Below are 41,987 nucleotides of genomic sequence, written 5' to 3' on the forward strand. Positions count from 1 at the left end.
AAACCCGAATTTATATGGCTTCACTTTACTTGTCATCGTCATTGTCATTAATGTACGCCCGTGGAAACCTTTAGAAAATGCGATAATACCAGGTCTCTTCGTATATTTACGAGCGATTTTCACCGCGTTCTCAACTGCTTCTGCACCACTATTTAAAAACAGGACTTGCTTATCGAAACTTCCTGGTGCCAATGCCGCAAGCTTTTCTGCTAATTCAATATATGGCTCATACATCATGACGTTAAATCCAGTATGAATGTATTGATCGACTTGTTTATGGAGCGCTTCTTTAACCGTTGGATGACAATGCCCTACGTTAATTGTCCCGATTGCTCCTGCAAAATCAATGTACTGATTGCCATCAACATCTGTTACAAGAGCACCATTGGCAGATTGTACAAACGTTGGGATGCCGTTACTTACTCCTTTTGGTACTATATTTTGACGGCGTTCTAATAAAGATGCCGCTTTCGGTCCTGGAATTTGTTCATTTACTTTAGCAAATTTTTGTGTGTTCATTGCGTACCCCATCCTTTTCTTTACATTGTTTTCTCTTTTTATTGCAAAATATATGCCAACTTTCTTTTCTAGCATTTATCCTATATTCTTTGTATCCAGGCATAAAAAATAAGTCTATAAAGACTCATTAAGAGTCTTTATAGACTTATTTTCCTTACACATTAGACTTTTCTTTCTCCCAGAAAAACTCACCCGATTGAGAAATAAACTCTCCAACAGAATCTAACACTAAATCAGCAAGTGGTTCTAATGTTGGACGGTCTCCTGTACCAGATAGCACCCCAATTGCATAGCAATCGCCATTTTTAGCTAAATGTAAATCAGTTGGCGTATCTCCAACAACCGCAACCTCACATGATTCTAAATTAAATTTCTCACAAAACACTTCTATAATCTTTTTATCTGGTTTTTGCGCAGGGAATGTATCCGAGGCTATAATATAATCAAAAAAGTTCTCCAACTTATATTGTTTTAAAAATAATTCTGTTGGTGCGAAATCATCCGCCGTGACAACCCCTAATATAAATCCTTTATCTTTTAATGCCTGTAACACTTTCGGTAAGTCTGCTGTCATTTTCATATGCGAACGATGCTCATACATAAGGGAAAATAACTTCTCACTTACCCACTGATGCATCTCTTCTTCTCTAGCAGACTCAATATAATTACAAAGCCCCTTCGCTACATCAAGGCTTGTTCCAGCAGCTATTGCACTCCTTGGATTAACAAATGCTCCCTCTACACCAATCTCTTCTAATAAGGTCTGCCGCATTGTACTTGGTAAATGATATAAACTTATACATTCAGCTACAAGTTCTTCAGCTACTTTTATCCATATTGAATGAAAATCCATTAATGTCCCATCTTTATCAAATAATATTGCTTTTACCTTCTCCATAGCACCGATACGATAAACTTAACTAAATCTATACAATTCAATCAAATTCACACAAGTTAGTGCTTCATCGTGTTCTCGCAGCCCCAAAGGGACGAGGGGTATAACACTCCACACGAGGCAGTATCGTTACCTCCTATTATCAAGCTTTTATTTTACCCATCTTGATAAATTTATCGAAGCATTTAAATCTCTATCGTGATGGCTATTACATGAAGCACAACGCCACTCACGTATTTTTAAACTCCACTGTCCTTCTGGTTGAACTGAATGGTCGTATTTTACTCTGCAACATGAGCAAATCTTGCTTGAAGCGAACCATTTATCAGCTTTTACATACGCAATGCCGTACTTCTCGCACTTGTATGACAGACATTGAAAGAAGAAGTGTAATTTTTGAAATGAAAATGCTTTCGATAGTTTTTTGTTTTTTAACAGGTTTGAGATAGATAAGTCTTCCACAACAATTCTCATTGGTTTGGTTTTCACCAATTTAGCTGTTGCTTGATGGATATGGTTATTTCGGATATTCGTAATTTTCCTAGATAACCGCAGGTGCTCAGCTTTCGCTTTTTCATATCCGGCAGATTGAATTTTTACACCTTTTTTAAATCTCCTAGACATATCTCTTTGTGCTGACTTTTTCCTTTTCAAAAGTTTTTTAACCTTAGCATCTTTGTTTATATTTCGTTCTTTCGTACCATTAGAAGCTACAAACAGCTCTTTTAAACCAACATCCACACCAATCGACTCATTGGTTAGTTCTTGTGATTCAAAGTCTTCTTGGAACCCTACACTAATCCACCAGTGACGACCATCAAAGGTAACTCTTGGATTGGATGGCTTTTTGTTTCTTGGTAGTTGTTGGCTTGTTTTCACTTCTCCAATAGACTGAATATCAACTACTTCCTTTCCTATAATCAGTCTTTCATAATTGGCATAAAACCCTTGAATTAAATCTTTTTTGGATTTATAAGAAGTGTGATAACCATTTTTGTACTTTTTGAACGAATGTTTTCGCGCCTTGTCAAAATCTTTTGAAGCCTGTTTAGGAACTTGTGCGTTGATGTCATGTAACCACTCATATCTCTTTCGCTTCTTGATCTTTGTAAATCGTTTCTGTAAAGCTAACTGTGAAACAGATTTTCCAAATAGCTTATAATATCTATCACTTATTCTTTTACAATAGTTATAAGCAAATCTTGCAGCACCAGCATGGTTTCTAAGCACTTTTTCTTGTTCAGACGTTGGAATCAGTCTAACTTTCTTCGCCAATATCATCAGAATGTAACTCCTTTAATGAAAGATTTGTTCTTCTGAATCGTAGCGTGTTCCACCAGCATTCTCCTGAGACCACTCGGATGCAAACCTGTTAATTCCGATACTTGACTAACTCGTGAAAATTTCATTATTATTCTCACCTCATCGAACCAAACATAGCACGTACGTTCGATGAAATCAATAAAGTTTGATAGATTCAATAAAATTTATCTTGTTCAACTAAGGGCGCAATTCCTTAGCCAGTTCTCTTATGAACTTCTCATGTTTTCACATGAGCGCAGACTATATGTTTATCTCTTTAGAGATAGAGGATTTTTCCACCACCATAGGCTTGTGATGTACTCTCGTCAGTTATACGAGATAGTCGTTGAACGTTCATCCTATCAATTTTGACTTAGATGATTCGAGGCGGAAGACCCATTGTTCTAGTGTTTAGGATTTAACCTTGCACCATCTGATTGATTTTTTCTGCTTTCGCAACATTCACGCTCGCTATTTCTAGCCACGTTGTAGTTCAATCAGCTTTAGGGATTGCCCGCAGTTAACCCTCACTACTAGCCAATCACTTGACTAGCAGGGCTTACTGATATATTTAATTAACATTGGTTATAATCGGTTAAATAAATCGTAACAGTTAGTTACCCTACCTCTCATTTCTTATCTCTTCCAGTGTATCAATAAAGTATGGATGTAAAATAAAAGAATTGTAAAAATACCATAAAAATCAAACTAACTCCCAATTTACAATTCATTTTAACAAAGTAAAAAAGGATGCCTTTACAGGGCATCCTCTTGATGTTCAGGAACAAATAGTTCTAAACAATGATATATATTTTCGAATTCCATCGGTGCATCTCCACCATACTCACCATCTAAATTAATCATTAGTTTATCTGGTGAATGTACTTTAATTCGGTTCGCTTGTGTATATAACACTTTTGGATTATTAATATGTTCACCACGTTGTGCTTGTGTTGCTGCTTTAATTAAATCAGCGATAGAACCTTTTTTCAGTACTAATAGGTCAAATAACCCATCGTTAATAGATGCATACGGTGCTACTTTTTCAAATCCACCTACTGAACGAGTATTCGTAATTAAAAACATCGTAATTTCTTCTTGTAGTAACTTTCCATCATACTCAATTTCAACATATGTCGGATGCAATGATGGTAACATCTCGATACCTTTTAGGTAATAAGCAAGCTGCCCTAATACTGTCTTTAACTTACTCGGTACTTCGTATGTTAATTCTGTAATACGACCGCCACCAGCGATGTTAATAAAATATGTATCGTTCGCTCTACCAAGGTCTAATGGCACTGTTTTTCCTTCGCAAATAATGTCTGCTGCCTCTTCAATAGAACGAGGTACACCAATTGCACGTGCAAAGTCATTTGTCGTTCCAACTGGAATAATTCCAAATTTCGGACGGAATTCATGCCCAACTAAACCGTTTACTACTTCATTTAATGTACCGTCGCCACCAGCCGCAATAACAACATCAAACTTACGATCCGCAGCTTGCCTCGCCGCCACAGTAGCGTCTCCAGGACCCGTTGTCGCATGACAAGATGTCTCATAGCCAGCTTGTTCTAATTTTTGTAATACTTCTGGTAAGCTCTTCTTAAATAGCTCACGCCCAGAAGTAGGATTATAAATAATTCTTGCTCGCTTCATCATTTATTAGCACAGGAAATTTCTTTATGTATCGAAAAAGAACATACTGAACTTCTATTCAGTATTCCCATGCCTACCTCCTCTCATCTTGCTATCCTTCTTTTATCCCGCTCAAACAGGCAGTAAGAACCCGATTCGTGTAGTCCATCAAAAGTAAATATTCATTTCAATGGTTTTTTATTTGACCCCAAAATTTATCCCGCTATTTGCGGGCAGTAAATGCCCGATTGGTGAGGGCTAATAATCAGCTTTGGATGAACCTCCCACTGATTAAAGTTTCACTTTATGTCTATCCATTCTTCCATAAAAATTTACATATAACGAATAATAACTATCTATTATTTCATGAGATGAAAAAAAACCTCTATGTTTAGATTTATCATTATTCCCACCTTTTTGCAACTATCATACCATAGTTGCTATACAAACATTTTTCCACTTTTGACAGTTAATCAAACGTTTGTTTAAACGATTTTGTCTCATTTAAACAAACGTTTGATTAACCTAGAAAAACACCCATGTACGGGTGTTTTTCTGCTTAATCTTTAAAAGTTACTACTATTATCGCTTATTAATCTCTTCAAGTAAGATTTTGTTAACAAGCGGTGGATTTGCTTGTCCTTTTGTAGCTTTCATAATTTGACCAACTAAGAAGCCAATTGCACGGTCTTTACCGTTTTTAAAGTCTTCGATAGATTGCTCATTATTATCAAGAATTTCTGTTACAACTTTACGAAGTGTACCCTCGTCAGAAATTTGAACAAGACCTTTCGCTTTAACGATTTCTTCTGGGTCTCCACCTTTTTCAATTAATTCATTAAATACTTTCTTCGCGATTTTAGAAGAAATTGTACCTTTTTCAATTAATTGAACCATTTTAGATAAACCAGCAGGCGTTAATGCAACGTCTTTTAATTCTTTTTGTTGTTTGTTTAAGTATGCAAGTACTTCACCCATTAACCAGTTCGATGTTAATTTCGCATCAGCACCGTCTGCAACAGTTGCTTCAAAGAAATCAGACATCTCTTTCGTTAATGTTAACACGTGTGCATCATAAGCTGGTAAGCCTAGTTCTGCAACGTAGCGAGCTTTACGTGCATCTGGAAGTTCTGGAATAGAAGCTCGAACTGCTTCTTTCCACTCATCATCAATGTAAAGTTCAACTAAGTCTGGCTCCGGGAAGTAGCGGTAATCGTCAGATCCTTCTTTCACACGCATTAAGATTGTTTTCTTCGTTGCTTCATCATAACGACGTGTTTCTTGTTGGATGATACCACCAGATAACAGTTCTTTTTCTTGGCGCACTTGCTCGTGCTCAAGACCTTTTTGTACGTAAGTGAATGAGTTTAAGTTTTTCAGTTCCGCTTTTGTACCGAACTTCTCTTGTCCAACTGGACGAAGAGAAATGTTCGCATCACAACGTAAGGAACCTTCTTCCATCTTACAATCAGATACACCAGTGTATTGAATGATTGATTTTAACTTCTCTAAGTATGCATATGCTTCTTCTGGCGTACGCATATCTGGCTCAGATACGATCTCGATTAAAGGCATACCTTGACGGTTGTAGTCTACTAATGAACCATCAGCTGTATGCGTTGATTTACCAGCATCTTCTTCTAAATGAAGACGTGTAATACCGATACGTTTCTTTTTACCGTCTACTTCGATTTCAATCCAACCATTTTCACCAATTGGCTTATCAAATTGAGAGATTTGGTAAGCTTTCGGGTTATCTGGATAGAAATAGTTTTTACGGTCAAACTTCGTTTCCGTTGCGATTTCACAGTTTAATGCCATTGCAGCTTTCATTGCAAAGTTAACTGCTTCTTTATTTAAAGTAGGAAGTACCCCTGGGTATCCTAAGTCAATTACACTTGTTTGTGTATTTGGCTCCGCTCCGAATTCTGTTGGACTCGCAGAGAAAATTTTCGAATTTGTTTTTAACTCAACGTGAACCTCTAAACCAATAATTGTTTCTAAATTCATCTATGCTCGCCTCCTTACAGACTTGCTTTTTTTGTATGATAGTCTGTTGCTTGCTCAAACGCATGTGCAACGCGGTAAATTGTCGCTTCATCGAAGTGTTTACCAATGATTTGTAGACCAAGTGGCATGTTGTTAGCACCGAATCCACATGGAACTGAAATCGCTGGAACACCCGCTAAGTTTACTGGGATTGTTAAAATGTCATTTGCATACATTGTCATTGGATCGTCAACTTTTTCTCCCACTTTAAATGCCGGAGTTGGTGTTGTTGGTCCAATAATAACATCATAGTTAGCAAATACATTTTCAAAGTCGTTCTTAATTAATGTACGTACTTGTTGTGCTTTTTTGTAATATGCATCATAGTAACCAGAGCTAAGAGCAAATGTACCAAGCATAATACGACGTTTAACTTCATCACCGAAACCTTCACTACGTGTGTTTTTGTAAAGATCTAATAAGTTATTTACATTATCAGAACGAACACCGTAACGCACGCCATCAAAGCGTGAAAGGTTAGCAGATGCTTCAGAAGAAGATAGTAAGTAATACGTTGCTAGAGCGTATTTAGAGTGTGGAAGAGATACTTCCTCCCAAGTTGCGCCCATACCTTCTAATACTTTTAAAGCAGCTAGTACTGACTCACGAGCTTCTTCGCCAACACCTTCGCCTAAGTATTCTTTCGGTACAGCAATGCGTAAACCTTTAACATCGCCTGTTAAACCAGCTAAATAGTTTCCAACTTCAACGTTTGCAGAAGTTGCATCCATGCGGTCAATACCTGAAATAGCTTGTAATAAGTATGCATTGTCTTCTACTGTACGTGTAATCGGTCCGATTTGGTCAAGTGAAGATGCGAATGCTACTAATCCGTAACGAGATACGCGTCCGTAAGTTGGTTTTAAACCTACCACACCGCAATATGCAGCTGGCTGACGGATAGAACCACCCGTATCAGAACCTAGAGAGAATAGTACTTCTCCTGCTGCTACAGCTGCTGCAGAACCACCACTAGATCCGCCTGGAACGTAATCTAAGTTCCATGGGTTTTTCGTAGCGTAGAATCCTGAGTTTTCATTTGAAGAACCCATTGCGAACTCGTCCATGTTTAATTTACCGATTGTAATTGTGTCAGCAGCTTTTAGCTTTTGCACAACTGTCGCATCATAAATTGGATCGAAGTTTGCTAATATTTTGCTTGCACAAGTTGTACGAAGACCGTTAGTTACAATGTTATCTTTTACACCAATTGGCATACCGAATAATAAACCATTATCTTCAGCGCCGATTTTTGCATCTAATTCTTTCGCTTTTGCGCGTGCATTTTCTTCATCTAATGTAAGAAAAGCTTTTACGTTATCTTCAACATCCGCAATACGTTTGTAAGATTCTTCTACTAAATCCGTAACGGAAATTTCTTTGTTGTTTAACTTCTTATGTAACTCTGATACTGAATGATCAAATAATGACATCGAAATTCCCCTCCTCTATTCTAATACTGCTGGAACACGGATTTGATTATCTTTGTGATCCGGTGCATTTTTTAATACTTCTTCAACTGGTAAACCTTTTTCTGGTACATCTTCACGCATAACATTTTTCATAGTTAATACATGAGTTGTTGGTTTTACATCTGTTGTATCTAATTCATTTAACTGTTCTGCAAATGTAACAATTGCATCTAGTTGTTTTTGAAATTTTTCTGCTTCTTGATCAGTAATTGCAAGACGTGCTAAATGTGCTACGTGCTTTACATTCTCAACGGAAATTCTTGACACGGCTAGGCCACCTCCATAATATATCGTTCAATCTACAATACTATTGATGATACCAAATTTTCAGTACTTCAAGCAAGTCAACACAGAGTACTTACGCCATTTTTACATAAAAAAAGAAAGGCAAATGCCTTTCTTTACAATTTACTCTTTATCTAACGGTTTATTTTTTGGAAATCTCTCGTTATCTTCTTCATTATCACGAATTGTTTTTTGTAATACAAAACAAGACATCGTTAAAAATAATGTTCCAATTAAATAGTATCCTTTTACACTAAGCGTTTCATCTAACGTATAAATCCCAATTAGCATACCTGAAAGCGCACAAACAAATGAAGTCCATGCTAAAAATGTGAACGCTTGCGTATTACGTCTTCTCATCGTTCTCCCCCTCGTTAGCTGTATGCCCATTATAGATAAGTATATTTACCATGATGGATTTTTATGTAAATTCTAGTTTTATATTTATAAATCTATCATAAAAGAATACTATTTTAAAGAAAGTTTTCTGTCTAATCTGAAAAAATAATTAAAATCATTGACAATTTTTTCTATTCTACATAAAATAAAAATAAATATTACGAACCTCGAAATATACGGGAGTGGAATTAATTGTTGCAATATGAACATTTTTTAGACTTACTGCTAGATAACGCCAAGAAACTTTTCTACCCTGAAGAATGGGTAAGCCTAGATTTAACACTTTCTAAAACAGAAGTATTTTGTTTACTTTGGATGGAACGAAATACAGATATTACAATGACGAAAATTGCTGACCTTCTTGATATACCGATGAGTACAACGACGGGCGTTGTAAATCGCCTTGTAAAAAAGGGATATATTGAGCGCTACCGTGATGAAAACGACCGACGTATTGTATTAATTCGGTTAACAGAAAACGGCGTAATGCTCGTTCAAGAAGTAAAACAAAATGCAGCCCACTACTTTAGCTTAGTGACAGAAGCATTGTCAGAAGAAGAAAAAGCATTCTTACTACAAATCTTCCAAAAGATTATGAATCACATTGCTACGTCACAGCAAAAAACAGAAGAAAAAGTTTCTACACCTAAAATGAAAAACATTCCGATTGAATAAAACCCTATCTGGGTTTTTATTCAATCATTTACTTCGACACTCGTAATATTCGATATTCGAAACAAAGGAGATATGAATGATGAGAATTATTTTGTATACAGGTAAAGGCGGCGTAGGAAAAACTAGCATTTCAGCAGCAACAGCAATTCAAAGCGCAAAACAAGGATTAAAAACTTTAGTCATGAGTACAGATCCCGCTCATAGTTTAGGAGATTCATTTGGTATAAAGCTATCTTCTGAGCCATTAGAAATTCGTGAAAATTTGTGGGCACAAGAAATTAATACGATTTATGAGATGGAAAAAGGATGGGGAAAATTACAGAAATATATTACACTACTCTTCACTTCCAAAGCAGCCGATGATATTACAACAGAAGAATTAACGATGTTTCCTGGTATGGAAGATTTAATTAGCTTACTTCGCGTACTCGATTATTATAAACAAAACACATATGATGTTATCATTATTGATTGTGCTCCAACAGGAGAAACATTAGCAATGCTAAGCTTTCCAGACATGCTCGGCTGGTGGATGGAAAAATTGTTTCCTATTAAAAGAAAAGTTTTAAAAGTCGTTCGTCCTGTAGCTCAACCACTCCTTGGTGTCCCTCTTCCAACCGATGATATTATGGACGAATTAACAAATACACTTGAACAGCTCGGAGAAATGAGAGATATTTTATCAAATCGAGAAGTAACAAGTATCCGCATCGTTGTAAATCCTGAAAAAATGGTCATTAAAGAAGCTCAGCGTAGCTTTACTTATTTAAATTTATACGATTATAACGTAGATGCCATTATGATTAATCGCGTCATCCCTAACACTGTCACCGATCCTTATTTTCAGGCATGGAAAGATACACAGAAGAAATATAAAACATTAATTCAAGATAGTTTTCAACCCCTTCCTATTTACGAAGCTCCAATGTTTGAACAAGAAGTTGTTGGTTTGTCTATGTTAGAACGTGTAGGAGATTCTTTATTTAAAACTGATCATTCCCCTACAGAAGTGAAATTTAACGGGCGCACTCAATCTGTAAAAAAGGATGGCGATGAATATATTTTCGTTCTGTCCATTCCCTTCTCAAACAAAAGTGAACTTTCCTTAAATCAAAAAGGTGACGAACTTATTATTCGAGCGGGTTCTGTTAAACGGAACATCACGTTACCAAAAACATTAACACACCTTTCTATTCAAGGGGCAAAATTTGAAGAAGATATACTAAACATTCGGTTTGGAGGTGTAGTGCATGCATGAGGAACTACTACGAAGGGTAATTCGTACAAAAGTAAAAGTCGGGATGCATATATTAGAAGAGCTACCTAATCCAATCCAGCAATCAGCTAAGCAAATATTAAATATTTTGCAAGAGGAGCTAGCTGCTTATCCGAAAGAACGAGATCATCATGAAGTTAATTTAAAAAATATCATAATTGAATAACTATCTCTGTATAGAGGGCCTTTTTTAGGCTTTCTATACTTTATTGGAGTGATGTAAGTTGATGAAAAAGCATTCCACTACTATACTCTGGATCATTCCCTTATTATTTTTCATTCATAACCTTGAAGAAGCTTTCCAAATGCCACAATACCTTGCTAATCAATTTTCAATCCGTCTTATAACTAGCCAACAATTTTTCATTGCCATTTCCGTATTAACAATCTTTGTATTACTTATCGTCTTTCTATATCAACTTAACTTCTTGTCTTCTATATGCTGGATTATTTTTATACAAGGGGCCATCTTCTTCAACTCTGTTCAACATATTATTTTGTTTTTCATTTATCGCTCCTATAACCCCGGCGTCATATCAGCATTTTTCATTACTCTCTTTTCTATTTTCTTTTTCTTATCAAAAAAACACTTAATTCATCAAAAGCAATTCGTAATTACAATCCTTTTCAGCTTATTTTCTTATCCCATTATAATTTGGATCACCTTACTGTTCGCTAGCTATTTTCATTTATAAAAAAAGACCAGGAAAACTCCTGGTCCATTACTCTACTTAACAAACATTGGATTCTACGTTATACAAAATTGGAAGGTACAGAATTAGGGTTTGTTTGTTAAGTTTATATGTTGAACGAACTAACAGCGGAGGGGTTCCTTCTGTTAGTCCATTAAACCCAATAATTATTTTACGATTTTTTCAAGCTCCTCAAGTGAAAGATCTACTGAAATTGAACCATCATTTGTTTCTTTCTTAATTGCATCTGTTACTTCTTTTGAATGGTATAATTCAATTACTTTTTTCAGTGTTGGATCATCTTTATCTTTCGTACGAGCTGCGAAAATATTAATATAAGGCTTCGCATTTTCATTCTTTGGATCTTCTAAGAAAATAGGATCCTTCGCTGGATCTAATCCAGCTTGACCAGCAACACCGTTATTAATAACTGATGCCGCTACATCTTTTAACACACGAGGTGTTTGCTGTGCGATAACCGGTGTAATTTTTAATTTCTTCGGATTTTCAGCAATACCACTTGGATCTCCAAATAGACCAAAATCCTTTTTCAGCTTTAATAATCCAGCTGCATCAAGAAGTTTTAATGCACGTGCTTGGTTCGTTGGATCGTTTGGAATTGCAATTTCTGAACCATCTGGGATTTCATTTGATTTCTTATATTTTTCAGAGTATAAACCCATTGGTGCAATTTGTGTTGTACCAACAGCTGTAATATCTAACTTATGTTCCTTTTTAAATTGCTCTAAGAATGCAATATGCTGGAATGAGTTTAGTTCAATATCTCCATCAGCTAACGCTTTATTTGGCGTTGTGTAATCAGAGAACTCAATCAGTTTAACTTTAATCCCTTCTTTTTCAGCTTTTCCCTTTACAATTTCCCAAGCGTTTCCATCCGTTCCAGTTACACCAATGCGAACTGTTTTTTCTTTTGCTCCTGCATCCGAGCAGCCACTTAACGCCGAAATCCCTACAATCGCTGATAATGCAAATGCTAAAATTTTCTTCATTTTCTTTTCCTCTCTTCCTTTTTATGATCTGCGTAACAAGACTTTCGCAAAGTAATTTCCTAAATTTTGAGCTATCTGTACGAGAATAATAAGTAACACGACCGTTACGAACATAACTGATGTATCAAAACGTTGATAACCATATGTCATTGCTAAATCACCAAGACCGCCACCACCGACAAGCCCAGCAACTGCAGAAAATTCAATTAAACCAACTGTCATAAATGTGACACCTAAGATTAATGGTGCTAACGCTTCTGGTACAAGGATTTCAAAAACAATTCTAATTGGCGAGGCGCCCATTGCTTGCGCTGCTTCAATTACTCCTTTCGGAACGGAAACAAGGTTTGTTTCAACCATTCTAGCAATACCAATTGATGCGACTAACGTCATCGGGAAAATTGCTGCTGCTGTTCCAATCGTCGTTCCGATAACACTTCTCGTTAGTGGACTTAACGCTACTAAAAAGATAATGAATGGTACCGGACGAATTGTATTAATTATGATGTTAAGAATAGAAAAGACCCATTTATTTTCTAAAAAGTTTCCTTTTCTCGTTACATATAAAAGTAAACCTAGCGGTATACCAAGAATTGTAGCAAATATAAGGGTTACAATTACCATTAAGAGGGTATCCCCCGTCGCATCTAGTATGCGCGGCCAAAATATACTCCAATCAACTCGCATGAGCTTCTACCTCCTTCAGCTGCACTTGCAGTCTTAGATGTTGTAATGCTTTTTGAATTTCCCTCTGCTCACCTTGCAACTCTACAAGAAGATTTCCAAATAGCACATTTTGAAGTTCAATAATATTTCCGTACAGTACATTTACATCGACGTTATAGTTTTTTGCGATATATGATAGTACCGGCTGTCCTGTCTCCTCACCAGTAAATGTTAGACGATAAATTTGACCACCATTTTGAATTTTCGCTAGAACACTTTCTGGTAAATGATCATTAATAACAGAACGTACAAAGTTTTGAGTCGTCTTTGTTTTTGGTTGTGTGAAAACATCGAACAGTTTTCCTTCTTCAATAACTTTTCCCTTCTCCATTACAGCTACACGGTGACAAATTTCTTTCACAACATGCATTTCATGTGTAATAAGAAGAATTGTTAAATTGTATTCTCGATTTACTTTCTTTAATAAGTTTAGAATTTCTGTCGTCGTTTCTGGATCTAAGGCCGATGTTGCCTCATCACATATAAGAATATCTGGCGATGTCGCAAGTGCTCTAGCAATGCCCACACGCTGCTTTTGTCCACCTGATAGCTGCTCTGGGTAATAGTTTGCTTTATCTTCTAACCCTACAAACTTCAGCAGTTCATTTACTCTTTCTTTTATCTCATTCTTTGGCACTTTCGCTAACTTTAATGGATAAGCAATATTTCCAAATACTGTTCTTGAATTAAATAAATTAAAACTTTGAAAAATCATTCCAATTCTTTGTCTCAGTTTACGTAATTCTTTCGTCGATAATGATGTAATGTCTTTATCATCTATTGAAATCGTTCCTGCCGTCGGTCTCTCTAACATATTTACTAAGCGTAATAACGTACTCTTTCCAGCGCCACTAAAACCGATAATGCCAAAAATTTCGCCTTTCTCAACTGATAATGTTACATCCTTCACCGCATGAACAGATTGCCCAGCTGATTCATACACTTTACTTACATTGTTAAAAGAAATCATTTTTCCCCCTCCTATATGCTGTAAAAACTTGAAGTAGAGCTTTCGAGGTAAAATAAAAAGTGCTCTCCTTCTTATCAACCATAAAGATAAGAAGGAGAGCACTTATATGTACTCGTTCACATCTTCTCATCTTCCAAGCCTTTATATGGCTTGCTGGAGTTAGCACGGTATTAAAAAAACCCGTTGCTGAGGTATCGTAGGGCCAGTCCCTCCACCTCTCTGGATAAGAATGTATCGATTTAATTGTCGTTTAATTAATTCTCATTATAGAACTCAGAATAATAAGAGTCAATACATTTTTTAGAAAAATATTAATTATTCCTTTATTAAAATTTTCAGATGAAACTTCATGAGAAAATAGTAACTTTCAAGGTTATTTAAAATTCTTCTTCCTCATATTTTTAAACAGGAGAATCCTCTCTACGAATTGAATAAATTTATTTGAATATGAAACTCGGAGGAAGATAAATATATGAAAACAGCTCTTTTACTCGTCGATATTCAAAACGATTATTTTCCAAATGGAAAGATGGAATTGCGTAATCCAGTAGAAGCAAGCGAATATGCTAATCAGTTATTACAACACTTTAGAACAAACAGCGAACCTATTCTTCATATCCAACACGTAGCTATAAAAGATGACGCTACTTTTTTCCTACCTAATACAGAAGGTGTACATATTCACGAAAGCGTACGTCCACTTAGAGAAGAAACAGTTATAGTCAAACATTATCCAAATAGCTTCCGAGAAACTAATCTTCTAGAGCAATTAAAACGTTTAAATATTGAACATGTCGTTGTATGTGGGATGATGACTCATATGTGTATCGATGCTACAGTAAGGGCTGCATTCGATTTTGGCTTTCAATGTACCGTTATACATGATGCTTGTGCTACAAAAGACCTTTCTTTTAAGAACGCTACTATACCAGCTGTTTACATTCACAATACAATTTTAGCTAGCTTAAATGGCGTATATGCAAATGTAATAAGCACGCAAGAATTTTTAGCTACATAAAAAACACTCCTTTCAGTGAGCAAAACCGAAAGGAGTGTTCCTTGTCGAACCATAGATTTTCTTTCAAATTGTATTATACAGGAAATTCTCAAAATGAATACTAAAAAATATGACTAATAAGTCAACTTTTCTCATCATTTTATCTCTGTTCACATGTTTATCCCGCTATTAATAGGTTTTAGCTCATTCCCTTCGAACGATGGTAGTATATAGGATTTCAATTTTAAAAGGAGCTCTTCACATTCTGTGAAGAGCTCCTCTACTATTTCTTATAAAGTTTCAGAAGTAGTTTTTGCTTGCATGTGAAGTGCTAAGTAATCAGGTCCACCAGCTTTAGAGTCTGTACCAGACATGTTAAAGCCACCGAATGGTTGGTAACCTACGATTGCACCAGTACATCCACGGTTGAAGTATAAGTTACCAACGTGGAAGTCTTCGCGTGCTTTTTCAATATGGTCACGGTTGTTAGTAATAACAGCACCTGTTAAACCGTATTCCGTATTATTTGCAATTGCAAGTGCATGATCGAAGTCTTTCGCTTTACAGAATGCTACTACTGGTCCGAAGATTTCTTCTTTCATTAAGCGAGCATCTTCTGCAACGTCAGCAACGATTGTTGGTTGGATGAACCAGCCTTTAGAATCGTCTCCTTCGCCACCTGCTAAGATTCTACCTTCTTCTTTACCAATTGCAACATAGCTCATTACTTTATCGAATGCAGCTTGGTCATTAACAGGACCCATGTTTGTACCTAATACTGCTGGGTTAGCAACTGTTAATTCTTTTGTTAATTCAACAGCACGATTTAATACATGATCATATACATCTTCATGGATTACTGCACGAGAACATGCAGAACATTTTTGTCCTGAGAATCCGAATGCTGATGCAACGATAGACTTAGCTGCTAATTCAAGATCTGCTTCTTTATCAACAACGATTGTATCTTTACCGCCCATTTCAGCGATAACGCGTTTTAACCAAATTTGTCCTGGGTTTACTTTCGCTGCACGCTCATAGATGCGGATACCTACATCACGAGATCCCGTGAAGCTTACGAAACGTGTACGAGGATGATCTACTAAGTAGTCACCAACTTCAGAACCGTTACCTGGAACGAAGTTTACTACGCCAGCTGGTAAGCCAGCTTCTTCTAATACTTCCATAAATTTCGCTGCTACTACAGGAGTTGTACTAGCTGGTTTTAGTAATACTGTGTTACCAGAAACTAAAGCAGCTGTTGTCATACCTGCCATAATTGCGAATGGGAAGTTCCAAGGAGAAATGATAACACCTACTCCTAATGGAATGTAAGAGAAACGATTATATTCAATTGGACGGCTTTCTACTGGAATACCGTCTTTTAATTTTAACATTTGACGACCATAATATTCCATAAAATCGATTGCTTCTGCTGTATCAGCATCTGCCTCATTCCATGGCTTACCTGCTTCTTTTACAAGAATAGCAGAGAATTCATGTTTTCTGCGACGAACGATTGCTGCAGCACGGAATAAAATATCTGCACGCATTTCTGGCTTTGATTTTCTCCAAGTTTGGAATGTTTCATCCGCTACTTGCATTGCTTTTTCAGCTAACTCACGGCTTGCTTTTGAAACACGACCAACAAGTTCCTCTTTATTTGCAGGGTTTACAGAAACAATTTTGTCTTCTGTAGTGATTTTTTCTCCCCCAATAATTAATGGATAGTCTTGTCCAAGATAAGATTCTACTTTCTTTAAACCTTCTTCAAACGCTAATTTGTTAGCCTCCACTGAAAAATCTGTAAATGGCTCATGTTTGTATGCTACTACCATTTTTTTTAGCCTCCCCTTAGAAAAACGTTTACATTTTACAACATTATTCTACACGATAATTTAGATTTATTCAAATATTCCTAGACTTATATTTTAAAAATTAATAAATTTTTAAAATATAATAAAAAAAAGAGATTCATACATGCGTATGAATCTACAAAATATGAGTATATTCCAAAACATTTTTCCCGATCAATAATATAGTAACTAATAAAAATAAAGTCCTTACATATCCAACACCTTTTTGAACCGCAAACTTCGATCCAAAATAAGCACCTAAGATCATTGATAATCCCATGATAATACCATATTCAAAATGAATTATATCTAAAAATAAAAAAGTAATTAAAGATACAATATTACTAACAAAGTTCAAAAGTTTTCCAGATGCTGCCGCTTGAATAAAATCCAAGCCAATTAATAAAAATGCAAAAATTAAAAACGACCCTGTCCCTGGTCCAAAAAATCCATCATAAAATCCTATCATTAAAATAGCAAAGAAAAATATTAATGTTTTTCTTTGCGTCATCTTCTTATAGGTAGACACACTTCCCCAATTCTTTTTTGCAATAATATAAATAGCAATAAATACCAACATCACAAGTACTAATGGGCGTAAAATATCCGGTGGAATAAATTTTACTACTAAAGCACCTGCAACAGCTCCAACAATAGTTAACGGGATTAACTTTCCTACAATTTTAAAATCAACTTTTCCTGATCGAATGAAATACATCGCACTCGTAAACGTCCCCATTGTTGCCGCTAATTTATTCGTTGCAATTGCCGAAGCTGGCGATAAGCCAACAAACATAAGTGCAGGAAGCGAAATTAACCCTCCTCCTCCAACAACGGAATCAATAAAAGCTGCTAAAAAACCGAATGCAATTAATAAAATAATGACTTGAAAACTTAATTCTTCCATGAGCTTTACCCCTTACCCCTATTTTTTACAACATTTTAAATTATAACAAAATTACATAAGAAAAAAAGCTGTTCCATAGAGGAACAGCCTTCATATTTAATCTAAAATCTTCACAAGTGGTTCATCTTGTTTTGCTTCACGTATAATAATAGCTTCTGGGCGTTCTACAGATTTAATCGTTACTTGTACTTTCATATAATTCGGGAAGTATTCCATAACAAGCCCTGCCACATATTGTGTAAACCCAACTATTTCAGCTTTTCCATTAAACTGGACAGGAATATCAAGCTTCATTTCTCTTAATTCATCATCTCTATACATACCAGTACCAATAACAGCTGTATAGTCGCCTTGGAAATAATCGCTTAGTTTTGCCTTAAAGTTGGATACTCTTGCAAGGTCTTCACGTTTATTATCTGTTTTCGCTTGCTCTGATGGGAACAAATAATATTTTTCATTAATTTGTTTCCAATCTTCAACCGTTTCACTACCTTTTTCAACATTCGCATAAGAAACAAAATTACCTGGCACGAGCGAAGACTTTGGAGCTTGGCGATAAATCGCAAATGTTATTGGAATATTTTTGGTTTCAGGTTCTTTTTGATGTATGACTTTCAAAATTTCTTGCGCCATTTTTTTCCCTTCAGCTAACATCTTTTCATCCGGGATTGCAGCTTCACGTGGATAACCATGCTCTTCGTTAAAATATTGAACAGAATTCATCGCTAATCCAACTACCATACCAACGCGTTCCTCGTCGTTATCGCCTTTTTTCACATAATAATCATGCTCTAAAATATTCGAAATATATATTGGATTTTTTTTATTTTTCACTTCTAGTGATTCGGATCCTGTTCCTAATGCAGGGTTTAATCCTATATTAGGAAATTTAACTGCATCTTTTTTTAATTTGTCCTCTAGTTCCTTTTGTTCAGCATCTGTACGTTTTCTTTTAACAAGCATCTGTATAGTTTGAGTATCTAGAGCTTTTCCGCCTTTTAAAAAATTATCTTTCGTACTAAATGATTCTTTTGCAATTCGCATTAACCCTGTTTCAAATTCATCTATATCAAGACGACTATTTAACCCTTGCACGACTAAACCACGTGCCTTTCCACCATCAAATGGAATAGTCGTCTTATAATATTCATCCGAAATAGCGTATTTTGGAACAACTGATTGTTCTTTTGCTTTCCCCGATTTCTCAGCCACTTTTTCATCTTTGTCGGCACCTGCACTACACCCACTTACAAGTAGGCCAAGGCTTAATACCGCTAATGCTATTTTTTTCATGGTAAGTTTGCACCTCTTACTTATTTAGCTCTTGTAAGAACCTCTCTTCATTCCAAACCTCAACATTATGTTTCTCCGCTTGTGCTAATTTCGAACCAGCCGCTTCACCTGCAACAACTAAATCCGTACTCTTACTAACACTTCCCGTTACTTTTCCACCTAATGCCTCAATCTTCTTCTTCGCTTCACTTCGCCCCATAACTTCTAGCTTACCTGTTAAAACAACCGTTTTTCCTGCGAAGTAAGATTCAACATTTTGTAAATCTGCAATTTTTATACCTTTGTATGTCATATTCACGCCATACTCTTTAAACTGCTGTAATAACTCTAATACATCTTCATTATCAAAATATGTCACAACAGATTGAGCCATTTTTTCGCCAATTTCATTAATTGCTTTTAGTTCTTCTTCCGTTGCTTTTACAAGCTCATCCATCGTTTCAAAGTGCTCTGCAAATGTACGTGCTGCTTTCGCTCCAACGTGGCGAATTCCAAGACCAAATAATAATCGCTCTAACGAGTTTTCTTTAGAATTTTCAATTGCTTGTATTAAGTTTGTTGCTGATTTTTCACCAAAACGTTCTAACTGTAATAATTGCTCTTTCGTCAATGCATATAAATCAGCAAATGTACGAATGTAATCAGCATCAAAGAGTTGTGTAATGACACGTTCCCCAAGTCCATCAATATTCATTGCATTTCTTGAAACGAAATGGATTAACCCTTCTCGAATTTGAGCAGGACAAGTTGGATTTATACAACGAAGTGCTACTTCTTCTTCTAAACGAACAAGTTCACTCTCACATGCTGGACAATGAGTTGGCATGCGGTATTCTTCTTCCTCACCAGTACGCTTATCAAAAATAACGTTCACAACTTCAGGAATAATATCTCCAGCCTTCTTCACAACAACGTAGTCACCAATTCGAATGTCTTTTTCACGAATTAAATCTTCGTTATGTAAAGAAGCACGACGAACAATTGTACCAGCAACTCTCACTGGCTCTAGTTCTGCAGTCGGTGTTACAACTCCTGTTCGGCCAACACTTAATTCAATGCCTGTTAATCTCGTTACAACTTCTTCAGCCGGGAATTTATAAGCAATCGCCCATCTTGGACTCTTCGCTGTAGTTCCTAGACTTTCTTGAAGGGCAACATCATCTACTTTTATAACGATTCCATCAATCTCATAATCAAGATGCGGACGTTTTTCTTGCCATTCTTCTACATAAGCTATAACTTCTTCAATTGTTTCACATGTACGGCGATTTGGATTTGTCTTAAATCCAAGTTCACCTAAGAAATCAAGCGATTCACTATGTGATGGAATTGTTTTTTCTTCTACATTCGCAAGACCATACACAAACATAGATAAGTTACGCTTCGCTGCAATTTTCGGATCAAGTTGACGTATTGAACCTGCTGCTGCATTACGCGGATTCGCAAATACATCTTCTCCATTTTGCTCTTTTTCTTCATTTAGTTTAACGAATGAACGCTTCGGCATATAAGCTTCGCCTCGTGCTTCTAACGTTACTTCTTCATTTAAACGAAGTGGGATAGCTTTAATCGTTTTTAAATTTTGAGTAATATCTTCACCCGTTACACCATCACCACGTGTCGCCCCTTGAATGAAGCGTCCTTTTTCATAATGAAGCGAAACGGCAAGCCCGTCAATTTTTAATTCACATATATATCTTACATTCGCACCATCAATTCCTTGACGTACTCTTCTGTCGAAATCACGTAAATCTCCTTCGTTAAATGCATTTCCTAAACTTAACATTGGTGACTTATGTGTTACTTTTTCAAATATATCAAGAACAGTCCCCCCAACGCGAACGGAGGGAGAATCTTCACTCATAAACTCTGGGTTCTCTGCTTCTAATTTTATAAGCTCCTGCATATTACGGTCATATTCCGCATCAGAAACAGAAGGATTGTCTAATACGTGATATTGATAGTTAAATGTATTTAATAAATCACGCAGTTCTTCTATACGTTTTTTTGCTATCTCTTTTGACATATCCTCATTCCTTTCTATTGTTTCGTCACAGGTGCAAATTTTGCTAACAAACGTTTAACACCAATTGGGCTTGGGAATGCAATATCTAATTCTTTTGCATCACCTTCACCTTTTACACTTACAACTGTACCGACTCCCCATTTTTGGTGGGAAGCTTTATCTCCTACTGCCCAGCCAATTTGTTCGCCGCCTGTCGTCTTAGCTGCAGGGCGCGCGAAAGCTGAACGAGAGCGTGTTGTCGTTGTGATTGTCGTTTTGCCGCTACTTGCCGTTCTACCTTTTGCACCAAACGATGTTTCACGCTTTGGCGCTGTTTCATTTAATGATTCCACTAGTTCTGTCGGGATTTCTGTAATGAATCGAGACGCAGCGTTCATACTTGTTCTACCAAATAATGTACGCATTTGCGCGTTAGATAAATATAGCTCTTCTTCTGCACGAGTAATACCTACATAAGCAAGACGACGTTCTTCTTGCATTTCATCCTCTTCCATAAGAGAACGAGTATGAGGGAATATCCCTTCCTCTAAGCCAACAATAAAGACAACCGGGAACTCTAATCCTTTCGCTGAGTGCATCGTCATTAAAATAACTTCTTCACCAGCAGTTGGGTCTTCATCTACACGATCAATATCAGCAACAAGTGCTAAATCTGTTAAGAATGCAACAAGGCTCTTATCTTCGCTTTGAGATTCAAATGTTTGCGTAACAGATAAGAACTCATCTAAGTTTTCTAAACGACCTTCCGCTTCTAAAGAACGTTCATTTTTCAACATATCGCGATAGCCTGTTTTTTCAATAACTTCTTCTACTAATTCTGTAACAGATAAATACTCTTGCATATTTACCCAGTTATTTAATAAATTCGCAAATTCTTTTACTGCCTTTGTAATTTTTGCACTTACTCCAACATGCTCAATTTCATCAAATACAGCAGTTAATGAAATTCCGTTTTGCACACCGTAATTAATAATTTTATCGATAGAAGTCGCACCAATCCCACGCTTTGGCATGTTAATAATACGTGCAAAACTAATTTCATCATCTGGATTACCGATTAAACGTAAGTACGCCAAAATATCTTTAATCTCTTTACGATCGTAGAACTTCGTACCCCCGACAATTTTGTACGGAATGTTAGATTTAAGGAAAATCTCCTCGACCATACGAGACTGAGCATTCGTACGATATAACACTGCAAAATCAGTATATTTTCGTTTCCCCATTTGAATATCGTCACGAATTTTTTTCGCAACAAAATACGCTTCGTCCTTTTCAGTTGCAGCACGATAATACGAGATTTTACTTCCAACTTGATTGTCTGTCCATAATTTCTTCGGCTTACGATTTGTATTTTTTTCAATAACAGCATTCGCTGCATTTAAAATATTTTGTGACGAACGATAGTTTTGTTCTAACAAAATTACTTGTGCATTCTCATAGTCTTTTTCGAACGACAAAATGTTAGAAATATCTGCACCACGCCAGCGATAAATAGACTGGTCAGAGTCACCTACAACGCAAAGATTTTTAAAACGCGCTGCCAAATGTTTAACAAGAAGATATTGCGCTTTGTTCGTATCTTGATACTCATCAACGTGAATATATTGGAACTTACGCTGATAAAACTCTAATACTTCTGGAACACGTTCAAATAACTGAATCGTGGTCATAATTAAATCATCAAAGTCTAATGAATTATTTTTCAAAAGACGTTTTTGATACTCTGTGTATACATCGCTCGTTAATTTTTCATATGGATCAGCCATTGTAATTTTTTTTGCATATTTATCCGCAGATAACAGTTCATTTTTCGCATTACTAATACCCGCTAAAATAGAGCGCGGCTCAAATTTCTTCGGATCAATATTGCGCTCTTTCATAATTTTTTTGACTACAGTTAGCTGATCACCTGAATCTAAGATTGTAAAGTTACGATTAATACCAATACGATCGATATCGCGTCGTAAAATACGTACACACATAGAGTGAAACGTCGAAATCCAAATATCTTCTGCTTCTGGTCCGACAAGTGTATCAATACGCTCACGCATTTCACGAGCTGCTTTATTTGTGAAGGTAATAGCTAGTACATTCCATGGTGCTACACCTTTTTCACCAAGTAAATACGCAATACGATGTGTTAACACACGTGTCTTACCACTACCTGCACCTGCCATTAATAGAAGTGGTCCATTCGTTGTTTGTACTGCTTTTTGTTGCTGTGGATTTAAACCGTTTAATAACTTATCTGTCATACTCATATACGCCTGCACCTACTCTCCTTTTACTGCTTTAACTGTTTTTAACGCCGATTTTATATCATCATAAATAATATTTCCAACAACTACTGTATCAGCATATTGTGCCATTTCTTTCGCCTGTTCTGCATTAGAAATACCACCGCCATAATATAACTTAGCTTGTTTCAATTCTGCTTTTACATTTTTAACAAGTTCAACATCTCCATACGTACCGCTATATTCTAAATAAAATATCGGTAAACGTAATAGCTTGTCTGCTAAACGAGCATATGCAATAACGTCATCTTCTGTTACATCACATTTCGCTTCTGTAAGCTGGGCTACTTTCGCTTCTGGATTTAAAACACAATACCCTTCCATAAAAATTTCGTCCCAGTCCATAATATCCCCAAATTCTTTCAATGCCTCATGATGAACACCTGTTATCCATTCTACTTTTCGGCTATTTAAAACACTTGGGATGTAATAAAAATCAAATCCTGGTGTAATTGCTTCTACATCAGAAACCTCTAATACACAAGGAACTGCATATCTACGAATGCTAACTAGCATGTGTAATACGTTATCAATTGTAACTCCATCACTTCCGCCTACAATAACCGCATCAGTTCCAGACTCACAAATCATTTCTAAATGTTCATCGCTTAACTCCTTATTTGGATCAAGCTTAAATACATGTTTCCATCCGGAAATATCGTACATGAAAACACCCTTCCTTTTCTCTAGTTATATATATTTCTGTTCAAAATAACAGTTTATTTTCATCATTATTGTTTTAACTTCATCTTAAATATTTGTTTAAAACGGAGAATTAAGTTTGGAATTACCTCTTCCATATTTTTTAAACTAGAGGATTTAATTTTGAAGTTCCTTTTATGCATTCTTTCATTATAACAAAAAAAGTTACTTACACACACGCACATTCCAACATCTTTTTCCACGTCAAATGTTGGATTACATATCCCAAAAATCAAACGGGATACTAATAAAAGAAATAGTATTATCTATTTCAACTTTCATAAAAAGGAGTGTTTTTCTAATGAAGCAAAATATCGGGACAATAAACGCTCTAATTCGAATTACACTTGGGCTTGTCCTCTTCGGATGTAGTGCAACTAAACTTGTACGCAAGCCGTGGTGCACTTGGTCTAACATTTTTCTATGGATTGGTGCAATGAAAGTTGCAGAAGGAATTGTTCGTTTCTGCCCTGTTGTTGAAATGTGGAAATTCGGAAAATACATGAATATGGGGGCATTTAAAATGCCTAGCATGAATTTTGCTGAAAAAGGACATGCTAAAGAAGAAGTGAATCAAACTTCCACTCATGACAAGCCAAAGTCAAAAGGAAGTTATGACGCTTCTGACAAAGAGATTGAGTCAGCGATTGAAGATATAATCCTGGCAAAACCGCTTTGAATCATTTGTCACGATGCAAGATGCTCTCAAAGGGACTTAGCTGCTGCAGTGGGCGGTTAAGTCTTCTTTATTTTACCATAAAACAGAACGTACATTCTCTTTTTTGACCTTAAAATGTATATAAAAGATATCAATCAATAAAATTCAGAAAATTAGGTGCATACCTCTTGCTTAAAATGATATAAAAGTGATATCATTTTTATATCAGGAGGCGATCATATGAAAGAAAAACAAGTATTTTATGTAAATGGTTTTCTCGGTATTATTGGAATTTTGATTTTAGCTGCTATCGGTGTATTTTTCCTTGCACAAGAAATTTTCATAGGAGCGGCACTAACTATTATATTAGCCGCAGTTCTCGCTACAGGTATCGGTATTGTTCAACCGAATCAAGCGAAGGTTATTACGTTCTTCGGTAATTATTTAGGAACAATTCGTCAAAACGGTTTATTTTTAACGATTCCGTTCGCATTCCGTCAAACTGTATCTTTACGTGTTGAAAACTTTAACAGTAAAAAATTAAAAGTAAATGACGTTGATGGAAATCCAATTGAAATTGCAGCTGTTATCGTATATAAAGTTGTTGATTCTGCAAAAGCAATGTTTGGTGTTGAACATTATGATCGATTTGTAGAAATTCAAAGCGAAACGGCAATCCGCCATGTTGCAACAAAATATCCTTATGACAATTTCCAAGATGAAACCTGCGTTACGTTACGCGGAAATACTGAAGAAATCTCTGAAGAATTAAAACGTGAGTTAGAGGCGCGTCTTGAAATTGCTGGTGTAGAAGTATTAGAAACTCGTTTAACGCACTTAGCTTACGCAACAGAAATTGCCCATGCAATGCTACAACGCCAGCAAGCAAAAGCAGTATTAGCTGCTAGAAAAGAAATTGTTGAAGGTGCTGTGAAGATGGCGAAAGATTCCATCCATATGTTAGATGAAGAAGGCGTACTAGAACTCGATGACGAGCGTAAAGCAAATATGGTAAACAACTTATTAGTTGCCATCGTTTCAGATAAAGGTGCGCAACCAGTTATTAATACAGGAAGCCTATACTAAGGGCTATAAGTAATTATGGCTAAAAAGAAAAGCTTTCCATTACGTATTGATCCTGAATTACACGCAGTCATCGAAAAATGGGCAAATGATGAATTTCGTAGCGTCAATGCACACATCGAGTATTTACTTCGAGAAATGGCAAAGCAAAAAGGGAAATTAAAAAAAGATAAAGATGCATAAAAAATCCCGCTGATTCCTCAGCGGGATTTTTACATATTAACTTTTCGTCATCTCATGCCCAATTGCACGATATCCTATATCACTTCGATAAAATAGACCATCACTCTCAATTTTACCGATTTCTTTATATACTTTATCTTTTGCTTCTTGTAAACTATTTGCCTTACAAGCAACAAATAATACACGGCCACCGTTCGTTACAAAGTCCCCATGTTTCATTGCTGTACCTGCATGGAAAACAATCACATCTTGCAGTGCATCTAGTCCACTAATAATATCACCTTTTTTATATGCTTCTGGATATCCTTTAGAAGCAAGTACAACACCGATTACCGCTTCTTCTGACCATTGTAACGTTAGTTCACTTTCATCTAATACAGCGTTACATACGTCAACTAAATCATTTTCTAAGCGAGGTAATACAACTTCTGTTTCAGGATCACCGAAGCGTGCATTAAATTCAATTACCTTCGGACCATCATTTGTTAAAATAAGACCTGCGTATAGAATACCTGTAAACGAACGGTTTTCTGCAATCATCGCCTTAGCAGTTGGATGTAATACGGTTTGAATCGCTTCTTGAACTGCTGATTCTGGAATTTGTGGTACTGGAGAATATGCACCCATTCCGCCCGTATTTGGACCTTTATCACCATCAAAAGCTCTTTTATGATCTTGGGCGATTACCATTGGATGTACAGTTGTTCCATTCACGAATGCCATTAATGAGAATTCTTGTCCATCTAAAAACTCTTCAATAACGACCTTCTTACTTGCCGCGCCGAATTTCACATCTTGTAGCATTTCTTTCACAGCTTGTAATGCCTCTTCAAGCGTCATTGCTACCGTTACCCCTTTACCCGCAGCTAGGCCGTCAGCTTTAATAACGATTGGTGCACCAACTTTTTGAATGTACTGTACTGCTTCTTCATAATCTGTAAAAGTTTCGTAAGCCGCAGTTGGAATATCATACTTTTTCATAAGCTCTTTTGTAAAAGCTTTACTACCTTCAATAACAGCAGCCGCTTTATTCGGACCAAATACGCGAAGTCCCTCTTCTTTAAAACGATCAACAATTCCATTCATAAGCGGAATTTCTGGTCCAACGAAAGTTAACTCAACATTATTCTCTTTTGCAAATAAAACTAATGCATCAAAATCATTTTCATCAATATCAACTGGTGTTGCAACATCTCTCATACCTTCATTACCTGGTGCTACATATACCTTTTCTACTTTTTCAGATTGTGCAAACTTCCAAGCTAAAGCATGCTCACGCCCACCGCGGCCAATTACTAAAACATTCATATTTCATCCCCCAATAATTAAATAAGTACAAACTAGAAGCTATGCTCCTAGTTTGCTTTTTCATATCAATAAAAGGTTATCTCGACCGGACTTTTTAAACATCCATATCAATAAAAGTTTAAAAAGGAGGATTAAGAGAACCGAGCAGGTCTAGGCGCATTTGCCAGGAGGACACGGAGTGTAGCTTTCCTACATGAGTACCGCACTGGCATTGCAACGACGACATGCGAAGGTTATCTTAACCGGACTTTTTAAACATCCTCTATTAGTGTTTGAAATGACGTACGCCAGTGAACACCATAGCAATCCCATAAGTATCTGCCACTTTAATAGAATCTTCATCACGGATTGATCCGCCCGGTTGAATGATTGCTGTAATTCCTGCTTTTGCTGCTTCTTCTAATGTATCTGGCATTGGGAAGAAAGCATCAGATGCAAGCGCGCTACCTTGTGCTTTTTCACCAGCTTGTGTAATTGCGATTTTTGCAGAACCTACACGGTTCATCTGTCCCGCACCGACACCAATTGTCATGTCATCTTTCGCTAAAACAATTGCGTTTGATTTCACATGTTTTACAACTTTCCAAGCTAGTTTTAAATCTTTCCATTCTTGCTCTGAAGGTTCACGTTTCGTTGGAATTGAAATTGTACTTTCATCTAATGATAACGTATCTTCCTCTTGAACGAGAAGTCCACCTTGTACAGAAGTTAGTTTTTTGCTTGCACTTGTCGCTTTTTCAATATTTATAGTTAATAAACGTAAGTTCTTCTTACTTTGCAACACTTCTAAAGCTTCTTGCGAGAACGAAGGTGCGATAACAATTTCTAAGAAAATTTCATGTAACTTTTCTGCTGTAGCTTTATCAATTTCACGATTTGCTGCAATAATACCGCCGAAGATTGATACTGGATCTGCTTCATAAGCACGAGTATATGCTTCGTGAATATTAGTTCCTACTCCAACACCACATGGATTCATATGCTTTACTGCTACTACTGCTGGTTCTGTAAATTCTTTTACGATGCTAAGCGCTGCGTCTGCATCATTAATATTGTTATACGATAATTCCTTACCGTGTAATTGTTCTGCGTATGCAACAGAAGACGTTGCTGCGAATGGCGCTTTATAGAAAGTTGCTTTTTGATGTGGGTTCTCGCCATAGCGTAAGTCTTGCTTTTTCTCAAATGTCACAGTTAATGTTTCTGGACTTTCTTCACCCATTTGCTCTGTTAAGTAGTTAGAAATTAACGCATCATACGCTGCTGTATGACGGAATACTTTCGCTGCTAGTTTACGTTTTGTTTCCTCTGCTACTTCACCGTTCTCTTTCAGTTCTGCTAACACAATATCATAATCTACTGGATCTACAATTACCGATACGAATTTATGATTTTTCGCAGCAGAGCGAATCATTGTTGGGCCACCGATATCAATATTTTCAATTGCATCAGCAAATGTTACATCAGGCTTAGCGATTGTTTCTTTAAATGGGTATAAGTTAACAACAACAAAGTCAATTGGCTCTATACCTAACTCATTCATTTGTGTTACATGTGTTTCATTATCACGAACTGCTAATAGACCACCATGAATATTTGGATGTAATGTTTTCACACGGCCATCCATAATTTCAGGGAAACCAGTTACTTCAGAAATGCCGATTACTTGTAAGCCATTTTCTTCTAGTAACTTTTTCGTACCACCTGTTGAAATAACTTCAATCCCTTGTTCTAGTAACCCTTTAACAAATTCTACTACTCCTGTTTTATCTGAAACACTTACTAATGCACGCTTTTTCATTTATCCTTCACCCCTGGTTGTATGTTAGTTAACAGTTGATTCTTTCACAGACTGAACAATTTGATTCACTGTATTTACGTATAATTTATGTTCAACTTGTTGAATTTTCTTTTGTAAGCTTTCTCTCGTATCCCCTTCAGAAACAACCACTGCTTCTTGTGCAATAATTGGCCCTGTATCCATACCTGCATCTACATAATGAATTGTTACTCCAGTTACTTTCACACCTGCTTCTAACGCTTGACCGACAGCATCTTTACCCGGAAAGCTCGGTAGTAATGATGGATGAATATTAATAATCTTTCCGCCGTATGCTTCTAGTAACGTCGGCCCGATTAAACGCATATATCCAGCTAAAATAACATAATCAACTTCATATTCTTCTAGCTTCTTTAATATCTCTTTTTCAAACGCTTCTTTTGACTCATATGCTTTCGCTGAAAAAGCGAAACACGGAATATGATGATAATTTGCCCGTCCAACAGCGCGTGCTTCTGGTTTATCACATACTAATAAACTAATTTCTGCATCCAATCTTTTTTCTTCTACCGCATTAACGAGAGATTGAAAGTTAGATCCGCTTCCAGAAGCAAAAACTGCTAATCTACTCATAGTGCTGTGCCCCCATTAAAAGTAACGCCAGCTCCTTGTATAGTACGTCCAATAATACGAGCCATTTCTCCTTGCTCTTCAAGAAGACGAACAACATCTTTTGCATCTTCTTCCTTCACTGCTACTACCATACCAATACCCATGTTAAAAATATTGAACATTTCTTTCTCTTCCAGTTTTCCAACTTCTTGAAGCAAACTAAAGATCGGCTGAATTTCCCAAGATCCTAGTTCAATCTCAGCACCGATTCCTTCTGGCAACATGCGTGGAATATTTTCAATAAATCCGCCACCTGTAATATGCGCCATACCGTATACTTCATGTTTCTTCAATAGTTCTAAAATAGGTTTGACATAAATTTTCGTTGGTTTTAATAACTCTTCACCAAGAGGTAGTTCTAAGCGGCCATAAATACGCTCTAAAGATAGTTCTCCATCTTCTAGTAACACTTTTCGTACTAAAGAGTAACCATTGCTATGAATACCGCTAGATGCTAAGCCAATTAGCACGTGACCAGCTTCAATCTTTTCACCTGTTACAATTTTCTTTTTATCAACAATCCCAACTGTAAAACCAGCTAAATCATATTCTTCCGTAGAATACATTCCTGGCATTTCAGCTGTTTCTCCACCGATTAATGCACAACCAGCTTGGCGACAGCCCTCTGATATACCTTTGACGATGTTTTCAATTTTACTAGGTTCAGCTTTACCACAAGCAATATAATCAAGGAAGAAAAGCGGCTCTGCTCCTTGGACAACAATATCATTTACACACATTGCTACTGCATCAATACCAATTGTGTCATGTTTATCTGCCATAAAAGCGAGCATCAATTTCGTTCCCACGCCATCTGTTCCAGATACTAATACAGGTTCTTCTAATGCAAATTTTGATAGATCAAACATACCTCCAAAACCGCCTAAACCGCCTAGTACTTCTTTTCTCATAGTTGTTTGTACGTGTTTTTTCATGCGAGATACCGCTTCATATCCAGCTTCAATATCTACTCCTGCTTGCTTATATGCATTCGCCATCGTTATTTACACCTCGTCTTTTAATTTCTCCCCATCCAGGGCGGGCTATTTTAAGAAAGGAGCTAGCTTCTACATCAAAAGAAGTAGAAGCTTGTTTCACTTTTCTTATTTCATACTTTCTAAAAGCTCTTGCTCATAATCATAAAGAGCTGTTGGATAGTCCCCATTAAAGTAAGCCATGCATAGGCCACCATATTTCCCTTCATATGGACGTCCAATTGCATCTACTAATCCATCTTCGCTTAAAAATGTTAAAGAATCTGCTCCGATCATTTCACGGATTTCTTCTACTGTATGATTTGCTGCAATTAATTCTTTTCTCGTTTGAATATCAATGCCATAGAAACATGGATATTTCAGAGGTGGTGAAGCAATTCTTACGTGAACTTCTGTCGCTCCAGCTTCACGAAGCATACGAACAATTCGTTTACTTGTCGTTCCTCTTACGATAGAGTCATCAATCATAACAACTCGTTTCCCTTCAACTACACCTCTTACTGCGGAAAGCTTCATCTTAACCCCTTGCTCTCGCAGTTCCTGAGAAGGTTGAATAAACGTACGTCCAACGTAACGATTTTTAATTAATCCTAACTCATATGGAATACCTGTCGCCTCCGCATAGCCAATCGCAGCTGAAATACTAGAGTCTGGTACACCAGTAACAACATCTGCTTCAATAGGAGCTTCTGCCGCTAAACGTTTCCCCATATTCTTACGTGCTGCATGAACGTTAACGCCTGCAATATTAGAATCTGGTCGTGCAAAGTAAATGTATTCCATACTACAAATTGCATGTTCTACATCGTTTGTGAAACGATCTACGTGAATTCCTTCATCATTAATGATAAGTAATTCACCCGGTTCTACATCACGAATGTATGTTGCACCTACTACATCAAAAGCACATGTTTCAGATGCTACAACGTAAGCATCCCCCATCTTTCCAATTGAAAGCGGACGGAACCCATTCGGATCTAATGCAACGATCATTTCATTTCCAGTTAGTAAAAGATACGCAAACGCACCTTTCACTTTGTTTAAAGCTTCTTTTACACTTTCAATTAAAGAATCTTTCGTACTACGTTTAATAAGATGTAAAAGTACTTCTGTATCTGAACTAGTTTGAAAAATACTGCCCTCTGCTTCTAATTCACGACGAAGCATTTTTGCGTTAATTAAATTTCCGTTATGAGCTAACGCCATACTATGATCGGAAAAACGGAACAACAATGGTTGAACGTTAGCAACTTCACTTCCACCAGCTGTTGCATATCGTACATGTCCGATCGCTGATTTTCCATTTAATCCTTCTAGCTCACCTCTTGAAAACACTTCTGATATTAAACCTAACCCCTTGTGACCGACGATTTTTTCCCCATTATTTACGACAATGCCTGCGCCTTCTTGCCCACGGTGCTGTAAACTGTGCAATCCGTAGTATGAAACTTGTGCTGCATTTTCATGCCCCCAAATTCCGAAAACGCCACATTCTTCGTTTAACCCCTTTATTTCAGCAAGCATGGGATTGCCCCTTTCCAAGCCTTTCTCATTTCATCTACATTTGCTGTAAGTAATACTTCATTTTCTTCATTATGAATTGTTACTTCATTTGTACTTGTTACTTCTCCAACTTGGATTGCTTCTACCACTTTCTCAAACGCCTCTTTATTTTCACGTTTTACAGTTATCACGAAGCGAGACTGTGATTCAGCGAATAATGCTGCTGTTGCTTCTCCATCTAATTTCACAGTAGCACCTAAGCCTTTAGCACCAATTGCACTTTCTGAAATCGCAACTGCTAAACCACCTTCAGCAACATCATGTGCAGATTGAACAAGACCAGCTTGAATTGCTTCTAATACTTGTTTTTGGTGTTTTAATTCTACATCTAAATCGATACTTGGTGATTGACCGAAAATTTTGCCGTGAATCATTTTCTGTAATTCACTTCCGCCAAACTCAGCTTTCGTCTCACCAATTACATACACTAAATCACCAGCTTGCTTAAACTCTTGTGTTGTTACATGTTTTAAGTCATGCACAAGTCCGACCATCCCAACAGTTGGTGTTGGATATACAGCTTCACCACTACGCTCGTTATACATCGATACGTTTCCGCCGATAACTGGTGTTTGTAATGTACGACAAGCTTCACTCATACCGTCTACTGATTTCTCAATTTGCCAGAAGATTTCTGGTTTTTCTGGGTTACCGAAGTTTAAGCAATCTGTAATTGCAAGTGGCTCTCCGCCAGAACATACGATGTTACGCGCTGCCTCTGCTACTGCAATTTTACCGCCCATCTCTGGGTCTAGATAAATGTAGCGAGAGTTACAATCTGTCGTCATTGCTAATCCTTTTTCTGTACCGCGTACACGTACAACTGCAGCATCTGAACCTGGCGTAACAACTGTGCTTGTGCGAACTTGGTAATCGTATTGATCGTATACCCACTCTTTACTTGCAATTGTTGGTTGCTGTAATAGAGCGAATAACGTTTCTTTATAATTTTCTACTTTTGGCGTTTCCATTTTCATTGCTTGGAATTCAGCAAAGTATGCTGCTTCTTTTGATGGCTTATGATAAATTGGTGCTTCTTCTGCTAAAGCATCTGCTGGAACTTCAGCTACCTTTTCACCTTTATGGAATAAACGAAGCATTTTATCTTCTGTTACTTTCCCCATCGTAACCGCTGCAAGACCATACTTCTCAAATAAATCTACTATTTCTTGTTCTCTACCTTTTTTCACGACAATTAACATACGCTCTTGTGATTCAGATAGCATCATTTCATATGGTGTCATTCCTGTTTCACGCTGTGGTACATCATCTAAGTACATTTCAATACCCATTCCTGCTTTACTTGCCATTTCTGCAGAAGATGATGTTAAACCAGCCGCACCCATATCTTGAATTCCAACAAGTGCATCAGATTGAATTAATTCTAAACACGCTTCAATAAGAAGTTTTTCCATAAATGGATCCCCTACTTGAACCGCTGGACGTTTCGCTTCTGAGCTTTCAGATAGTTCTTCCGACGCGAATGTTGCACCGTGAATACCGTCACGACCAGTTGATGCTCCTACGTACATTACTGTGTTACCAGCACCATGTGCTTGTCCTTTTTTAATGTCTTCGTGGTTAATCAAACCTACGCACATTGCATTTACAAGTGGATTTCCTTCGTAACATGGATCAAATTGTACTTCGCCGCCAACAGTCGGAATACCGATGCAGTTACCGTATCCTGCAATTCCTGCTACTACTTCTTCGAATAAATATTTCACACGTGGTGACTGTAATTCACCGAAACGAAGTGAGTTTAATAGAGCTACCGGACGTGCTCCCATAGAGAATACGTCACGAATAATACCACCAACACCTGTTGCAGCTCCTTGATATGGTTCAATAGCTGAAGGATGGTTATGACTTTCCATTTTAAATACAACTGCTTGATTATCACCGATATCTACAATTCCAGCACCTTCTCCAGGTCCTTGCAGAACGCGCTCACCTGTCGTTGGAAACTTACGAAGAACTGGTTTTGAATTTTTATAACTACAATGTTCAGACCACATTACAGAGAATAACCCTGTTTCTGTATAATTTGGCAGACGACCTAAAATCTTTTCAACCATGGCAAACTCTTCGTCTGTTAGCCCCATTTCCGCATATATACGCTCTTCTTTAATTTGTGTTGGATTTGGTTCAAGCATTAACGACATATGTTTCCCTCCACTGTTTTAAGATAGATTGAAAGACTTTTAACCCTTCAGCACCGCCAAGTAATTCATCTACAGCACGCTCTGGGTGTGGCATCATACCAAGTACATTTCCTTTTTCATTTACAATACCAGCAATATCTGAAACGCTACCGTTAGGGTTTTCTACGTAACGGAATGCGATTTGATTGTTCTCTTCTAATTGTTTAAGAGTCGCTTCATCACAATAGTAATTCCCCTCACCATGCGCGATTGGAATATTAATTATTTCATCTTTTCCATATTGTGATGTAAACATCGTTTCATTATTTTCAACACGTAACTGAACAGTGCGACACATAAATTTTAAGTTTTCGTTTCTCATTAACGCTCCTGGTAGTAATCCTGATTCAACAAGAATCTGGAATCCATTACATACACCTAAAATCGGCTTTCCTTGCTCAGCAGCTTTTTGCACTGCTTTCATTGCATTAGCAAAGCGAGAGATAGCACCGCAGCGTAAGTAGTCACCATAAGAAAATCCACCTGGTAGTAGAATTGCATCATATTCATCTAAATTCTCTGTATCGTGCCAAACGTAATCTACTTCTTCGCCAAGCTCATCTTTAATTGCATGGAACATATCGACATCACAGTTCGAACCCGGAAATACTATTACGGCAAATTTCACTGTGCGACAACCTCCTCAACTTCATAACGGAAGTCTTCCATTACAACGTTCGCTAATAGTTTTTCACACATTTCTTTTACCTTGCTATCTAAATCAGATACAGATTTATCAATTGTTAGTTCCATGTACTTTCCGATTCGAACGTCTTGTACTTCTGTGAATGAAAGACTATGAAGTGCTCCTTTTACTGCTGTTCCTTGTGGATCTAATACGCTTTCTCTTAATGTTACATATACCTTAACTTTATACATGTGAAATTCCCCCTAAACGTTTTAAAATCTCTTCATAAGCATCTGTTAAATTTCCAAGATCACGACGGAATACATCTTTATCAAACTTTTCATTGCTCGTTTCATCCCATAAACGGCAAGTATCTGGTGAAATTTCATCCGCTAAAATGATTTCTCCTTCTTCCGTTACACCAAACTCTAATTTGAAATCTACTAATCTTACACGACAGCTTGCGAAATGATCAATCAACACTTGATTGATTTGTAGAGCCATATCTCGTAATACACTTACTTGCTCTGGCGATGCAACGTTTAATACACGAATATGATCTTCCGTTACAAGCGGATCTCCTAAATCATCATCTTTGAAGTAAAATTCTACGATTGGTTCTGCAAGTACAGTTCCCTCTTCCATTCCTAATCGTTTTGAAAGACTTCCTGCAATTACATTTCTTGTGACAACTTCTAAAGGAATAATACTCACTTTTTTAACAAGTTGTTCTGTTTCAGATAACTTCTCAACAAAATGTGTTTTAATTCCCACTTCTTGTAACTTTCTGAACAATAAAGTTGTAATTTCATTGTTCAAACGACCTTTTCCTGTAATCGTCTCTTTTTTCTCCCCATTGAAAGCAGTCGCACTATCTTTGTACTCTACCCAAACCATATCTGCTGATTCTGTACGATAAATTCTTTTTGCCTTACCTTCATACAGCAATTCTAGCTTTTGCATTTCGCAAGCCCCCTGTAGTTTGAAAAATGTGAATAATATTTTTATAAAGAATGGCACAGAATGACTCTATTCTGTGCCATATGAAATTTTACGCTTCGTTTAATCCAAGGCGTTCAAAGATTGTATCAACGTGTTGCATATGATGCTCATAGTTGAAGCATTCATTAATTTCTTCTTGTGTTAACTTGCTTGTAATACGCTCATCAGCTTCTACAAGCTCTTTAAATTGTACTTGTGTTTCCCAAGCTTCCATCGCTTTAGGCTGTACGATATCATAAGCTTCTTCACGTACCATACCTTTGTCGATTAGTGTAAGCATTACGCGCTGAGAATAAATTAAGCCGTATGTTCTTGTCATATTACGTTTCATATTCTCTGGGTATACAGTTAAGTTTTTAACGATATTACCAAAGCGATTTAACATGTAATTTAATGCGATTGTAGCATCTGGTAAAATTACGCGTTCTGCCGAAGAGTGAGAAATGTCACGCTCATGCCATAATGGAACATTTTCGTAAGCTGTCATCATATAACCGCGGATAACACGAGCTAAACCAGTCATATTTTCAGAACCAATTGGATTACGTTTATGTGGCATTGCAGAAGAACCCTTTTGACCTTTTGCGAAAGCTTCTTCAACTTCACGTGTTTCACTCTTTTGTAAACCACGAATCTCAACTGCCATCTTTTCGATAGATGTTGCAATTAGTGCAAGTGTTGACATGTAGTGTGCGTGACGATCACGTTGCAATGTTTGTGTTGAAATTGGTGCTGCTTCTAATCCTAAATTTTCACAAACATATTTTTCTACGAATGGATCGATATTTGCATATGTACCAACCGCACCAGATAGTTTACCAACACGAACTGTATCAGCAGCTTGTTTGAAACGCTCTACGTTACGTTTCATCTCTTCATACCAAAGACCAAGTTTTAAACCAAATGTCGTTGGTTCTGCATGAACACCGTGTGTTCTTCCCATCATGATTGTGTATTTATGCTCTTTCGCTTTGTTAGCTAAAATGCTTACAAAGTTCTCTAAGTCTTTTAATATAATTTCATTCGCTTGTTTTAAGATGTAAGATAATGCTGTATCTACTACATCTGTAGATGTTAAACCGTAATGAACCCATTTACGTTCTTCGCCTAATGCTGGCGTTTCTGATACAGCACGAGTGAATGCAACTACGTCATGACGTGTTTCTTTTTCAATTTCATAAATACGATCAATATCAAATGATGCATGTTCACGAATTTTTTTAACATCTTCTTTTGGAATATCGCCAAGCTCAGCCCATGCTTCACAAGCTAAAATCTCAACTTCTAACCACGCTTTAAATTTGTTCTCTTCCGTCCAAATCGCACCCATTTCAGGGCGTGTATAACGACTAATCATCTTTTTCCCTCCAACAGTTGTTCTTGATGGTCCCAAATATGCAAACTCTTCGCTTTTTCTAGAGCGACTTCAATATTATCATTTAAAATATTAACATGCCCCATTTTTCGCTGTGCTTTTGCTTCTTCTTTTCCATACAAGTGTAAATAGCACCCGGTTAATCTATTCACTTGTCTTAGGACCCCTTCTATATGTTCGCCTAAAATGTTTACCATGACAACTGGTTTTAACAAATTTGTTTCTCCTAGAGGTAAATTACAGATTGCTCGAATATGTTGACCAAATTGACTCGTTTCACATGCATCCTGTGTATAGTGTCCTGAATTGTGAGGTCTTGGCGCTAATTCATTAATATAAATCTCACCATTATCTGTAGCAAACATCTCTACAGCTAGTGTTCCCACAAGTTCTAATTCATCCGCAAGTACCTTTGCATACGCAATTGCTTTTTGAGAAAGCTCTTCTGTAATGCGAGCTGGAACGATAGATTCATGTAAAATGTTATTTACATGAATATTTTCTGCTACTGGAAACACTTTTGTTTCACCACTTACACTACGAATCACAATAACTGATACTTCTTTTTCAAAAGGCACCCATTTCTCTAAAATACATTCTGCTTTATCCACAAGATTTCTTGCTGCCTCAACATCAGCTTCACTTCTTAAAACAATTTGCCCTTTCCCATCATATCCACCTGTCGTCGTTTTTAAGACGGAAGGGAATGATAACCCAGCAATTGCTTCTGTAAGCTGATCTTGATTTTGAACTAATCTATACGTTGCTACTGGTAACCCAGCCTTCTCAATCGCATTCTTTTCTGTAAAACGATTTTGCGTTGTATTTAACAACTGACTACCTTGTGGTAAGTACGCATGTTTTTCAAGCCATTGTAAACATCTATAATCAATATTCTCAAATTCATATGTGACAACATCACTTATCTCTGCTAAATGCTGAATTGCTTTTAAATCATCATATGGTGCAACAATTTCAATATCAGCAACTTGTGCACATGGCGAATGCTTTGTAGGATCTAAAACAGCAATTTTATATCCCATCTCCTTAGCTGCCAACGCCATCATTCTTCCTAGCTGGCCGCCTCCAATAATACCGATTGTTTTTCCAGGTAAAATGATTCTCGTCATACTAGCTCACTACCTTCACGCACATCTTTTTCAATCACTTCTCGTCTCAATTCTAATGCATCATGTATATCATCATGAAATGATCCAAGTATTTGTGCGGCAAGTAATCCAGCATTCGTTGAACCGGCTTTACCAATTGCAACAGTTGCAACTGGAACACCTCCTGGCATTTGGGCGATGGATAATAATGAATCTAAGCCGTTTAATGTTTTTGATTGAACTGGAACTCCAATTACAGGAAGATTTGTCTTCGCTGCAACCATTCCTGGTAAATGTGCTGCTCCACCAGCTCCAGCAATAATAACTTTCAATCCACGTTCACGAGCCGTCTCTGCATATTCAAACATATAATCCGGAGTCCGATGAGCGGATACAACTTTTTTCTCATACGGTATATTTAATTCATCTAAAATGTCACAAGCATATTTCATTGTTTCCCAGTCTGACGTACTTCCCATTATGACTCCAACTAGTGATTTCATATTAGAATCCCCCCGATTCAAATAAAAAAAGCCTGAAATAGAACAGTTTCTCTTTTACTATGAGAGAAAGCGCTCTACTCAGGCATACGTATCCCTTGTGAATAGAAAAATACCGAGTGACTTTCCCTCATAGTCTAACGAATAACGGTCGTTAGGTAGAGACTTGCAGGCCATATCCCCGCGATTATATGAGGTCTTATATTATTGTTTCTATGGCTATATTAACAATATTTCATAAACAATGTCAATAAATAATCGAATGTTTTTTTATTAGCAGTCAATAACGTTCGTGTTTTAGTTATATTCAAAAGAAGAATTGCAACTATATACAAGAAGAAAAGGGAATTAGAATATATATTTCTAGAGATCTATTTTATGTATTTATCGTTTAAATAGCACTTCAGTATGTTTTTAATCAAAATATATATACTCTTGTATTATTATAACGATTTAATTTCTAAGGAGGATAACTGTTAAAGAAAGAACTATGCTATTATCCTATTTATTTTTCTCTATTGCAGTAATTTCTGTAATTATTAAATATTTATTTATAGCATCTCATTATTTAAAATATATACTTATGATAGAAATAATGTGTCCTATTTTAAGTATTACTTTAGCGACATTAGGAAAATCAGGAACACAAAAAATCATTACTATTATTTTAAAGAGTCTCTATTTCATTCTTTTTTCGTCTGTAGCTTTATTAAATTTATGGATTATAGCATTCGGTAAATAAAAATAAACACAAAAAAACCTAAGTCAAAATAACTTAGGTTCTTGCTTGGCGACGTCCTACTCTCACAGGGACAAGGTCCCAACTACCATCGGCGCTAGAGAGCTTAACTTCCGTGTTCGGTATGGGAACGGGTGTGACCTCTCTGCCATCATCACCAAACTATGAAGGCATATTCCTTCAAAACTAGATAACATTTGCTACATATTATATGGTTAAGTCCTCGATCTATTAGTATTCGTCAGCTCCACATGTCACCATGCTTCCACCTCGAACCTATCAACCTGATCATCTTTCAGGGATCTTACTAGCTTACGCTATGGGAAATCTCATCTTGAGGGGGGCTTCATGCTTAGATGCTTTCAGCACTTATCCCTTCCGCACATAGCTACCCAGCTATGCCCTTGGCAGAACAACTGGTACACCAGCGGTGCGTCCATCCCGGTCCTCTCGTACTAAGGACAGCTCCTCTCAAATTTCCTACGCCCACGACGGATAGGGACCGAACTGTCTCACGACGTTCTGAACCCAGCTCGCGTACCGCTTTAATGGGCGAACAGCCCAACCCTTGGGACCGACTACAGCCCCAGGATGCGATGAGCCGACATCGAGGTGCCAAACCTCCCCGTCGATGTGGACTCTTGGGGGAGATAAGCCTGTTATCCCCGGGGTAGCTTTTATCCGTTGAGCGATGGCCCTTCCATGCGGAACCACCGGATCACTAAGCCCGACTTTCGTCCCTGCTCGACTTGTAGGTCTCGCAGTCAAGCTCCCTTATGCCTTTGCACTCTACGAATGATTTCCAACCATTCTGAGGGAACCTTTGGGCGCCTCCGTTACACTTTAGGAGGCGACCGCCCCAGTCAAACTGCCCACCTGACACTGTCTCCCGGGTCGATAAGACCCGTAGGTTAGAATTTCAATACAGTCAGGGCGGTATCCCACCAGCGCCTCCACCGAAGCTAGCGCTCCGGTTTCAATGGCTCCCGCCTATCCTGTACAAACTGTACCAAAATTCAATATCAGGCTACAGTAAAGCTCCACGGGGTCTTTCCGTCCTGTCGCGGGTAACCTGCATCTTCACAGGTACTATAATTTCACCGAGTCTCTGGTTGAGACAGTGCCCAAATCGTTACACCTTTCGTGCGGGTCGGAACTTACCCGACAAGGAATTTCGCTACCTTAGGACCGTTATAGTTACGGCCGCCGTTTACTGGGGCTTCAGTTCAGAGCTTCGCTTACGCTAACCCCTCTCCTTAACCTTCCAGCACCGGGCAGGTGTCACCCCCTATACTTCGCCTTACGGCTTCGCAGAGAGCTGTGTTTTTGCTAAACAGTCGCTTGGGCCTATTCACTGCGGCTTTCCGTTAAGAAAGCACCCCTTCTCCCGAAGTTACGGGGTCATTTTGCCGAGTTCCTTAACCAGAGTTCTCTCGCACACCTTAGGATTCTCTCCTCGCCTACCTGTGTCGGTTTGCGGTACAGGCACCTTTTATCTCGCTAGAAGCTTTTCTTGGCAGCGGGGAATCAAAGACTTCGCTCCATAAGGAGCTTCCCCATCACAGCTCAGCCTTTACGATAAGCGGATTTGCCTACTTATCAGCCTAACTGCTTGGACGTGCACAACCAATCGCACGCTTCTTCTATCCTTCTGCGTCCCTCCATTGCTCAAACGATAAAGAGGTGGTACAGGAATATCAACCTGTTGTCCATCGCCTACGCCTGTCGGCCTCGGCTTAGGTCCTGACTAACCCTGAGCGGACGAGCCTTCCTCAGGAAACCTTAGGCATTCGGTGGACGGGATTCTCACCCGTCTTTCGCTACTCATACCGGCATTCTCACTTCTAAGCACTCCACCAGTCCTTCCGGTCTGACTTCACTGTCCTTAGAACGCTCCCCTACCACTGATACCATTGGTATCAATCCGCAGCTTCGGTGGTGTATTTAGCCCCGGTACATTTTCGGCGCAGAGTCACTCGACTAGTGAGCTATTACGCACTCTTTAAATGGTGGCTGCTTCTAAGCCAACATCCTAGTTGTCTAAGCAACTCCACATCCTTTTCCACTTAATACACACTTTGGGACCTTAGCTGGCGGTCTGGGCTGTTTCCCTTTTGACTACGGATCTTATCACTCGCAGTCTGACTCCTAAGGATAAGTCATTGGCATTCGGAGTTTGACTGAATTCGGTAATCCGAT

General features: G+C 37.5%; 37 protein-coding genes, 2 rRNA genes, 1 pseudogene and 2 riboswitches (2 of these 42 running past the window's edge). Of the genes and pseudogenes, 9 read left to right on the plus strand and 31 right to left on the minus strand.

The features are described from left to right. From gabT to M1D66_RS25460, 8 genes are all read right to left on the minus strand, one after another. Positions 1–519 carry the beginning of a 4-aminobutyrate--2-oxoglutarate transaminase gene (gene gabT / locus M1D66_RS25425; protein ID WP_242554899.1) on the minus strand. The gene continues 846 nt to the left of window position 1, outside the view, so only the first 519 of its 1,365 coding nucleotides appear in the window; the start codon lies at positions 517–519; its stop codon lies off the left edge, out of view. A 154-nt stretch (positions 520–673) separates the two neighbouring features. Continuing rightward, the gene (locus M1D66_RS25430) at positions 674–1,417 is read right to left on the minus strand and encodes an HAD family hydrolase (RefSeq protein WP_000416672.1); all 744 of its coding nucleotides are present in this window, start codon (positions 1,415–1,417) and stop codon (positions 674–676) included. Positions 1,418–1,564: 147 nt separating this feature from the next. Beyond that, on the minus strand, positions 1,565–2,695 hold the full coding sequence (locus M1D66_RS25435; RefSeq protein ID WP_086385327.1) for an RNA-guided endonuclease InsQ/TnpB family protein: 1,131 nt from the start codon (positions 2,693–2,695) through the stop codon (positions 1,565–1,567). 777 nt (positions 2,696–3,472) lie between these two features. Further along, positions 3,473–4,378, minus strand: coding sequence for a diacylglycerol kinase (locus tag M1D66_RS25440; protein ID WP_000977679.1), 906 nt, complete (start codon positions 4,376–4,378; stop codon positions 3,473–3,475). 558 nt (positions 4,379–4,936) lie between these two features. Next, positions 4,937–6,364, minus strand: a complete 1,428-nt coding sequence (gatB, locus tag M1D66_RS25445; RefSeq protein ID WP_001047685.1) for an Asp-tRNA(Asn)/Glu-tRNA(Gln) amidotransferase subunit GatB — start codon at positions 6,362–6,364, stop codon at positions 4,937–4,939. A gap of 14 nt (positions 6,365–6,378) precedes the next feature. Continuing rightward, positions 6,379–7,836 carry an Asp-tRNA(Asn)/Glu-tRNA(Gln) amidotransferase subunit GatA gene (gatA, locus tag M1D66_RS25450; RefSeq protein WP_000051433.1) on the minus strand — a complete coding sequence of 486 codons (1,458 nt, stop codon included), beginning with the start codon at positions 7,834–7,836 and terminating at the stop codon, positions 6,379–6,381. Positions 7,837–7,851: 15 nt separating this feature from the next. After that, positions 7,852–8,142: an Asp-tRNA(Asn)/Glu-tRNA(Gln) amidotransferase subunit GatC gene (gene gatC / locus M1D66_RS25455; RefSeq protein WP_000086999.1), complete on the minus strand. Its 291-nt coding sequence runs from the start codon at positions 8,140–8,142 to the stop codon at positions 7,852–7,854. Between the two features lie 141 nt (positions 8,143–8,283). Beyond that, positions 8,284–8,520: a YiaA/YiaB family inner membrane protein gene (locus M1D66_RS25460; RefSeq protein ID WP_001254393.1), complete on the minus strand. Its 237-nt coding sequence runs from the start codon at positions 8,518–8,520 to the stop codon at positions 8,284–8,286. A 231-nt stretch (positions 8,521–8,751) separates the two neighbouring features. Between M1D66_RS25460 and M1D66_RS25465 the strand changes: the two genes are divergently transcribed. From M1D66_RS25465 to M1D66_RS25480, 4 genes are all read left to right on the plus strand, one after another. Further along, positions 8,752–9,234 (plus strand): MarR family winged helix-turn-helix transcriptional regulator, encoded by a 483-nt coding sequence (locus M1D66_RS25465; RefSeq protein WP_000942482.1) that lies wholly within the window; start codon positions 8,752–8,754, stop codon positions 9,232–9,234. Between the two features lie 76 nt (positions 9,235–9,310). Further along, positions 9,311–10,492 carry an ArsA family ATPase gene (locus M1D66_RS25470; protein ID WP_242554900.1) on the plus strand — a complete coding sequence of 394 codons (1,182 nt, stop codon included), beginning with the start codon at positions 9,311–9,313 and terminating at the stop codon, positions 10,490–10,492. After that, on the plus strand, positions 10,485–10,676 hold the full coding sequence (locus M1D66_RS25475; RefSeq protein WP_000544106.1) for a DUF3926 domain-containing protein: 192 nt from the start codon (positions 10,485–10,487) through the stop codon (positions 10,674–10,676). The genes M1D66_RS25470 and M1D66_RS25475 overlap by 8 nt, the downstream gene beginning before the upstream one ends. Positions 10,677–10,737: 61 nt before the next feature. Beyond that, the gene (locus M1D66_RS25480; RefSeq protein ID WP_016121504.1) at positions 10,738–11,205 is read left to right on the plus strand and encodes an HXXEE domain-containing protein; all 468 of its coding nucleotides are present in this window, start codon (positions 10,738–10,740) and stop codon (positions 11,203–11,205) included. A 164-nt stretch (positions 11,206–11,369) separates the two neighbouring features. Here M1D66_RS25480 and M1D66_RS25485 read toward each other — a convergent pair whose 3' ends face one another. From M1D66_RS25485 to M1D66_RS25495, 3 genes are read right to left on the minus strand one after another with little or no spacing between them, the layout of a single operon-like run. Next, a complete protein-coding gene (locus tag M1D66_RS25485; RefSeq protein WP_000721575.1) occupies positions 11,370–12,212 on the minus strand; it encodes a MetQ/NlpA family ABC transporter substrate-binding protein in 843 nt (280 codons plus the stop codon). 21 nt (positions 12,213–12,233) lie between these two features. Next, positions 12,234–12,899, minus strand: coding sequence for a methionine ABC transporter permease (locus M1D66_RS25490; RefSeq protein ID WP_001261865.1), 666 nt, complete (start codon positions 12,897–12,899; stop codon positions 12,234–12,236). Continuing rightward, complete coding sequence (locus tag M1D66_RS25495; RefSeq protein WP_074618900.1) at positions 12,889–13,908, minus strand: methionine ABC transporter ATP-binding protein; 1,020 nt, start codon at positions 13,906–13,908, stop codon at positions 12,889–12,891. Before M1D66_RS25495 ends, M1D66_RS25490 begins: the two co-directional genes overlap by 11 nt. A gap of 123 nt (positions 13,909–14,031) precedes the next feature. Next, positions 14,032–14,138: riboswitch (SAM riboswitch) on the minus strand. 242 nt (positions 14,139–14,380) lie between these two features. On the opposite strand from M1D66_RS25495, the pseudogene M1D66_RS25500 reads away from it, so the two are divergent. Then, positions 14,381–14,945: pseudogene (locus M1D66_RS25500) on the plus strand (cysteine hydrolase family protein). A 250-nt stretch (positions 14,946–15,195) separates the two neighbouring features. Here the strand turns inward: M1D66_RS25500 and pruA are convergent. The 6 genes from pruA to pcrB form a co-directional block, all read right to left on the minus strand. Continuing rightward, the gene (gene pruA / locus M1D66_RS25505) at positions 15,196–16,743 is read right to left on the minus strand and encodes an L-glutamate gamma-semialdehyde dehydrogenase (protein ID WP_000259555.1); all 1,548 of its coding nucleotides are present in this window, start codon (positions 16,741–16,743) and stop codon (positions 15,196–15,198) included. 154 nt (positions 16,744–16,897) lie between these two features. Beyond that, positions 16,898–17,668: a TSUP family transporter gene (locus M1D66_RS25510; RefSeq protein ID WP_000391974.1), complete on the minus strand. Its 771-nt coding sequence runs from the start codon at positions 17,666–17,668 to the stop codon at positions 16,898–16,900. 96 nt (positions 17,669–17,764) lie between these two features. Next, positions 17,765–18,961 (minus strand): CamS family sex pheromone protein, encoded by a 1,197-nt coding sequence (locus M1D66_RS25515; protein ID WP_000717027.1) that lies wholly within the window; start codon positions 18,959–18,961, stop codon positions 17,765–17,767. 16 nt (positions 18,962–18,977) lie between these two features. Next, positions 18,978–20,987 (minus strand): NAD-dependent DNA ligase LigA, encoded by a 2,010-nt coding sequence (gene ligA, locus M1D66_RS25520; protein ID WP_000031450.1) that lies wholly within the window; start codon positions 20,985–20,987, stop codon positions 18,978–18,980. A gap of 14 nt (positions 20,988–21,001) precedes the next feature. Next, complete coding sequence (gene pcrA / locus M1D66_RS25525; RefSeq protein WP_033695235.1) at positions 21,002–23,251, minus strand: DNA helicase PcrA; 2,250 nt, start codon at positions 23,249–23,251, stop codon at positions 21,002–21,004. 12 nt (positions 23,252–23,263) lie between these two features. Continuing rightward, positions 23,264–23,953, minus strand: a complete 690-nt coding sequence (pcrB, locus tag M1D66_RS25530; protein WP_086385328.1) for a heptaprenylglyceryl phosphate synthase — start codon at positions 23,951–23,953, stop codon at positions 23,264–23,266. 337 nt (positions 23,954–24,290) lie between these two features. Between pcrB and M1D66_RS25535 the strand changes: the two genes are divergently transcribed. From M1D66_RS25535 to M1D66_RS25545, 3 genes are all read left to right on the plus strand, one after another. Then, a complete protein-coding gene (locus M1D66_RS25535; protein WP_086385329.1) occupies positions 24,291–24,668 on the plus strand; it encodes a YgaP family membrane protein in 378 nt (125 codons plus the stop codon). 219 nt (positions 24,669–24,887) lie between these two features. Further along, on the plus strand, positions 24,888–25,733 hold the full coding sequence (locus tag M1D66_RS25540; RefSeq protein WP_000660669.1) for an SPFH domain-containing protein: 846 nt from the start codon (positions 24,888–24,890) through the stop codon (positions 25,731–25,733). A gap of 15 nt (positions 25,734–25,748) precedes the next feature. Further along, a complete protein-coding gene (locus M1D66_RS25545; RefSeq protein WP_001085171.1) occupies positions 25,749–25,913 on the plus strand; it encodes a type II toxin-antitoxin system antitoxin in 165 nt (54 codons plus the stop codon). A gap of 36 nt (positions 25,914–25,949) precedes the next feature. On the opposite strand, the gene purD is transcribed toward M1D66_RS25545, so the two are convergent. From purD to purE, 12 genes are all read right to left on the minus strand, one after another. Beyond that, positions 25,950–27,221: a phosphoribosylamine--glycine ligase gene (purD, locus tag M1D66_RS25550; RefSeq protein ID WP_086385330.1), complete on the minus strand. Its 1,272-nt coding sequence runs from the start codon at positions 27,219–27,221 to the stop codon at positions 25,950–25,952. Between the two features lie 265 nt (positions 27,222–27,486). Beyond that, entirely contained in the window at positions 27,487–29,022 is a 1,536-nt protein-coding gene (gene purH / locus M1D66_RS25555) for a bifunctional phosphoribosylaminoimidazolecarboxamide formyltransferase/IMP cyclohydrolase (protein WP_000745434.1), read from the minus strand. A 24-nt stretch (positions 29,023–29,046) separates the two neighbouring features. Continuing rightward, the gene (gene purN, locus M1D66_RS25560; RefSeq protein ID WP_086385331.1) at positions 29,047–29,634 is read right to left on the minus strand and encodes a phosphoribosylglycinamide formyltransferase; all 588 of its coding nucleotides are present in this window, start codon (positions 29,632–29,634) and stop codon (positions 29,047–29,049) included. Beyond that, complete coding sequence (gene purM / locus M1D66_RS25565) at positions 29,631–30,671, minus strand: phosphoribosylformylglycinamidine cyclo-ligase (RefSeq protein WP_001262439.1); 1,041 nt, start codon at positions 30,669–30,671, stop codon at positions 29,631–29,633. The genes purN and purM overlap by 4 nt, the downstream gene beginning before the upstream one ends. Positions 30,672–30,776: 105 nt before the next feature. Then, positions 30,777–32,192, minus strand: coding sequence for an amidophosphoribosyltransferase (gene purF / locus M1D66_RS25570; protein ID WP_000879025.1), 1,416 nt, complete (start codon positions 32,190–32,192; stop codon positions 30,777–30,779). Beyond that, a complete protein-coding gene (purL, locus tag M1D66_RS25575; protein WP_086385332.1) occupies positions 32,177–34,396 on the minus strand; it encodes a phosphoribosylformylglycinamidine synthase II in 2,220 nt (739 codons plus the stop codon). Before purL ends, purF begins: the two co-directional genes overlap by 16 nt. Then, entirely contained in the window at positions 34,380–35,063 is a 684-nt protein-coding gene (gene purQ / locus M1D66_RS25580; RefSeq protein WP_000666786.1) for a phosphoribosylformylglycinamidine synthase subunit PurQ, read from the minus strand. The genes purL and purQ overlap by 17 nt, the downstream gene beginning before the upstream one ends. Then, on the minus strand, positions 35,060–35,314 hold the full coding sequence (gene purS / locus M1D66_RS25585) for a phosphoribosylformylglycinamidine synthase subunit PurS (RefSeq protein WP_000278823.1): 255 nt from the start codon (positions 35,312–35,314) through the stop codon (positions 35,060–35,062). The genes purQ and purS overlap by 4 nt, the downstream gene beginning before the upstream one ends. Next, a complete protein-coding gene (gene purC / locus M1D66_RS25590; RefSeq protein WP_001170544.1) occupies positions 35,307–36,026 on the minus strand; it encodes a phosphoribosylaminoimidazolesuccinocarboxamide synthase in 720 nt (239 codons plus the stop codon). The genes purS and purC overlap by 8 nt, the downstream gene beginning before the upstream one ends. Positions 36,027–36,114: 88 nt before the next feature. Then, positions 36,115–37,422 (minus strand): adenylosuccinate lyase, encoded by a 1,308-nt coding sequence (gene purB / locus M1D66_RS25595; RefSeq protein WP_000625682.1) that lies wholly within the window; start codon positions 37,420–37,422, stop codon positions 36,115–36,117. Next, entirely contained in the window at positions 37,419–38,570 is a 1,152-nt protein-coding gene (gene purK, locus M1D66_RS25600) for a 5-(carboxyamino)imidazole ribonucleotide synthase (RefSeq protein WP_000196773.1), read from the minus strand. The genes purB and purK overlap by 4 nt, the downstream gene beginning before the upstream one ends. Continuing rightward, positions 38,567–39,052: a 5-(carboxyamino)imidazole ribonucleotide mutase gene (gene purE / locus M1D66_RS25605; RefSeq protein WP_144596999.1), complete on the minus strand. Its 486-nt coding sequence runs from the start codon at positions 39,050–39,052 to the stop codon at positions 38,567–38,569. Before purE ends, purK begins: the two co-directional genes overlap by 4 nt. A gap of 110 nt (positions 39,053–39,162) precedes the next feature. Beyond that, a riboswitch (purine riboswitch) is annotated at positions 39,163–39,264 on the minus strand. Positions 39,265–39,539: 275 nt separating this feature from the next. Here purE and M1D66_RS25610 point away from each other — a divergent pair. Further along, a complete protein-coding gene (locus tag M1D66_RS25610) occupies positions 39,540–39,791 on the plus strand; it encodes a hypothetical protein (protein WP_086385334.1) in 252 nt (83 codons plus the stop codon). A gap of 43 nt (positions 39,792–39,834) precedes the next feature. On the opposite strand, the gene rrf is transcribed toward M1D66_RS25610, so the two are convergent. Both rrf and M1D66_RS25620 read right to left on the minus strand, forming a co-directional pair. After that, positions 39,835–39,950, minus strand: a 5S ribosomal RNA gene (rrf, locus tag M1D66_RS25615). Between the two features lie 49 nt (positions 39,951–39,999). Then, positions 40,000–41,987 (minus strand): 23S ribosomal RNA (locus M1D66_RS25620) (it continues 934 nt past the right edge of the window).

The sequence above is a fragment of the Bacillus sp. PK6-16 genome (assembly GCF_056530295.1).

What these genes read in the sequence shown, in the direction of transcription:
- M1D66_RS25430 (WP_000416672.1), bottom strand. Translation starts at nt 1,417, where the DNA reads ATGGAGAAGGTAAAAGCAATATTATTTGATAAAGATGGGACATTAATG.
- M1D66_RS25435 (WP_086385327.1), bottom strand. Translation starts at nt 2,695, where the DNA reads ATGATATTGGCGAAGAAAGTTAGACTGATTCCAACGTCTGAACAAGAA.
- M1D66_RS25440 (WP_000977679.1), bottom strand. Translation starts at nt 4,378, where the DNA reads ATGATGAAGCGAGCAAGAATTATTTATAATCCTACTTCTGGGCGTGAG.
- gatB (WP_001047685.1), bottom strand. Translation starts at nt 6,364, where the DNA reads ATGAATTTAGAAACAATTATTGGTTTAGAGGTTCACGTTGAGTTAAAA.
- gatA (WP_000051433.1), bottom strand. Translation starts at nt 7,836, where the DNA reads ATGTCATTATTTGATCATTCAGTATCAGAGTTACATAAGAAGTTAAAC.
- M1D66_RS25460 (WP_001254393.1), bottom strand. Translation starts at nt 8,520, where the DNA reads ATGAGAAGACGTAATACGCAAGCGTTCACATTTTTAGCATGGACTTCA.
- M1D66_RS25470 (WP_242554900.1), top strand. Translation starts at nt 9,311, where the DNA reads ATGATGAGAATTATTTTGTATACAGGTAAAGGCGGCGTAGGAAAAACT.
- M1D66_RS25475 (WP_000544106.1), top strand. Translation starts at nt 10,485, where the DNA reads ATGCATGAGGAACTACTACGAAGGGTAATTCGTACAAAAGTAAAAGTC.
- M1D66_RS25480 (WP_016121504.1), top strand. Translation starts at nt 10,738, where the DNA reads ATGAAAAAGCATTCCACTACTATACTCTGGATCATTCCCTTATTATTT.
- M1D66_RS25485 (WP_000721575.1), bottom strand. Translation starts at nt 12,212, where the DNA reads ATGAAGAAAATTTTAGCATTTGCATTATCAGCGATTGTAGGGATTTCG.
- M1D66_RS25490 (WP_001261865.1), bottom strand. Translation starts at nt 12,899, where the DNA reads ATGCGAGTTGATTGGAGTATATTTTGGCCGCGCATACTAGATGCGACG.
- M1D66_RS25495 (WP_074618900.1), bottom strand. Translation starts at nt 13,908, where the DNA reads ATGATTTCTTTTAACAATGTAAGTAAAGTGTATGAATCAGCTGGGCAA.
- pruA (WP_000259555.1), bottom strand. Translation starts at nt 16,743, where the DNA reads ATGGTAGTAGCATACAAACATGAGCCATTTACAGATTTTTCAGTGGAG.
- M1D66_RS25510 (WP_000391974.1), bottom strand. Translation starts at nt 17,668, where the DNA reads ATGGAAGAATTAAGTTTTCAAGTCATTATTTTATTAATTGCATTCGGT.
- M1D66_RS25515 (WP_000717027.1), bottom strand. Translation starts at nt 18,961, where the DNA reads ATGAAAAAAATAGCATTAGCGGTATTAAGCCTTGGCCTACTTGTAAGT.
- ligA (WP_000031450.1), bottom strand. Translation starts at nt 20,987, where the DNA reads ATGTCAAAAGAGATAGCAAAAAAACGTATAGAAGAACTGCGTGATTTA.
- pcrA (WP_033695235.1), bottom strand. Translation starts at nt 23,251, where the DNA reads ATGAGTATGACAGATAAGTTATTAAACGGTTTAAATCCACAGCAACAA.
- pcrB (WP_086385328.1), bottom strand. Translation starts at nt 23,953, where the DNA reads ATGTACGATATTTCCGGATGGAAACATGTATTTAAGCTTGATCCAAAT.
- M1D66_RS25535 (WP_086385329.1), top strand. Translation starts at nt 24,291, where the DNA reads ATGAAGCAAAATATCGGGACAATAAACGCTCTAATTCGAATTACACTT.
- M1D66_RS25540 (WP_000660669.1), top strand. Translation starts at nt 24,888, where the DNA reads ATGAAAGAAAAACAAGTATTTTATGTAAATGGTTTTCTCGGTATTATT.
- M1D66_RS25545 (WP_001085171.1), top strand. Translation starts at nt 25,749, where the DNA reads ATGGCTAAAAAGAAAAGCTTTCCATTACGTATTGATCCTGAATTACAC.
- purD (WP_086385330.1), bottom strand. Translation starts at nt 27,221, where the DNA reads ATGAATGTTTTAGTAATTGGCCGCGGTGGGCGTGAGCATGCTTTAGCT.
- purH (WP_000745434.1), bottom strand. Translation starts at nt 29,022, where the DNA reads ATGAAAAAGCGTGCATTAGTAAGTGTTTCAGATAAAACAGGAGTAGTA.
- purN (WP_086385331.1), bottom strand. Translation starts at nt 29,634, where the DNA reads ATGAGTAGATTAGCAGTTTTTGCTTCTGGAAGCGGATCTAACTTTCAA.
- purM (WP_001262439.1), bottom strand. Translation starts at nt 30,671, where the DNA reads ATGGCGAATGCATATAAGCAAGCAGGAGTAGATATTGAAGCTGGATAT.
- purF (WP_000879025.1), bottom strand. Translation starts at nt 32,192, where the DNA reads ATGCTTGCTGAAATAAAGGGGTTAAACGAAGAATGTGGCGTTTTCGGA.
- purL (WP_086385332.1), bottom strand. Translation starts at nt 34,396, where the DNA reads ATGTCGTTAATGCTTGAACCAAATCCAACACAAATTAAAGAAGAGCGT.
- purS (WP_000278823.1), bottom strand. Translation starts at nt 35,314, where the DNA reads ATGTATAAAGTTAAGGTATATGTAACATTAAGAGAAAGCGTATTAGAT.
- purC (WP_001170544.1), bottom strand. Translation starts at nt 36,026, where the DNA reads ATGCAAAAGCTAGAATTGCTGTATGAAGGTAAGGCAAAAAGAATTTAT.
- purB (WP_000625682.1), bottom strand. Translation starts at nt 37,422, where the DNA reads ATGATTAGTCGTTATACACGCCCTGAAATGGGTGCGATTTGGACGGAA.
- purK (WP_000196773.1), bottom strand. Translation starts at nt 38,570, where the DNA reads ATGACGAGAATCATTTTACCTGGAAAAACAATCGGTATTATTGGAGGC.
- purE (WP_144596999.1), bottom strand. Translation starts at nt 39,052, where the DNA reads ATGAAATCACTAGTTGGAGTCATAATGGGAAGTACGTCAGACTGGGAA.
- M1D66_RS25610 (WP_086385334.1), top strand. Translation starts at nt 39,540, where the DNA reads ATGCTATTATCCTATTTATTTTTCTCTATTGCAGTAATTTCTGTAATT.